We start from the raw sequence: 57,671 nt of genomic DNA, 5'->3' as shown, positions 1-57,671 counted from the left end.
CGCCGAAATAGTGGCACACTGACAGCCAGCAAGCCGATACCCCGACAATAAGCAGAACAAGGTGAAGCGCCATGAACAAGGACAGCGAAGCCGGCATCCACGAGATACTCAGTGACCTGCAACGCATCGAACTGCTGGAGAAAAGCGCCAAGCTCAACCGCCGGCTGATCTACGCCCTGGGCGGCGGCCTGCTGCTGGCCCTGCTCGGGCTCCTGCTGCTCGGCCTGTTCGGCGGCGGCGAAGAAGCCGCCGAACAGGGCGCCAGCCAGGCCAGCGTCGCGGCCCTGGAGAAAAAGCTGGTCAGCCTGGATCAGCAGGTCGCCACCCTCAAGCAACAGGCACAGAACCAGCAGAAGCTGTTCGATCTGCTCAAGGGCGGCCTGCCCGCCCCGGTTGTCAGCCCGGCGCCCGCTGCCGGCGCTACGCCCAGCGCCGCCGACCGCGCCACCGTGCAGCAGGTGGCCAAGACCCTGATCGGCCAGGAACGCAACTACCAGGAAAGCCTGGCCGCGCTGAAGCTCGGCATGCGCGACCTGGCCGGCATGATCGCCGGATCGCGCAGCTGGCTGGAGGATTACCAGGAGGCCCTGGACAAGCCGCTGAACGAGAGCCGCGCACGGGTCAAGGAACTGCAGCAGTGGTCCGCCGCTGGCCAGGAGTAACCGATGACCCTCGCCAGCGCCTTGCTCACCTGCATTCACGCCCTGCTCAGCCTGGTTTTCGCTGCGGGGCTGACAGTGGCCACGCGCTGAGTTCGCTCTCGCCGGATGTGCCGGCGGGAGAACCCTCAATCGAGGCCCTGATCCGGGCCACGCGGACCACGATGGTGATCCACAGCCACGTCATCATCCACGTCCACACCGTCGTCGTCATCGTGCTTGCTGCTGGCGGAGAAGGCCTTGTCCAGCCCCAGCGCCGCGGCGATGGCCGCTGGCGTGGTGGCAACCACCGACATCGCCTTGGCCAGCCCGGTGGTTTCAGTGGAGCGGGCCGCAGCCGAGGTCGCCGCGCCATGCCCCTTGCCCCGCCCCAGGCCATTGCCTGCGCCCACGCCACGGCCGAGACCGACACTCGCCGAGCCATGACCGGCACCGATGCCGCCACCGTGACCACCACGGCCGCCGCCGTGACCTCCGCCATTGCCGCCACCATTGCCACCGCCTCGCGCATAAGCCGAGTCGATCATTGGATTGATCTGCGCCGGCATGCCCGCCGACAGCAGCATGGCGCAGGCCGACAGGGCCAGGACCCGCTTGAGCTTCGTCATGCTCGCCTCTCCTCGAGTTCGTTCATAACCCCCAAGCTGTCAGTGTATTAGCCGCATTGCGAGGCTGCGCCGCCAGCCGATGAACGCGTATCGGCTAGTGCTGCAGGTGCCCGTAGAGCTTGGCGTACAGCCCGCCCTCGGCAATCAGCTGCTGGTGGTCGCCGTCTTCGGCGATCCGCCCGCCATCGAACACCAGCACGCGGTCGGCCTGCTTCACCGCGCTCAGGCGGTGGGCGATGATCAGCGTGGTGCGGCCATTGAGGAAGCCGGCCAGGGCCTGGTGCAGGGCATATTCGGTGGCCGCATCCAGGGCAGAAGTGGCTTCGTCGAGGATCACCACCTTGGGATCGGCCAGTACCATGCGCGCCACGGCCAGACGCTGGCGCTGGCCGCCGGACAGGCGCACGCCGGAGCGCCCGACGATGCTGTCCAGGCCATCCGGCAGCGCACGCATGCTGCTCGCCAGCTGGGCGATTTCCAGCGCCTGCCAGCAGGCCTGGTCGGTGCGCTCGCGACCCATGCACAGGTTGGCGCGCACCGTGTCGTTGAACAGCGCCGGATGCTGCAGTACCACCGCCACATGCTCGCGCACCCGCTCCAGGCCGATCTCCTCCAGGCTGGCACCGCCGTAGCGGATGCTTCCGGCCTGGGCCGAATACAGGCCGAGCAGCAGCTGCACCAGGGTGCTCTTGCCGCCCCCGGAGGCGCCGACTATGGCCACCTTCTCGCCCGGTGCGATGGCTAGGTCGAGGTCCTCCAGCACCGCCTCGTCACGGTAGGCGAACCTCAGCCCGCGCACCTCGATGCCCACCGTCTCACGCCCCGCGAACGGATCGCTGTGGCCCGGGTACTGCGGTTCGTCGGCCCGCGCCAGCAACTCGTTGATCCGCTGCAGCGCGCCGCCGGCGGCATAGTAGGCGTACTGCAGACTGAGCAGCTGCTCCACCGGGCCGATCATGAACCACAGGTAGCTGAACACGGCGAGCATCTGGCCGATCGACAGGTCGGAGAACAGCACGGTGAGCATGGCCGCGGCGCGGAACAGGTCGATGCCGAACTGGAACAGCAGGCCGCTGCTGCGGCTGGCCGCATCGCTCTTCCACTGCGAGGCCACGGCGTAGTCGCGCACCTCGCGGGCACGCAGGCCGAGGCGGCCGAGGAAGAAGCCCTGACGATTGCCGGCGCGCACTTCCTGGATGGCTTCGAGGGTTTCGGTCAGGGCCTGGGTGAAGCGCGCGGTGCTGTCGTTCTCCAGCTTCTTCAGGTGCTTGACCTGCTTGCCCAGCTGCACCGTGGCGTAGATCACCAGCGGGTTGAACAGCAGGATCAGCAGCGCCAGCTGCCAGTGCATCCACAGCAGGATGGCCGAGGTGCCGGCCAGGGTCAGCAGGGCCACCAGCACCCGCGACAGGGTTTCGCCGATGAACTTGTCGAGGGTGTCCAGGTCGGTGACCAGGTGTGCGCTGACCGTGCCGCCGCCGAGGTTCTCGTACTCGCCGAGGGCGATGCGCTTGAGCCGCTCGATCAGGCGGATGCGCAGGCGGTAGATCACGTCCTTGGACAGCCGCGCGAACAGGCGCGCCTGCAGCACGTTGCTGGCCAGGGCGCCGAGGCGCAGCAACAGGGTCAGCACCAGCATCAGGCCGATGTAACCGGCCGCGCCCTCCCAGGCCGCGGGCAGGAAGCGATCCATGACCCGCAGCGCGGCCGTGCCATCGCCGAGCAGCACTTCATCCACCAGCAGCGGCAGCAGCAGCGGGATCGGCACACTGCACAGGGTGGCGAAGACGGCGACCAGGTTGGCCAGCAGCAGGGCCTTGCGATGACGCAAGGCCAGCTGGCGGATCTGTGCCCAGCTCAGCCGGTCAGCCACACCGCCCCCGCGCCAGCCAGCGCTCGAGCAACGGCGCCAGCACCTCGAGGGGCTGGTAGCCGTTGGTCAGCAGGGCCAGCTGGCCATCGCGCTCGGCCAGCAAGGTGGGGAAACCGGCGATGCCGAGGTCCTGCACCCAGGCAAAATCGGCGGCGGTGGCCGCATGCATCTGCTCGCTGTCGAACAGCTCGGCGAACTCGATGCGCGGGATGCCGGCCTGCTCGGCCAGCGCCACCAGCACCTGGGCCCGGGTGACATCGCGGCCTTCGGCGTAGAAGGCCTGCTGTATCAGGCGGGCCAGCGGCGCCACGCTCTGCTCATCGACGCTACGCGCGGTGACCAGTGCCCGGCAGGCCGGCTCGGTGTTGTAGACCAGGCCCTCGGGCAGCGCGGCAGCGAAGTCGAACAGCTGCCCGGTGCGCGCATTCACCGCCTGCCAATGGGCGAGGATGCGCACCCTGCCCGCCGCATCCAGCGCCGCGCGCTCCTGGCGCAGGCCACCCACGGCGAAATGCAGCGGCACGCCCGCCTCGCCGGCTTGGCGCGCCAACGCCTCGACCACCGGGGCGAAGCCCCAGCACCAGGAGCACATGGGGTCCATCACATAGAGCAGGCGGGGTGGGCGCACAGGCTGATCCTTACTGGTCGACGGCCTTGTAGTTGTAACCAATGGGGTGCGGCAGGTTGCGCGCCTTGGCGATCTCGATCTGCTTCTGCCGTTCGCGGGCGCTGGTGCGGGTCTTCGCAGGCAGGCTGTCCCAGCAGTGCGGGCAGCTGATGCCAGGGGCATAGTGCTCGGACTGGCGATCTTCCACGGAAATCGGATTGCGGCAGGCATGGCACTGGTCGTAGTCGCCTTCGCTCAAATCGTGGCGCACGGTGACCCGGTTGTCGAATACGAAGCAGTCGCCGCGCCACTTGGTCTCGTCCTGCGGCACTTGCTCGAGGTATTTGAGGATGCCGCCCTTGAGGTGATAGACCTCCTCGAAGCCTTCGCCGAGCATGTAGCTGGAGGCCTTCTCGCAGCGGATGCCGCCGGTGCAGAACATCGCCACCTTCTTGTGCTTGCTCGGGTCGAAGTGGGCCTTGATGTACTCGGGGAACTCGCGGAACGACTTGGTCTTCGGGTCGATGGCGCCCTCGAAGGTGCCGATGGCCACTTCGTAGTCGTTGCGGGTGTCGATCAGCAGCACCTCGGGGTCACTGATCAGGGCGTTCCAGTCCTGCGGCTCGACATAGGTGCCGACCTGGCTGTTGGGGTCCACGCCCGGCACGCCGAGGGTGACGATTTCCTTCTTCAGCTTGACCTTGGTGCGGTAGAACGGCTGCTCGTCGCAGTACGACTCCTTATGGTCGATATCGGCCAGGCGGGTGTCCTGGCGGAACCAGGCGAGCAGGCCGTCGATGCCTTCGCGGCTGCCGGACACGGTACCGTTGATGCCTTCCTCGGCCAGCAGCAGGGTGCCTTTGATGGCGTTGTCGAGCAGGGTTTGCAGCAGGGGTTCGCGCAGCGCTTCGTAGTCCGGCAGGGACACGAACTTGTACAGCGCCGCCACGACGATCTTGGCAGTCATCAGAAACAATCTCTCCAGTGGTCACCCGCGCAAAGGGCGGACCGGGGTGGTTAAACGACAGCGCCGGCAGAGGCCGGCGCGGGGGCAATCTTAACGCAATGGCGGCCGGCGGCGCATCCGGGCTGGATCGGCGGTGCCCACTGCTTTAGTGGTCGTGCTTGCTGCCGCCCCTGCAGGTCGGCGAATCCGGCGCCCCGCCCTGCTCCGCCCACTCCTGCAGGGTGTAGGTGTGCAGCGCCAGGGCATGGAACTGCGGCATCAGGTCGCCGAGGCTGGCATACACCTTCTGGTGGCGCTTGACTGCGTTCAGGCCGGCAAACAGGTCGCTGACCACCACCGCCTTGTAGTGGGTTTCCTGGCCACGACTGTGCATGTGGCTTTCATCCAGGACGTCGAGGTGCTGCGGCTGCAGAGCCTCGAGGGCCTGCTGGATCTTGTCGCGCATGCTCATGTTCGGCTCCTCAGGGCTTGGCTTGGGGTTTCTGCAGTTCGGCGGACATCTCGCCGAGCAGCTTGTTCACTTCCGGCACCGCCGGCTGCAGACGCGCCTGGGAGATCTGTACCGACTGCGCCGCCAGCGTCGGCATCTTCTCCAGCACCTTGCGCCCCAGCGGGCTCTGGTAGAAGGCCATCAGCTCCTTCAGCTCGGTTTCGCTGAAGTTGCTGGTGTACAGGCGCACCATGTCCGGCTCCAGCTTGTCCCAGCCGATGGCGCGATCGAGCGCCGCGTTGGCCTTGGCCTGGTAGCCTTCGAGCACGGCACGCTGGCTTTGCGGGGCCTGGGCCTCGGCAAAGCGCTGGGCGAACATCTGCTGCACCTGGGCATACACCGGCATGGTGAGCTTGTCGGCACGGGTCAGTTCGAGAAAGCGTTCGGCCTGGGCCGCGTGGCTGGCCGCATCGGCAAACACCGGGCCGCTGGCGACCAGCAGCAGGGCGGAACAAAGAAAGCGCAGACGGCTCATGGCAATTCCTGACCAGATAAGGGAAAAAGGTGGCGGCGCACATTCTGCGCCCAGCACCGGCGCCGCTCAAGCCGGGGCCTGACGGAAGGACCGCTGGGCGGTTGTCAAATGGCCAGTACTTGCCCATCCTGACTACGTGCGGGCATGCTGCGCGCCATTCGAGCAGCAACCTTCCTGTCGGTCACCGGAACAGCCCGGTAACGCTTCACACACGGACGTGTCTGATGAACAGCTTCACCTTTCCCACCCTGCAGCCATTGTGCGATGCCCGCGGTCAGCTGAACCCGCAGGCCGTTGGCTGGTCGCCGCGCCCGGCCGTGCACTGCGCCATTCCCGGGCACTTCGGCCGGCGCAAGCGCTGGAACCACTGGTGCATCACCACCCCGCAGTGGATGCTGGCCCTGACCTTCGCCGACCTCGACTACCTGAGCTACGGCGCCGCCTACTTCCTCGACCTCGACAGCGGCGAACTGGCCAGCCGCAAGCACCTGCGCCCGCTGGGCCGCGGCTGCGACCTGCCCGACACCCCCCTGGAAAGCCACGAGTTCCGCCACAGCCGCCTGCACCTGCGGGCCGACGACCGCGGCTCCTCGGTGCGCCTGACCGTGGTCGCCGCGGACATCGGCGGCCAGCCGCTGCAGGTGGCCCTGGAGATCCAGCGCCCCAGCCACCTGGAGTCGGTCAACCTGGTCTGCCCCATGGGCGAACGGACCTTTCACGCCTCCTGCCGCCAGCTCGGCCTGCCGGTGAGCGGCCACCTGCAACTGGGCGAGCGGCACTACGGCTGCCTGCCGGGGCAGAGCTTCGCCTCGCTGGACTTCGCCCGCGGCGTCTGGCCCCTGAGCAGCCACTGGACCCGCGCCGCCTTCGCCGCCCCCGGCGGCATCGCCGGCAACTTCGGCAGCGGCTGGTGCGACGCCAGCGGCCTGTCGGAGAACGCCCTGTGGTTCGGTGGCGAACTGCTGCACCTCGAGGAACCGGTACGCATCGAACAGAACCCCCAGGGCCCGCTGGCCCCCTGGCGCCTGAGCAGCGCCAGCGGCCAGGTCGAGCTGACGTTCAGCCCGCGCCAGCAGCACCAGGCCTACCCGCAGATCGGCCCCCTCTATGCCGATACCCGCCAGTGGTTCGGCCGCTTCGACGGCCTGCTGCGCGACCCGCAAGGCAAGAAGGTGCCGGTGAATGGCGCCTATGGCTGGGTCGGCGCCACCCATGCGCGCTGGTAATCACGCCGGTACAGACAGGCGGGAACCCCTGTCGCGCGGCGCGGCCTAAACTGCGGCAGGCCTACCAGGAGAAAGCCCATGAGCCGCATCGAAACCGACAGCATTGGCGCCATCGAAGTCCCCGAAGACGCCTACTGGGGCGCGCAGACCCAACGTTCGCTGCACAACTTCGCCATCGGCGAGCAGCGCATGCCGCTGGCCGTGGTGCATGCCCTGGCACTGATCAAGAAGGCCGCCGCGCGGGTCAACCAGCGCAGCGGCGAGCTCGATGCCGACATCGCCCGGCTGATCGAGCAGGCCGCCGACGAAGTGCTGGCCGGCCAGCATGACGCCCAGTTCCCCCTGGTGGTCTGGCAGACCGGCAGCGGCACGCAGAGCAACATGAACGTCAACGAGGTGCTCGCCGGGCGCGCCAACGAGCTGGCCGGCCAGGGCCGCGGCGGCAAGAGCCCGGTACACCCCAACGACCATGTCAATCGCGCGCAGAGTTCCAACGATAGTTTCCCCACCGCCATGCACATCGCCGCCGTGCAGGCCGTGCAGCACGACCTGCTGCCGGCCATTGCCGAGCTGTCCGGCGGCCTGGCCGAACAGGCGGCGCGGCACATGGACCTGGTCAAGACCGGGCGCACCCACCTGATGGATGCCACGCCGATCACCTTCGGCCAGGAACTGTCGGCCTTCGTCGCCCAGCTCGATTATGCCGAGCGGGCCATCCGCGCCAGCCTGCCGGCCGTCTGCGAGCTGGCCCAGGGCGGCACCGCGGTCGGTACCGGGCTCAACGCGCCGCAGGGCTTCGCCGAGGCCATGGCCGCCGAGCTGGCCGGCCTCAGCGGCCTGCCCCTGGTCAGCGCGCCGAACAAGTTCGCAGCCCTGGCCGGGCACGAGCCGCTGGTCGGCCTGGCCGGCGCCCTCAAAACCCTGGCCGTGGCGCTGATGAAGATCGCCAACGACCTGCGCCTGCTCGGCTCCGGCCCCCGCGCCGGCTTCGCCGAAGTGCGCCTGCCGGCCAACGAGCCGGGCAGCTCGATCATGCCCGGCAAGGTCAACCCGACCCAGTGCGAGGCGCTGTCCATGCTCGCCTGCCAGGTGCTCGGCAACGACGCCAGCATCGCCTTCGCCGCCAGCCAGGGGCACCTGCAGCTCAACGTGTTCAAGCCGGTGATCATCCACAACCTGCTGCAGTCGATCCGCCTGCTGGCCGACGGCTGCCGCAACTTCAACCAGCACTGCATCGCCGGCCTGCAGCCGGACGCCCGGCAGATGGCCGCGCACCTGGAACGCGGGCTGATGCTGGTCACCGCGCTGAACCCGCACATCGGCTACGACAAGGCCGCCGAGATCGCCAAGAAGGCCTACGCCGAAGGCCTCAGCCTGCGCGAAGCGGCCCTGCAGCTGGGCCATGTGAACAACGAACAATTCGACGCCTGGGTGCGCCCGCAAGACATGCTGGAGTCTGGTCAACATGGTTGAAGAAGGGAAAAGCGGCGCCACCCCACTGGAAGGCGACGGCAAACGGATCCTGCTGATCCTCGGCACGCCCAAGTCCGACAGCCTCTGCCATGCCCTGGCCGAGGCCTACAGCAGCGGTGCGCGCGGCGAAGGCCATGTGGTGCGCCAGCTGCGCCTCGGCGAACTGCAGTTCGACCCGATCCTGCGCGACGGCTACAGCCAGGGCCAGGCCCTGGAGCCCGACCTGCTGGAAGCCCAGCGGCAGATCCACTGGGCCGAGCACCTGGTGTTCGTCTACCCGGTCTGGTGGGGCGGCGTGCCGGCCCTGCTCAAGGGCTTCTTCGACCGGGTGTTCCTGCCCGGTTTCGCCTTCAAGTACCGCAACCGCTCGCAGCTGTGGGACAAGCTGCTCAGCGGGCGCACCGCCGACCTGCTGGTGACCCTGGACACGCCGCCCTGGTACTTCCGCTGGATCTACGGCGCGCCGGCGCATAGGCAGATGACCCGCACCATCCTCGGCTTCAGCGGCATCAAGACCCGCCGCCTGGCCGAGTTCGCCCCGGTGCGCCCCTCCTCCGAGGAACAGCGCCAGGACTGGCTGCGCCGCGCCGAACGCCTGGGCGTGCGCGTCTGAGCCGCGGGCGCCTTACACAGACTTAGAGCTGCGCCAGCTGGCGGGCCTTGCGCGCCCGCCAGCCGGCCAGCAGCGACGGCCCCAGCGCGGTCAGGGCCGAGCCCAGCACCACCAGCAGCGCGCCGCCGTAGGCCAGCGCGTTGATCTGCTCCGGCTGCACGTGCGCGGGCCACAGGCTGGCCGACACGGCGACGGCGGCGAAGGTCACCAGCGGGGTGATCGACAGGGTCGCGCTGACCCGCGAGGCCTCCCAGTGCGCCAGCGCCTCGGCGAAGGCGCCGTAGGCCACCAGGGTGTTCAGGCAGCAGGCCAGCAGCAGCCAGCCCTGCACCGGGCTGAGCTGCAACGCCTGCAGCGGCCGCGCCCAGGGCGTGAGCAGCAGGGCGCAGGCCAGGTAGATCACCATCATCACCTGCAGCGAGTTCCACACGGTCAGCAACTGCTTCTGCGCCAGGCCGTAGAAGGTCCAGAGGAAGGCCGCCAGCAACACGATCAGTACGCCGCTGGTGTAGGCCGTCAGCGAGGTCAGCAGCTCGTGCAGGCGCTGGTTGAAGAACAGGCCGAAGCCCAGCAGCAGGATGCCCAGGCCGATGCCTTGGGCCCGGCTGAACGACTCGCGGAAGACGAACAGGCTGGCGATCAGAAACAGGATCGGCGCCATCTGGATCACCAGCTGGGTGGTACCCGGGCTGAGCAGGTTGAGGCCGACCAGGTACAGCACATAGTTGGCCACCATCCCGGCAATCGCCAGCAGCAGCAACCAGTAGCCCTTGCGCCCCAGCGCGGCAAAGCGCGGCAGGCGCCGGCTCAGCGTCAGCCAGACGAGCAGCAGCAGGCCGGCGCCGAGCAGGCGAAACCAGGTGACGGTGATCGGATCGAGGACCCGCAGCACCTCCTTCAGCTTGATCGGCAGGATGCCCCACAGCAGCGCGGTGGTCAGGGCGAGAAGCAGGCCGTAGAGCCAACGGCCGGAGGAAACGTGCATGACAGCCTCGACAGGAAGGCGCGCGCCCAGCGGCAGCGCGGCAAGCTGTCCATTCTAGGCGCAGAATACCGCCGCACACAGGCACAGTTGACCGAATGGTCAGCCCGCAACTGTGCCACCCCGGCACGCCGCCCGGCGGCGGCAAGCCCGCACAAGCGCAGGCCGGCGCGGCGCATCCGAGCGAAATTCGACCATCTGTCGCGCAGTCGTGCCCGTTGGTCCGCAAACGCTAGACTGAAAACAGCTCATCCTCCGGCAGGAGACTCCACCATGTTCGGTCAGCGCCATGTCGACCCGGCTCCCGGTACGCACTACCGCAGCGAGCGGCTCAGCGCCGTCAACGGCCAGTACTTCTTCTCCACCCGCGAAGGCACCCTGGAAGGCCCGTACTTCACCCGGGTCGATGCCGAACGCGAGATCGTCAGCTATATCCGCCGCATCCAGCAGGGCAGCGACGTCATCGAAAGCCGGGTGAACTGAACGCCCCACCTCCCGGGCTGCGCCGGCCGCCCGACCTCAATCCCTGGCAAACGCCTGTTCCAACGCCTCGTTGATCGTGCGCAGCACCTTGACCCGGGCAAAGCGCTTGTCGTTGGCCTCGACCAGGGTCCAGGGCGCGATGGCGGTGCTGGTGCGATCGACCATGTCGCCCACCGCGTCGCAGTAGTCCTGCCACTTGTCGCGGTTGCGCCAGTCGTCCTCGGTGATCTTGAAGCGCTTGAAGGCAATCTGCTCGCGCTCCTTGAAGCGCTGGTACTGGGTGTCCTGGTCGATGGCCAGCCAGAACTTGACCAGCACCACGCCGGCATCGCTGAGCTGCTCCTCGAAGTCGTTGATCTCGCTGTAGGCGCGCAGCCAGTCGCCCGGCTCGCAAAAGCCCTCGACCCGCTCCACCAGCACCCGGCCATACCAGGAGCGATCGAACACGGTGAAATTGCCGCGCGCCGGGATATGCCGCCAGAAGCGCCAGAGGTAGGGCTGCGCACGCTCCTCCTCGGTGGGCGCGGCTACCGGCACGATGCGGTACTGGCGCGGGTCGAGCGCCGCCGCCACGCGGCGAATGGCGCCGCCCTTGCCGGCCGCATCGTTGCCCTCGAATACCGCCACCAGGGCGTGCCGGCGCATGCGCTTGTCGCGCATCAGGCCGGCCAGGCGGGCCTGCTCGGCCGCCAGCTGCTCCTGGTAGTCGTCCTTGTCCAGGCTCTGGCTCATGTCCAGGCTGTTGAGCAGGCCGAGGTTGTCCAGGCTGGCCGCCAGCGGGGCCACATGGGGCTGCGGCGGGCGCCGCTTCTTCACCTTGAGCGCCGCCTGCAGGCCGTCGAGGAGGATGCGCCCGACCATCAGGCTGCGGTAATGCTCGTCGGCCCCCTCGACCACGTACCAGGGCGCGAAATCACGGCTGCTGCGGCGCAGCACGCGCTCGCCGAACCGCACGAAGCGGTCGTAGGTTTCCGACTGCTGCCAGTCCAGCGGGCTGATGCGCCAGCTGTGCAGCGGGTCATCCTGGAGCAACTTGAGGCGGGCCTTCATCTGCTTCTTGGACAGGTGGAACCAGAACTTGAAGATCAGCGCGCCTTCGTCGCACAGCATCTGTTCCAGGCTCAGGGCGCCATCGATGGCCTGGTCCAGCACGGCGTTCTTGATGCGCCCGTGCACCCGCCCCTGGAGCATCTGGCTGTACCAGTTGCCGAAGAAGATGCCGATCCGTCCCTTGGGCGGCAGCTGCCGCCAGAAGCGCCAGGCCGGCGGCCGCGCCAGTTCCTCGTCGGTCTGCCGGTCGAAGGTGCTGACCTGGATCAGGCGCGGGTCCATCCACTCGTTGAGCAGCTTGACCGTCTCGCCCTTGCCCGCGCCCTCCACGCCGTTGATCAGGATGATCACTGGGAAGCGCCCCTGCTGCTTCAGCTCGTACTGCGCCTCCAGCAGCGCCTCGCGCAGGATCGGCACTTCCCTGTTGTAGGTTTCCTCGTCGATGGCATGGCCCAGCTCGGCGGATTCGAACATCTGCAGCTCCTTGGTCTGACCCGCTCAGCCTAGCGGATTCGGCAGCACCAAGCCTACGCCGACAGCCGCGAAGCTGCCTACAGTTCCGGCTACAATGCGCGCCTTGCCCCAGGCTGCCAGCACCTTTCGCCATGACCGATACCCCCCACGCCCAGCTCGACTGGACGGAACAGGGCCAGCCCCTGTCGCGCCAGTTCGACGATGTCTACTTTGCCCGCGAAGACGGCCTCGGCGAGACCCGCCACGTGTTCCTCGCCAACACCCAGCTGGCCGAGCGCTGCGCCGCCCTGCCCGCCGGTGGGCGCCTGGTCATCGGCGAGACCGGCTTCGGCACCGGCACCAACTTCCTCTGCGCCTGGCAGCTGTTCGAGCAGAGCGCGCCGGCCGATGCCCGGCTGCACTTCGTCAGCGTGGAGAAATACCCGCTGCACCGCGCCGACCTGCAACGCGCCCTGGCCCTGTGGCCGGAGCTGGCGCCCTGGGCGACGCAGCTGCTGGAGCAGTACGTGGCCATCCATGCCGGCTTTCAGCGCCTGGTCCTGGCAGGCGGCCGGGTGGTCCTCACCCTGCTGATCGGCGACGCCCTGGAACTGCTGCCGCAACTGGATGCGCGCATCGACGTGTGGTTTCTCGACGGTTTCGCCCCGGCCAAGAACCCGGAAATGTGGAGCCAGGCGCTGTTCGACCAGCTCGCCCGCCTGTCCGTCCCCGGCACCCGCCTGGGCACCTTCGCCAGCACCGGTTTCGTGCGCCGCGGCCTGGCCGCCGCCGGCTTCGCCATGCGCCGGGTGCCCGGCCACGGCACGAAGTGGGAGAACCTGCGCGGCGACTATGCCGGGCCCGCGCCGGCGCCGGCCAAGCCCTGGTTCGCCCGCCCGACGCCGGCCCCCGCGCAGCGCCAGGCGCTGGTGATTGGTGCCGGCCTGGCCGGTTGCGCCACGGCGGCCAGCCTGGCCGCCCGCGGCTGGCAGGTGAGCCTGCTGGAGCGCCACGGCGCGGTCGCCCAGGAAGCCTCCGGCAATCCGCAGGGCGTGCTCTACCTGAAGCTCTCGGCCCACGGCACCGCCCTGTCGCAGCTGGTGCTCAGCGGTTTCGGCCACACCCGGCGCCTGCTCGAACGCCTGCCGCGGCCGCAGGACTGGGACGCCTGCGGCGTGCTGCAACTGGCCTTCGACGCCAAGGAAGACGAGCGCCAGGCGCACCTGGCGGCGGCCTTCCCAGCCGACCTGCTGCAAGCGCTGAGCCGGGAACAGGCCGAGGCCCGCGCCGGTGTTGCCCTGCCCGCCGGCGGCCTGTTCTACCCGGACGCCGGCTGGGTACACCCGCCAGCCCTGTGCCAGCTGCTGGCCAGCCAGCCGAACATCCAGCTGCTGCTGCACAGCGAGGCGCTGCAGCTGGAGCGGATCGACGGGCGCTGGCAAGCCCGCGACGGCGAGCGCCTGCTGGCCGAGGCGCCGGTCGCGGTGCTGGCCGGCGCCGCCGAGGTGAAACGCTTCGCCGCCGCCAGCGCGCTGCCGCTCAAGCGCATCCGCGGGCAGATCAGCCGCCTGCCGCAGACCGAAAGCAGCCGCGAACTGGCCTGCGTGGTCTGTGCCGACGGCTACGTGGCGCCGCCGCGGGCCGGCGAGCACACCCTCGGCGCCAGCTTCGACTTCCACAGCCAGGACTGCGAGCCCACCGCCGCCGAACATGCCGGCAACCTCGAACTGCTGCGGGAGATCTCCGCCGACCTGTGCCAGCGCCTGCAGGCCAACCGGCTCGACCCGGCGCAGCTGCAGGGGCGCGCCGCCTTCCGCTGCACCAGCCCGGACTACCTGCCGATTGTCGGCCCGCTGGCCGACAGCCAGGCCTTCGCCAACGCCTACGCGGTACTCGGCAAGGATGCCCGCCAGGTGCCGGATACTCCCTGCCCCTGGCTGGACGGCCTCTACGTCAACAGCGGCCACGGCTCGCGCGGGCTGATCACTGCACCGCTGTGTGGCGAGCTGCTGGCCGCCTGGCTGAACGACGAGCCGCTGCCGCTGCCGCGCAGCGTGGCCGAGGCCTGCCACCCCAACCGCTTCCCACTGCGCCAGCTGATCCGCGGCCGATAGCCGCAGGCCGACAACCGGCCCTTGCCTTCGCACGCCCTCGCCAACATACTCCATGGAGTATACAAAACCAGGGAGTATTCTCCATGCGCCTGCTATTTCTCTGTGCCGCCCTGCCCGCCCTGAGCTGGGCCGCCGCCCCGCTCGACAGCGACCGCCTGGCTGCCGAAGCCGCCAGCCTGATTCCGCCGTTCCAGCAGCAACTGTTGCAGACCGTGCAGCAGGCCGTGGCCAGCGGTGGCCCGACTGCCGCGGTCGAGGCCTGCCAGGTGGTCGCCCCGCAAATCGCCGAGCAGCACAGCCAGAGCCCGTGGCGCATCGGCCGTACGGCCCTGCGCCTGCGCAACCCGGCCAACCAGGCGGATGCCTGGGAACGCCAGGTGCTGGAAGACTTCGCCCGGCGCAGCCAGGCCGGCGAGCCGCTGGCGCAGATGCGCCAGGCGGCCGTGGTCGATGGCGAATACCGCTACATGCAGGCCATCGCCACCGGCGAGCCCTGCCTGGCCTGCCACGGCAGCCAGATCAAGGCACCCGTGGCGGCGCTGCTCGATCAGCGCTATCCGCAGGACCAGGCCCGCGGCTTCCAGCTGGGCGAACTGCGCGGCGCCTTCACCCTGCGCAGGCCAATTAGCGAGGTACAGCCATGAGCCCGGAAAACCGCGCCCCCCACCAGGACGCCATGCTCAAGCGCCTGGCCCGCGTCGAAGGGCAGATCCGCGGCATCCAGGCGATGATCCGCCGCGGCGAGGAGTGCGAGGCCATCGCCCAGCAGTTCGCCGCCGCGCGCAAGGCCCTGGATAAGGCCTACCAGGAAATGCTCGCCTGCCTGCTCGAGGAAACCGTGCTCGACCCGGCGCGCGACGATGCCGAAACCCTGGCGCGCGTGCGCGCCATCTTCACCAAATACACTTGATACCCCCCGGGAGTACCCTATGAACCAGTCTTTCTGCCTGATCGACGCCCCGCGCTTCGCCGCCGCCCAGCACCAGGGCCGGGTGCGTTTTCTCATCGACGTGCGCAGCCCGGCGGAATTCCGCGCCCAGCATGTGGCCGGGGCGCGCAATGTGCCGCTCGACCAGCTCAACCCCGAGCAACTGGTGGCCCAGCTCAAGAGCGAAGGCCTGCACAGCGGCGATGAGCTCTACCTGCTGTGCCAGCGCGGCCAGCGCGCCCAGCGCGCCGCCGAACAGCTGCAGCACCTGCTGCCCGGCATCCAGGTGGTCGAGGGCGGCACCGAGGCCTGCGTGGCCTGCAGCATGCCGCTGAACCAGGCCGCCAGCGGCGTGATCAGCCTGCAGCGCCAGGTGCAGATCACTGCCGGCAGCCTGGTGCTGCTCGGCTGCATCCTCGGCACCTGGCTGCACCCCGGCTGGTACGGCCTGGCCGCCTTCGTCGGCGCCGGGCTGACCTTCGCCGGCATCAGCAACACCTGCGGCATGGCCCTGCTGCTGGCGCGCATGCCCTGGAACCGTTGATGGAGGGGTTGCTGTTCGAGACCCTCGGCATCGGCGTGGTGCTCGGCCTGCTGCTCGGCCTGACCGGTGCCGGCGGCTCGCTGGTGGCCCTGCCGCTGCTGCTCAGCCTGCACCTGCCGCTGCGCGACGCCATCGGCGTGAGCCTCGGCGCCGTGGCCCTGACCGCCCTGGTCGGCGCTATCCCACGGGCCTTCCAGGGCCTGGTGGCCTGGCGCCCGGTGCTGCTGCTGAGCCTGTGCGGCCTGCCGGGCAATGCCCTGGGCCAGTGGCTGGGGCGCTTCGTTGCCGAGGCGCCGCTGATCATCGCCTTCTGCCTGCTGGTGCTGTGGTCGGCCTGGCGCATGTGGCACGGCGCCCGCCTGCCGCGCCACGAGCAGGCCATCACCCGCCACCTGCCGCTGGTCGGCATCGGCCTGGCGGTCGGCCTGCTCTCCGGGCTGCTCGGCGTCGGCGGCGGCTTCCTGGTGGTGCCGGCCCTGCTCTGGTTCACCCCGCTGTCCATGCTGGCCGCCACGGCCACCTCGATGGCGGTGATCGCCCTGGTCTCCGGCGGCGGCTTCGTCCTCTACCTGAGTGGCGCCAACCCGTCGCCCCTGCTGCTCGCCAGCCTGGCCGTCGGCGGTGCGCTCGGCGTGCTGGGTGGCAACCTGCTGGCGCAACGCCTCGGCGGGCCACTGCTGCAACGTCTGTTTGCCCTGATGCTGGTCGTGGTCAGCCTGTCGCTGGCCGCGCAAAAACTCCTCGGAGGAGCCTGAAATGCTGTTTCGCCAATTCTTCGATAGTGTCAGCTCGACCTACACCTACCTGCTCGCCGACCAGGGCGAAGCGGTGCTGATCGATCCGGTCAAGGACAAGCTGGACGATTACCTGCACCTGCTCGGCGAGCTGCAGCTGCGCCTGGTGCTGGCCGTGGACACCCACACCCATGCCGACCACATCACCGCCCTCGGCGGCCTGCGCGCCGCCACCGGCTGCCGCAGCGGCTTCGGCGCCGAGAGCGGCAGCACCTGCGCCAGCTTCACCTTCGCCGACGGGCAGCGCCTGAGCTTCGGCCGGCGCGAGCTGATTGCCTGGCACACTCCCGGGCACACCGACGACTCCTACTGCTTCCTGCTGCCGGCCGGCGCTGGCGAGGCGGCCCAGCTGTTCACCGGCGACACCCTGCTGATCCGCGGCAGCGGGCGTACCGACTTCCAGAATGGCGACGCCCGCGCGCAATGGGCCAGCCTGCAGCGCCTGCTGGCCCTGCCCGGCGACACCGCCGTCTGGCCCGGCCACGACTACCGTGGCTGGACGCGCTCCAGCATCGCCGAGGAGGCCGCGCACAACCCGCGCCTGCAGGTGGCCGATGCCGAGGCCTATGCCCGCCTGATGGCCGGGCTGAAGCTGGCCAACCCGCGCCTGATGGACGTTGCCGTACCGGCCAACCGCGCCTGCGGCCAGGGCTGACTGCCCGCCGCCGCGACAAAGCCGGCGCAGCATCGCGCCGGTGCTTGAAGCACCGCCCGCATCCGGGCAAAGTGCGGCGACAACGTATAAAAACCACGGGGTTCGCGGATGCCTCGCTTCTGTCTGGCCGTGCTCCTGTTGTGCCTCGCCAGCCCCCTCTGGGCCCTCGCCCCGGCGCCCCTGGACCGGGACGAGCTGCGCCTGTCGCTGGCGCCCTACATGGGCTACCACGAAGACCGCGACGGCAGTCTCAGCCCCGCCCAGGTGCAGCAACTGCCGGACAGCGCCTTCCAGGGCATCGACGGCGACCACGCCAACCTCGGCAAGAATGCCTCGGTGTGGTGGTTCAGGCTGCGCCTGGTCAACAGCCGCCCGCAACCGCTCTCCGGCTACCTGGAAGTCAACTACGCCCTGCTCGACCGCATCGACGTCTACCTGCAGGACGCCGACGGCAACCTGCAGCACCAGCAGAGCGGCGACAGCTTCGCCTTCGCCCAGCGCCCGGTGCAGGTTCGCCACTTCTGGTTCCCCCTGCAGCTGGCGCACGGCAGCAACACCCTGCTGCTGCGCGTGGAAAGCACCAGCACCCTGTTCGTGCCGCTGTTCTTCAGCACCTACGGGGCCAGCGCGGCGGCCCAGGAAAACCTCATGGGCATCAACGGCGCCTTCTACGGCGTGCTGTTTGCCATGTTCATCTACAACCTGTTCCTGTTCATCTCGCTGCGCGAGCGCGCCTATTTCTGGTACCTGATCTACAACGTCAACGTCGGCCTGTTCGCCGCCTGCTTCGACGGCATGCTGTTCAAGCTGCTGCCCGACCACGTGGCCCTGCAGTCGGTGAGCATCTACATCCTGATGTACCTGCACTGCCTGAGCGCCACCCAGTTCAGCCGGCACTTCCTGCACACCCGTCTGCACTTCCCGCGCCTGGACCGCGGCCTGCGCCTGCTCATGCTGGCGGTCCTCGGCGGCCTGCTGTCGGCGCCGCTGATCGGCCTGCAGGCCTGGAACATCCTCGCCAGCCTCGTCGTGCTGGTGGTCTCGCTGCTGCTGCTGCTGACCGGGATGTATGCCTGGCGCCGGGGCATCCGCCATGGCTCCTACTACGTGCTGGCCTGGAGCGTGCTGCTGGTCGCCTTCATGCTGGTCACCAGCGGCTCGCTGGGGGTGGAGCTGTTCGGCATCTACGGCTCGGCGGTGGTCAAGGTCGGGGTGACCATCGAGCTGCTGACCCTGTCCATCGGCCTGGCCGACCGCATCAACCTGCTCAAGGAGGAAGGCTACCGCTCGCGCCAGGCCGCCGAGCAGGCGGCGCTCGAGAACCTGGCCAAGAGCCGCTTCCTGGCCAAGATGAGCCACGAGATTCGCACCCCGCTGAACGGCGTGCTGGGCATGCTGCAGCTGCTGCGCGAAACCAGCCTGGACCGCAACCAGCGCTTCTACGTGGACACCATCAGCAGCTCCGGCAGCTCGCTGATGACGGTGATCAACGACATCCTCGACTACGCCCGCATCGAGTCCGGCAAGCTCAGTCTGGAGGAGATCGAGTTCGACCTCGAACAGCTGGTGTCCGACACCCTCAGCCTGTTCACCAGCCAGGCCCTGGAGAAGCGCCTGCGCCTCTACGTCAGCCTGGAGCGCGGCGTGCCCCGGCGCATCAAGGGCGACCCGATGCGCCTCAAGCAGGTACTGATGAACCTGCTGAGCAACGCCCTGAAGTTCACCCAGGAGGGCCACGTGGCCCTGCACATCTGCCTCCGCAGCGACAGCCGGGGCCAGGCGCACCTGCTCTTCGCCATCCGCGACAGCGGCATCGGCATCCGCGCCGACAGCCTCGGCCAGCTGTTCAAGTCCTTCGCACAGGGCGACTCCAGCACCACCCGGCGCTACGGCGGCAGCGGCCTGGGCCTGGTGATCAGCAAGGAACTGGTGGAGATGATGCACGGGCGCATCGAGGTGCAGAGCACCCCGGGCCAGGGCAGCCGCTTCGCCTTCGATATCCCGCTGCAGGCGGTGAGTGAGCAGCCCGACGAGCTGGCCGCCCTGCTCAACGGCCGCAGCGCCCTGCTCTGCTCGCTGGACGGCCTCGGCCTGGAAGCCCTCGGCCACCTGCTCGGGCGTTGGGGCATGCGCACCGAGCGCTGCCAGGACCCGCAACGCCTGGCGGACTACCTGGACGACTTCAGGAGCCCGCCGCTGCTGGTGCTGATGACGCCCTGGCCGGGCAGCATCGGTCACTGGCTGGACAGCATCGGCCCGAGCCTGGAGCCCGGCCAGCGCATCCTGCTCCTGCACCCGCCGCAGCAACAGCCGCAATTGCCGCAGCAGCACGGCCTGCGCCTGCTCAACCTGCCGCTACCGGTGGCCCTCACCAGCCTGCGCAGCACCCTGCTGGAGCTGTACAGCGAACGGCGCAGCGCACCCCGCCCGGCCCTCACCGAGCCGCACGGTGCCGGCGGCGCCACGCCGTGCATCCTGGTCGCCGAGGACAATGCGGTGAACCAGCTGGTGGTACAGGGCTTCCTGAAGAAGCGCGGCTACTGCGTGCGCCTGGTCGGCAACGGCCTGGCCGCGGTGGCCGAGTACCAGCGCGACCCGGCCGCGATCCAGCTGATCCTGATGGACTGCGAGATGCCCGAGCTGGACGGCTTCGACGCCACCCGGCAGATCCGCCAGCTGGAGCACAGCCGCCGCCTGCCGGCCGTGCCGATCATTGCCCTGACCGCGCATATCCTCGACGAGCACCGCGAACACGGCGCCCGCTCCGGCATGAACGACTTCCTCGGCAAGCCGCTGGACTGCCAGCTGCTCTACAGCACCCTGGATCGCTACCTGCTCGACCAGCCCCAGCAGCAGGGCTCAAGGGTTGGCCAGTAAGCGCTAGCGGCAAGCGAATCCGGCAGAATGGCGCGGCAACGCGGTTCGCGACAAACCGCAACAGCCCCTAGAATGGCCGCCCGCCAACGAGAACCCGCCATGCTGATCCCCCACGACCTGCTCGAAGCCGAGACCCTGACCCGCCTGCTGGAGGATTTCGTCAGCCGCGAAGGCACCGACAACGGCGACGAAACGCCCCTGGCGACCCGCGTCGAACGGGCGCGCAAGGCCCTGCTCAAGGGCCAGGCGCTGATCGTCTTCGACCCGGAAAGCCAGCAGTGCCAGCTGCTGCTCAAGGAGCAGGTGCCACGCGAGTGGCTGCAGGAGCAAGACTGAGCACCTGCCACCCTACGGCGAACCGTGACCGGCGCTTAGCGCCAGCCCAGGCGCGGCCCGAGCAGGATGATCGCCGCGCCGAGCAGGCACAGGCCCGCCCCCAGCCAGTCGCTGGTCAAGGGCCGGGTGCGCTCGACCGCCGCCAGCCAGAACAGCGAGGCGACGATATAGACCCCGCCATAAGCGGCGTAGGCGCGCCCGGCATAGGTGGCCTCGACGCGGGTCAGCAGCACGGCGAACAGGCACAGGCTGAGCAGCGCCGGCGCCAGCCACCAGGCGCTCTTGCCCAGCCGCAGCCACATCCAGAAGGCGTAGCAGCCGGCGATCTCGAATAGCGCGGCGAGCAGGAACCACAGGTAATTGAGCATTCGGCGACCTCTTCGATAATGACTGGGATTACGCCAGCCGGCGCCACTCAGCCGCGCAGACAGCCCTCGCGCTCCCACACGCAGCGCATGCGCAGGTCATCCTCCTGCGGGCTGTGGAAGCCGCTCTCGGACTCCCAGCGGAAGGTGTGCAGGCCGTTCAGCTCGGTTTCCAGATGGACCACCGCGCTGGCCCAGTACAGGCGCTTGAGCAGCGCCTCGAACTCCTGCACCCACAGGCTCCACTCGTACTCGATGGCCCGGTAGCTGGCGCCGAAGTGGATCACCTGGGTCTGGTACAGGCCCTCGCCCTCGTTGCCGCAGAAGGAGAACATCTCGCGGCCAAGAAACGGCCAGGCATCGCCCTGGGGCAATTGCTCCAGCACCCGGCGGTTGATGCCGCGCCGCAGCAGGCGCTGCTCGCGCTCGCCGGACGGCCAGTCACGGATGCAGCCATAGACGATGGATTCGGGCTCCACGCGGGTACTCCAAGAAATGCAGGCTGCCTTCTATCACAGGGCCTTGCCGCTGCAAAGGAACCAGTGCCCAAGAACCTGTTTACCATCCCTCGCAGGGTGCGCCGTGCGCACCACAAAACCACGTACAGGCCTCTGGTGCCCACGCAGAGCTGCCCGGTTCTGCAGTCAGTGGGCCCAACGCCTTCGTTGGTAGTGCCTGGAAAAGATCGCAAACAGCTTCTAACTCTGCCGATCCCCTCCGGCCCTGGGAGTACGCAGGCACCAGGCGATCAGGCTCATCAGCACACCCAGTGCGGTCAGGACCATGAACGGCAGCCGGTAGTCGCCGCCCATGTCGCGCCCCAGCCCCACCAGGATCGGCGCCAGGCAGGCCATGCAGTAGCCGGCGCAGAGCATCATCGCGGTCCAGCGGCTGACCGCCAGCGGCGTGTGCACCTCGTACAGCGGCAGCACCAGCGACAGGGCGAACGAACCGCTCAGCGCCAGGCCCATGAGCATGGCCCAGAGCTCCGGCAACTGCTGCGGCAGGAAAGTGACCATGCCCAGGCTGAGGGTCATCACTAGGCCGCAGCCCACCAGCAGCGGCTGGCGAATGCCGAAGCGCTGGGCCAGCCAGGGCAGCAGCCAGGCGCTGGGCAGGCCGACCAGCATGAAGGTACTGAACAGGCCATTGCTGTACGGCAGGCTGAAACCGGCCTCGTGATAGCGCGCCACCAGCCAGGTGGCCATGCTGTAGAACATCCCCGCCTGGATGGCGAAGAAGCCGGTGACCAGCCACGCCCGCGGCTCGCGCCAGGGCAGCCCGGTGCCATCGCCCGCGGCGGCGGTTTCCCTGCAATTGGGCAGGCGCGCCCAGAGCAGCACGGCGACCAGCGCCGGCAGCGACCAGGCCGCCAGCCCGGCGGTCCAGTCATCGCCCAGGGCGCGGGTCAGCGGGATGCTCAGGACCGCGCCGCCGGCGCCACCGATGGCCATGCCGAAGGAATACCAGCCCACCACGCGGCCGATGTGCCCGACGAAATGGCGCTTGATGAAGCCGGACAGCAGCGGCCCGGTCAGCGCAATGCCGGTGCCCATCAGCACGGCGCTGCCGATCAGCAGCGCGCCGTGCTGCCCGGCCAGGCGCAGCAGCAGGGCCAGGCAGATCAGGGCCAGGCAGGCGGTGATGGTGCGTTCCAGGCCGATGCGCGTGGCAAAACGCGGCGCCAGGGGCGCCAGCAAGCCCATGCACAGCACCGGCAAGGCCGTGGTCAGGCTGATCAGCCCGCGGCTCAGGGACAGTTCGGCGGCGATCCGCTCGATCAGCGGCGCCAGGGAGGTGATGCCGGGGCGCAGGTTGATCGCCGCCAGCAGCAAGGCCAGCATCAGCACGGCCCGAGAAACAGGTTTCACAGCAGATCCAAACGCACGGCAGCCAGAAGGCCGGACCGCCCACCCTACTCCGCCCGCCGCCGCGCGGACAAGCCTGCCCGGCAAAAAACTTGACCAGGCAGACAATCAAAAAGACTCTGTACCTGTTAGCTACTCTGGCAGCCACAAAGCCTGTAGGAGCGAGCTTGCTCGCGATGCTTCTGCCGTTGCCGGTTTTCGCCAGCAAGCTGGCTCCTACAGCGGGCAGCCCCTGCGCACAACGCATGACGGGGACATAGCCATCCAAAAGCCCGCCCCGCGTTTCCCCGCCTGGTCGGAAAACCGCTAGAGTGAAAGCACAGTGCCAGCTCAGGGTCCGCCGTGCCATATCGCCCGTCTCACCTCCCGCGCCGCAACGCCCGGCAATGGCTACTGCTCCTGCTGCTGATCTGCCTGGGCAGCGGCGGCGCCACGGCAGGCGACAGGCTGCGCCTGCAACTGCGCTGGCTGCACCAGTTCCAGTTTGCCGGCTACTACATGGCCCTGGAAAAAGGCTATTACCGCGATGCCGGGCTGGATGTGGAAATCCTCGAGGGCGGCCCGCAGGCCCTCAAGCCGGTGGATGCCATCCTCTCCGGACGCAGCGATTTCGCCATCAGCAACAGCGGCGTGGTGATCGAGCGCATGGCCGGCAAACCGGTGGTGGCACTGGCGGCGATCATGCAGACCTCGCCCATCGTGTGGATAGTGCGCGCCGACTCAGGCATCCGCACGCCCGCGGACCTGGCCGGCAAGCGCCTGATGCTGATGCCCGCGCCGGAGAGCGCCGAGCTGCTGATCACCCTGCGCCGCGAAGGCATCGACATGGGCCAGCTGAATATCCAGCCGACCAGCTTCGACCCGCAGGACCTGATCGACGGGCGCACCGACGCCTACGACGGCTACATCTCCAACGAGACCTACTGGCTGGCCCAGCGCGGCGTCGACTACCGCCTGATCAACCCGCGCGAATACGGGGTGAACTTCTACAACGATGTACTGGTGACCAGCGAGCGGCTGCTCAGGGAACGGCCGCAGCGGGTCGCAGCGTTCGTCCAGGCCAGCCTCAAGGGCTGGCAATATGCCCTGGACCACCAGGAAGAAAGCCTCCAGCTGATCCACCGCCGCTATGCCCCCGGCAAGAGCCTGGAGCACCTGCGCTTCGAGGCCGACGCCCTGCGCAAGCTGATCATGTCCGACCTGGTGCAGCTCGGGCACATGAACCCCGGGCGCTGGGACGCCATCGCCAACAGCTACGTGCAACTGGGCATGGCCCCCGGCCCGGTCGACCTGGACGGGTTTCTCTACAGCGAACACCTCGAGCAGGACAACCGCATGTTCTACCTGGGCGGCGCCATCGCCCTGCTGGTCATCCTGCTGATGGGCACCGTGGCCTTGCGCTTCGCAGCCCTGTCGCGCGCCCTGCAGCGCGAGATCAACCGCCGCCAGGACACCGAGCAGCAACTGCTCACCAGCAACGCGACACTGGAGCGCCTGGCCAATACCGACCGCCTGACCGGGCTGTGGAACCGCCTAAAGTTCGAGGAAGTGGCGCAGCAGGAAGTCGGCCGGGCCGAACGCTACGGCTACCCGCTGTCGCTGGTGTTCTTCGACATCGACCACTTCAAGGAGATCAACGACCGGCACGGCCACGAAATCGGCGATCAGGTGCTGTGCCGCCTGGCCGATAGGGTCCGCGAGCACCTGCGCGACTCGGACAGCCTGTGCCGCTGGGGCGGCGAGGAATTTCTCATCCTCATGCCGCATACCGACAGGCAGCAGGCCCGCCAGCTGGCCGAGAAACTGCGCGAACTGATCAGCACAAGCCCGCTGCTCGATCGGCAGCCGATCAGCGCCAGCTTCGGCATCGCCCAGCTGCAACCCGGCGAACTGCTCCGCGACCTGGTACGCCATGCCGACACCGCGCTGTACCGGGCCAAGCAACTTGGACGCAATCGGGTAGAAACCTGAGCGAAAAAGCCAAGAAGTTCCGCAAACCACGCCGTCGCCGGCTCGAACAATGCCCATTCGCTGTATATAGTGCAGAGCCATGCAAGAAGAAGGCATTTAGCCACCAAGCCTCCCCGAAACGCCGCCCCACACGCCGGATGTCGATGATGAAAACAAAAAAAGACGCAGTGTCCACCGTTTCCGAAGCGCGCCCCGTCCTAGCCGAAAGCCCTGAAGCCGTAACGCCGCCGCGGACACTCCTCAGCCCCGCCGGCAATGGCGAGCCGTACATGTACTTCACCGAGCGCGACATCGAGCGCATCCTGGAAAACCTCGACGGCCTGCGCGAGCGGGTCTTCCCCAAGGTGCTCAGCGACGACGGCAGCGATGCGCGCACCAGCCAGCACTTCCCTTCCGTATGCCTGATCGGCCTCGGCCGTTGCGGCTCCAACATCGCCCTGGACGTCGCGTCCCTGGTGTACAACGCGCGCAAGTTCTACCTCAACGAATTCAGCAACCAGGAAAGGCCGGCCAACGAACAGCGCCCGACCAGCTGGATCCGCAGCAACCTGCGCCTGTCGCCCAGCCGCGCGGCCAAGCCGGTATTCCTCATCGAGCCACTGGTGATGCTCGGCGACCTGGACAAGGACATCGAGGGGCGCATCCGCTTCTCGCGCAAGACCGAGAAGAGCGGCTTCCTCAGCGACTACAGCAAGATGAAGATCATGGACCTGTCCGAGGTGCATGCCGGCGGCGCCGGCAACGCGCCGATCCTCGGCCAGTACCTGGCCAAGATCATCCTCAACAAGGACACCCAGCGCTTCACCAATGCCGACTGGAAGTTCATCCACAGCTACCTAATCGACTCCTGCGGGATCAAGGCCAACCAGTCGCGCCTGTACTTCTACATCTTCAGCGCCGGCGGCGGCACCGGCTCGGGCATGGCCTCGGAGTTTGGCCTGGCCCAGCAGTTCGCCTACATGAGCAAGACCTTCGAGACCAAGACCGAGGAAGGCAGCGACGAGAACCGCGACCACTCCTTCGTCTTCGAGCCGATCTTCACCAGCGGCATCTGCATCCTGCCGAACATCTCCGACCAGCGCATCGAGATGTCCGAAGCCCTGCATATCAACGCCGGCCGCCTGCTGTGCAAGTACCTCGCCGAGGAGTGGGACTTCTCCTACAACTTCGACAACGAGGAGACCGGCGAAGAGAGCGTGATGCGCCGCATCCGCCCGTGGAACGCGATGATGCTGATCTCCAACGACATCATGCGCTACGCCGAGGAAAGCGACGGCGGCAATATCCAGAACATCGACGTGAACGCCATGGAGCGCCACGCCAACCAGTACATCTCGCAGCAGATCTTCAACATCCTCACCGCCCAGGCGGTGACCACCGACTACGACCAGAACTACTTCCGCCGCGCCGGCATCGACATCGGCGAGACCATCCGCCTGGATGCCAACGACCTGTTCATGAGCCTGGCCGGCCCGGTGGCCGTAGCCTACGCCGAGTCGGTGGTGGCCGAACAGGCGCCGCCAGCGCCCACGGACAAGTTCAAGGTGTTCGAGAAGGAGCAACCCAAGCTCAATATCGACGACCTGTTCTTCCGCTCCATCGACCTGCCGCACTTCAACAAGGCGACCCAGGCCATCGAAGGCATCAGCCTGCTGCCGATCGAGTCCAAGCGCTACCGCGCGGCGCTGGAGCAGTACAAGAAAGGCGGCTTCGACGCCAGCGCGCTGAGCGACCTGCACTTTTTCAAGAACTGTTCCTCGGTGGTGTCCATCGTCTCCCTGCCCAAGGACTACAAACTGTCCTACATGGACCTCAACCGCCTGAAGAGCCACCTCAACAGCCTGTTCCCCAACACCACCCTGAAGCGCTACGCCCTGGTCATCGGCGCCTCGGCCAACCTGTCGCTGACCACCTTGATCGTCAAGAGCCCGTGCCTGTCGGACGACTTCCTGACCCTGATCGTGGCCTTCATCAAGCGCTGCTTCGCCCGCGACCAGTACCGCTACGACGACAGCCTGGACAACGCCATGCTCGACTTCATCGTCTCCGAGGAGTTCGACGAGGAACTGATCGAGGCCATGCTCAACGAGTACGAGAATCCGGCGAAGATCCTCGACACCAACTGGTACGCGATCAAACCGATGTACGAGAAGAAGTACCGCGAGCTGATCCACGATGCGGACAAGTTCGTCTCGATCAATGACATCCGCCTGTCCCGCGACAGCGTGAAGAAGGCCATCAAGTACCTACGCGAGATCTACCGCCACCGCGTCGGCAAGACCCGGGTCATCTCGCTCAACGACTACAGCGGCAAGGCCTGACCGGCCAACTGCCGCACCAACGAAAAGGGCCTGCAATTGCAGGCCCTTTTCGTTGGTTATGTACGCGTTACGTATTGCAAGAGTGATACACCGCAGGTTGGGTTGAGGAGCGGCGCGGCGAAGCCCAATGATCCAGGCCCCGGCCTGTTGGGCTTCGCCATGCTCAACGCCAAGCTACTCACGCATGCGCCCCTGCAACACATCACAAGGACATCGCCTCTCATTGCTGCACACTACCGAAGAGACTCATCCGACACTCGCCAGCTCACGCAGAACCTCGCGCAAATCAGCACGCCAATCCGGCTGCTCGATGCCAAAAGTATTCAACAGCCTGGAGCCGTCCAGCACCGACCAGGCCGGACGCCGGGCCGGCGTCGGGTAATCGGCCGTGGTAATGCCCTGCATCGACGGCACACGCGGCAGCAACCCCTGTTCCAGAGCCTGCTGGAAGATCGCTTCGGCAAACTCATGCCAGCTGCAGGCCGGCGCCCCGCTGTAGTGATAGACACCCCAGGGCAAAGTGCCATTGCTGCGATAACGCTCGGCCAGGCGCCAGAGCATCTTCGCGATGGCAAGCGCAGCGGTCGGTCCGCCGTGCTGATCCGCCACTACCGCCAGGCTGTCGCGCTCGCGCCCCAAGCGCAGCATGGTCTTCGCGAAGTTATTGCCATGCGCACCAAACACCCAGCTGGTACGCAAAATCAGATAGCGCGAGCACTGCTCAGCCAATGCCTGCTCACCAGCGAGCTTGCTGGCGCCATACACGCCGGTGGGGCCAGTGGGATCGCTCTCGCGGTAGGGTTTGGCGGCATCACCGGCAAACACATAATCCGTTGAGATATGCAGGAGCGGGATGGCCAAGCGCTCGGCCGCGCAAGCCAGATGGGCGACACCATCGCGGTTGACTGCAAAAGCACGCGCAGCATCGCTCTCGGCCTTGTCCACGGCGGTGTAGGCGGCGGCATTGATGATCAACTGCGGCTGCACCCGGGCAACCACCTCGGCCACCTGGCCGGCATTGGCGATGTCCAGCTCGGCCGAGCCCAGCCCGACAAGCTCGAAACCTGCGGGGGCGCAGCGCATCAGCTCGTGACCGACCTGGCCGTGCGCCCCGGTAATGAGTACCCGCATATCAGCCCTCGCGCCCCAACAACTGGCGAAGCGTCGGATTAACCTGATCCTTCGTCGACAACTGCGGAGCATCCAGAGGCCAGGGGATGGCCACTTCCGGATCGTTCCAGAGCAAACCACCCTCATCCGCGGGGAAGTACAGGTCGGTGCACTTGTACTGGAAGTCCGCCACCTCGCTCAGCACACAGAAGCCATGGGCATAACCCGGCGGCACCCAGAGCTGGCGATGGTTCTCGTCGTTCAGCTCGACACCGACATACTGCCCGCAGGTCGGCGAGTCGGGGTTGATGTCCACGGCCACGTCATACACCGCACCGCGGCTGACGCTGACCAGCTTGCCCTGCGGCCGGGTGCGCTGGAAATGCAGGCCGCGCAGCACGCCGCGCTGCGAACGGGAATGGTTGTCCTGCACGAACGGCAGGCCGATGCCCGCATCCCGGTAGCGTTCGACCTGAAAGGTCTCGAGGAAAAAGCCGCGATGATCACCGAACACCTTAGGCTCGATGATCAGCACGCCGGCCAGCTGCGTTTCTATCACCTTCACCGGGCAGCCTCCTGCTCCAGCAGGCGCTGCAGATACTGACCATAGCCGGTCTTGCTCAGCGCCTTCGCCTGGACCGCCAGTTGCTCCGCAGTCAGCCAGCCCTGGTGATAGGCGATTTCCTCCAGGCATGCCACCTTGAGCCCCTGACGAGCCTCGATGGTATGCACGAAGTGGCTCGCTTCCATCAGCGAGTCATGGGTACCGGTATCCAGCCAGGCAAACCCGCGCCCGAGCAAGCTGACATGCAGCTCGCCGCGCTCGAGGTAGGCGTTGTTCACATCGGTAATTTCCAGCTCGCCCCGCGCGGAAGGCTTGACCTGCTTGGCGATCTCGACCACCGAGTTGTCATAGAAGTACAGGCCGGTTACCGCATAGTTGGACTTAGGCTTGACCGGCTTTTCCTCAATGGAAATCGCCTTGCCCGCCGCATCGAACTCCACGACGCCGAAACGCTCCGGATCGCTCACGTGATAACCGAAAACCGTGGCACCGCGCCCACGCCCGGCCGCCTCGCGTAGCATGGCGCTGAAGCCGTAGCCATAGAAGATGTTGTCGCCGAGGATCAGGCAGACATCGCTGTCACCAATGAACGACTCGCCAATCAGGAAGGCCTGAGCCAGGCCATCGGGAGACGGCTGCTCGGCGTAGCTCAGCTCAATGCCAAAATCGCTGCCGTCACCCAGCAGCTTGCGGAAGTTGGGCAAATCCTCCGGCGTGGAGATGATCAACACCTCGCGAATACCGGCCAGCATCAACACCGACAAGGGGTAATAGATCATCGGCTTGTCGTAGATGGGCAGCAGCTGCTTGGACACGCCCCGGGTGATGGGGTGCAGGCGAGTGCCGGAGCCGCCCGCAAGAATGATGCCTTTCATGCATGCTCTCCCAGACGCCCCAGTCGGTAATCGCCACTCAGCACGCGCTGCCACCAGCCGCGGTTATCCAGGTACCACTGCACGGTCTTGCGAATACCGCTGTCAAACGACTCCTGCGGCACCCAACCCAGCTCGCGCGCGATCTTCGACGCATCGATGGCATAACGCCGGTCATGCCCCGGACGATCCTTCACAAATGTAATCAACTCCCTGTAGGAGCCAGCTTGCTGGCGATCCCCAGCCAAAGGCACCAACTCATCGAGCAGATCGCAGATAGTTTCCACCACCTCCAGATTGCGCTTCTCGTTGTGCCCACCGATGTTGTAAGTCTCCCCCACTTGCCCCTTGCACAGCACCTCGACCAGGGCGCGCGCGTGATCCTCGACATACAGCCAGTCGCGGATCTGCGAACCGTCGCCATACACCGGCAGCGGCTTGCCGGCCAGCGCGTTGAGGATCACATGCGGGATCAGCTTCTCCGGGAAATGGTAAGGCCCATAGTTGTTCGAGCAGTTGGTCACCAGCACCGGCAGGCCATAAGTCCGCTGCCAGGCACGCACCAGATGATCCGAACTGGCCTTGGACGCCGAATAGGGAGAGCTGGGTGCATAGGGCGTGGTTTCGGTAAACAGGTCCTCGGTGCCTTCCAGATCGCCATACACCTCGTCGGTAGAGATGTGATGGAAGCGGAATGTCGCTCTGCTTTCTTCCGCAAGACCATTCCAGTAGCGGCGCACGGACTCGAGCAGGGTGTAGGTACCGACGATATTGGTCTGGATGAAGTCGGCAGGCCCGTCGATGGAGCGATCCACATGCGACTCGGCGGCCAGGTGCATCACCGCCGTTGGCTTGAACTCAGCCAGCACCGCATCCAGCGCAGGCGCATCGCAGATATCGACCTGGTAGAAGCGATAGCGCGGCGAGTCGGACACCGAAGCCAGCGACTCCAGGTTGCCGGCATAGGTCAGCTTGTCGAGGTTGGCGACCACATGATCCGTATTCTCGATCAGGTGCCGGATCACGGCGGAACCAATGAAGCCGGCACCGCCTGTTAGCAAAATGCGTAAACCCATATCTTTCTTACCCAGCAAAAGAAACTCTGAAATAACCATTAACCGCCGCTCCCGCAAAGACGGGAATTCAGACGCTCTCTGAGCCAGCGCACACATGACTCAGCGGTAACGGCAATTTTTAAGGCGATGTCTCGGTTATGTGTTGTGCACAGAGGCTGCTCGCTGTAGGAGCCAGCTTGCTGGCGAAAACCGGCAACGGCAAAAACATCGCGAGCAAGCTCGCTCCTACAGGCTTTGCGCTATCGCCGTTAGCTACGATCGCAACAGCTAACAGGTACAGAGCCCTTTTTAAGTACGGTGCTGCACATGCAACCAATCAACTATCTCGCCTTCCGGGCTGTAGCCATTGACCATTTTACGCAATAGCTGACGCACCTTGTCGTAATCATCGTGCCCCACAGCCGAAAGCAGCTCGTTCAAGGCGACCTTCAACGCCTCCCACGACAAATATTCCTCATTGGCCCGCATGATCATCGGATGGTCGGTCGGGCTGACGTTCTCGCCAATCAGTAATTCTTCATACAGCTTTTCGCCGGGCCGCAGGCCAGTGAACTCGATGGATATATCGCCGTTGGGCGACTCGTCATTACGCAGGCTAAGACCGGACAGGTGGATCATCTTTTCCGCCAACTCGACGATCCGCACAGGCTGCCCCATGTCCAGCACGAACACGTCCCCCCCCTGCCCCATCGAGCCCGCCTGGATCACCAGTTGCGCGGCCTCAGGAATGGTCATGAAGTAACGGGTGATGTTGGGGTGCGTGACCGTCACCGGCCCGCCGCGCTTGATCTGCTCACGGAACAGCGGAATGACCGAACCGGACGAGCCCAGCACATTTCCGAAACGAACCATGGTAAAGCGCGTCTGGCTGACTTGCGGTACGCCAGCCCCATCGTTCATCAACACTGGCGCCGACTCGCGAGCAAGCGCCTGCAGCACCATCTCCGCCAGACGCTTGGTGCTGCCCATCACGTTGGTCGGCCTGACCGCCTTATCCGTGGAGATCAGCACGAAGTTATGTACGCCCGCCTTTATCGCAGCCTGAGCGGTTTGCAGGGTGCCCAGCACATTGTTGAGCACGCCCTCGGCGATATTGTGCTCGACGATGGGCACATGCTTGTATGCCGCAGCGTGGTAAACCGTCTGCACCTTCCAGGTTCGCATTACATCGAGCAGCCGTTCGCTATTACGGATACTGCCCAAAATGCCGACCAGCCGAATCGGCAGCGAATCCCGGGAAATACGCTGTTCAAGCTCAGTCTGAATGTCATACAGATTGAACTCACTGTGCTCGAACAACACCAGGGTAGTGGCGCCAGAAGCCAGGATCTGCCGGCACAGCTCCGAACCAATCGACCCGCCTGCGCCAGTCACCATAACCACCTGGTCGCGAATACAACGCTCGAACAGTTCTTTACGCGGCGGCACTGCATCACGCCCGAGCAGGTCTACGATATCGACTTCCTGCAAATCGCTGACACTGACCCGGCCACTGGCCAGATCCATAAAGCCTGGCACTGTGCGCACATGCAGCGGATAGGCCTCAAGTGCCGACAAGATTTCGCGGCGGCGAGAACGCGACGCCGACGGAATCGCCAACAGCACTTCTTGCGCGCCGGTCTCCTCGATCATCAGCGGGATATCCCGCGCGGCATACACCTTCAAGCCCGCGATCACACGATTGGCGATACCCTCGTCGTCATCGACAAAGGCCACCGGGCGCATGCCTTTACCCATGCGCAAAGCCGCCACGAGCTGGTTACCGGCAGAACCACCGCCATAGATGGCTACTTTGGGCAGGTTGTCCTCATTGCGCAGAAAGGGCACGTGTTGACCGGCCAGCAGCCAATCGCCGAGAAAATATTGGCGCATGAACAGGCGCAGGCCGCCGAGCATAAGCAAGCTGAGCCACCAGTAATTGAATACCAGCGAGCGCGGCACAATCACGTCGGCGCGGTACAAGTAGATGTACAAGCCCAGCACCAACGACGACAACGACACCGCCTTGAAAATCGCAATCAGCGCTTCATTGCCAAAATAACGCATGACGGCGCGATACATGCCCAGGCGAATAAAGATCGGAATAGCGATAACCGGGGCGATCAGAAACAACCAGGCATAATCCCCAAAGGGATTGATCGATCGATCAATACCCAAGCGCACGATGAAGGCCAGCCACAGTGCCAGCCAGACCAGCACCACATCCGAACAGATTTGCAGGGTGCGCTTGTAGCGACGTCGCAGACCTACCAGGCGGTCGCGCAGCAGAATGTGTTCTTTACCCTTCGTACGCGCCACGCTAACTCCCGCCCTTGATCACTTCCGAACCGCATTATTAATGGCTCTGCACCGGTTAGCTGTTGCAATCGTAGCTATCGGCCATAAGGCAAAGCCTGTAGGAGCGAGCTTGCTCGCGATGTTTTTGCCGTTGCCGGTTTTCGCCAGCAAGCTGGCTACAGCGAGCAGCCACTGCACCGCACATAAGAGGAACATAGCCTTATTAATTACTCTTGTTTCCCTGCGTCGTACCTGACTGCCAAGAAGACTAACGGAGCACTCGCAAGAGCAAAACCAAGCAAACCATCTAACCTGCCTATCGCAACCAAAAGCGCCATAGGCAAAAGCCAACCCAGGTTTATCGCCAGCACCGCCAACGTGACCGGTAAATGCCGACCATGCCGGCGCGAAGCATATTGGTAGGCGTGGCTACGGTGTGCCTCGTACACCTTGTCCCCACGCAGCAACCGGCGCAGCAATGTCCAGGTAGCATCGACAATGAACACCGCCAACAGAATCAGCCAGGCCCACAACAACTGCGGCGCAGCCCAGGCTGCCTGCAAAGACAAAATACCCAACACCAGACCGAGAAAGCCGCTGCCCGCATCCCCCATAAAAATCTTCGCCGGGGGGAAGTTCCAATACAGAAAGCCGGCGCAGGCAGCCGCCAACAGAAGCGGCAGCAGAGCCAGATTGGACTGGCCGAGCAAGGCATAAAGCAGCACGCCACCAAGACAGACAGTCACCGCCTCGACGCCGGCAATGCCGTCGATGCCGTCCATAAAATTGTACAAATTCAGCAGCCAGACCAGATAGAACGCTACCGCTATATGGCCGAACCAGCCCAGGTCGAGGATAAAACCTGCCATTTTTAGCGGTGGCAAGCCACCCAGCCAGCACAAGGCCCAGATTGCCCCGGCAAAGTGCGCGAGCAACCGCCAGCGTGCAGCGATATGACCGTGGTCATCGAGAAAGCCCACCACAGCCACCCAGCCACCACCACCGAGCAAGGCCCAGGTCAGCCCCCAACTGATTTCGTCGACCCACGCCAACAGTGGCAAAGCCAGAAGAAAGGTCAGAACGATAGCTACACCACCACCACGGGGGGTCGGCACCGTATGGGAGCTACGTGCATTTGGAATATCCATCAGGCTGCGGGTAAGCGCATAACGGCGCAATAGCGCTGTCAGCAGCAATGAAGCTGCCCCTGCAACGGGAATAAGCCACCACAAAATCATCAGTCTTGTTGCTCTAGAAAGTCGTTGGCTGTCTGCTGCAGGGCCGTGTCCAGCGAGATAACTGGCACCCAATTGAGCAGCGCTTTGGTTTTGCTGATATCCACCTGCAAGGAACCACATAGGCGCTGCGCGACATCGCGCTTACCCAGCGCTGTCGCGGCAACGGTTAATAGCCAGGCGGGCACCGGCAGCAATCGCGCAGGCTTACCCAGTGCGCGCGCCATACGGCGCAGCAGCTCCGAGGTGGACACATCCTCATCATCGCTCACCAGAAACGTCTGATTGGCTGCAGCCGGGTGGTCGATACAGGTGACGATCAAATCCACCAGGTTCTCCAGCGCCACCAAACTGCGCTTGTTATCGATCGCACCCAACGGCAACGGCATGCCTTTGGCCAGCCAGCTCATCATGCTGCGGAAATTGGCTTTTACCCCGGGCCCGTAAACCAACACTGGGCGGATGATCACCACCTGCATACCGGTCTCCGCCGCAAGCGCCAACAGCGCCTGCTCGGCCTCGTGCTTGGAAATTCCGTAAGCGTCCCGCGGCATGGGGACGGAATCAGCGGTATACGGATGGCCGGGCTGGGTTTGCTCTCCGTTGACTTTGATGGAACTGAGAAAGATAAAGCGCTTCACCCCGGCGGCAGCCGCCTGGCGCGCGAGGCTCAGGGTGCCGTGCACGTTGACCGAGCGGTACTCCAGAATCGGGTTTGCCGCCGAATCGCTCATCACATGCACCCGCGCCGCCGCGTGAATCACGCAGTCCACACCGGCCAACCCATGGGAAAAATCGCTGGTAGCGAAGTCGCCAACCTGAACAAACTCGATAGCCGCTTTGACAGCCTTGGTCTGGCGGGAAAACGCTGAAACCTTCATGCCGGGCTTGGCACTCAACAGCTTCACTACCGCTTGCCCCACAAAGCCGGACGCCCCTGTAACGACAACCTTAAACATGGATAGACGCCTTGGGCTTGCGCAACAACTCCAGAAGTTTGAACGGAATTTTCAGCAGCACCAGAAAAATATTGGTGTAAACACCGTTCTCGCGGCAGGCATGCACAATTTCAGTGTTCAAGCGAATGCTGCTTTTTATTCCCGCCGTACTTGCACCGCCCGCGCGCATCCGGACCAGTACCTTATCCATGCGTAAGTAATTGAGTTTATTGACCAATAGCCAGCGGACGAAAATTTCGTAATCCGAGGAGATCTTATAGTTGAGGCTGTAACCTCCAAAGCGTTTATAGACCTGACTGCGAACAAAGGTCGCCGGATGCGGCGGCATCCAGCCGAAACGAAGCTTCCATGGCCTGAATTTTTCAGAGGAGTAATAACGCGTGACACGCGTTAAATCATCAGCGGCAACGAATACAACATCACCGAATACAACATCGGCAGCGGGGGCGCTGTCAAAAGTCGCAACAACATCGCTGATCGCATGGCGGGATTCATAGAAGTCATCCGAATTCAGCAGACCCACCACATCGCCTTTAGCGCGTGCAACGCCTTTATTCATTGCATCATAAATACCGCGATCACGTTCACTGATCAGCACACTAATGGAATCACGGTACTCCTCGATGATCGCCAAGGTGTTATCCGTCGAACCACCGTCCACCACAATATATTCTATGTCCGCATAGTCTTGAGCAATAACAGACTCAATCGCGTCCCTAATAGTTTCACCACTGTTGTAGCAAACGGTAATGATGGAAACCTTCAAATCAACCACTCCAAAACCCAGTACTCAAAACTAACCAGACCCGGGTGAGCATAAAAATACTGAACGGCCCTAGCGAAACTTCAACGCGAAGTACCGCTTAATCAGTGACATCAGTAAAGACACACGCCACGCTAACTGGGTAACTTTTGAGGCTGACGATTTACCCGCTGTATCCGATGCGTTCCCGCCGTGGCGACGATAGTGCATCAGTGGCAAATCAACAAATTCGACGCGCCCCACCATCGTTCCGACCATCCCCAGCCACCAATCGTGCATCGGCAGGCCGTGAGGAAAAGGCAATGCGGCAACGGCGACGTCACGCCGAAACGCCATGCAGCAGCCCAAGAAAGAATTTTTGGTGAGGTTCTTGATAAAGCCTGGGCCAGAGCCGCGCAGGGTATAAAACGACTCGCTGACGACATGGCCTTCGGCGTCGACAACCTTACAGTCGGACACCACCAGATCAGCGCGCTGAAGCGCTTGTAGGGTGACCTCCACTTTATTGTCTAGCCAGATATCGTCTTGGTCCGACAAAAAAATGTACTCACCTCTGGCCTGCTGCAATACGAACTCGAAGTTCTTGATCAAGCCCTTCTGCGGCCCCGCCAACACGGTTAGACGAGGATCGCTAATGGCGGCCAGCACCTGCAAGGTATTGTCCGTCGAGCCATCGTCAGAGATCAGCAACTCACAGACTTTTTCCGAGCGCAGAATACTATCAACCTGCGCTGCGATGTAAGCGCCACCATTGAAGGTGGTCAAACAAACGGAAATCACATCTCCACCTTGACAGCGGGTAGCTTGAAAGACAAATAGAGCAATCCACTCATTGGTGAATTCTCCCACTAACGCCTTTAATTCCATCCCTAATAGCAAGCGCGCAATAGCGCAAATACTGATATCTATCTCGAAGGAACAGCAAAATAACTAGCTGATGAAAGTGATTGAGCGCTATCTCGCGAAGAGAATACAGCAAAGGGACATGTCGCAAGCGAAGTAGAAGCAATGAATTACGAATGCGGTAATAGCGCCGAAGTGGGCTATGTACAGGAACGACAAAAAAACGAAATCTCAATGACTGATCGCCAATCGAGTGGAGCATACTGGCACGTGGATTGACTCTTATGGAAATACCCTCACGCATACACCTTAGGCACCACTCAGTATCCACATAATCAATAAAAAGTCGCTCATCCATACAACCGACTATAGAAAAAACACTGGCATCAACCATCGTTCCAGAGGAGATCACTGTCGATACGTCTATAGCCTCAGAGAAACTATTTACCGAGCGCTTACGTACAGTCCCGCACGCACGTACGTCCACCAAAGGATATTCAAACCCCTGACTTTCATTGAAAAAAACCGGAGCGGATATTTTGACTTCTGGGTCCTTAAACGCATCGACCAACTCCGCGATCAAACGCTCGGAGATAACACTGTCCTGATCAAAAAATACGATCCTTTCAGCCCCTTGGGCAAGGCAAGTTTCTATGCCGATATTCTGCGCCGTTGCGATGCCCTTGTTATCACCAAGCAGAACCAGATGACATAGCCCTGATACCGCTGAAAAATCAATGCCAGCGCTGTTATCCACGACACAACACACAACGTCTGCAGCCCTCAAAGACTGCAACAGCGCAATGAGTTTTGGAAAAATCGGATTATAGGTAACAAGAACTGCAAAAACATTAGAACTCATAGCAGCCCCCAATGAGCGACGAGAAACACTTGACCGCAGCCTTTATCGACTGCCGTCTCATGCACGCAGCCTTGCACGCAGCTTACATTTAAGTGCTAGCAACGCACCGTACAGGAACGACATGCCGCCCCACACATACCCATAGTTTTTACAGACAACTGCCGACATCTCGGTGATGTTAATGGCTGCACTGACACCGCCAGGCAAGGCATAGCCCTCCAACGCGTCAGAACGTGCGAACTGGCAGCCCTGCTTGTACAAGCGGAGGTTGAAGTCATAATCCGCGTATACCTTGAAATCCAAATCAAACGGCGGCGTAGGGTGCAGTTTTTTGGGTATTAGCAGAGCCTGGTGATGCAGTGTATTTCCTAATTTAAGCCTTGAACTCAAGCCCGATCTAAAAAGATAATCACCGAGAAGCACATCACCATAAAAAATCACGTCACTTTGCAACACCTGAGTATCCGGCAAAGAAGTCATATAATCGCCAACACCCATATAAATAACATGGGAATTCAACTTGGCTAACGACCAGCCTTTATTCATGGCATCGTAAATACCGCGATCCTTTTCACTTACCCAGTAGTCAATCAGACTATCACTCTCCTTCAAAAACTCGATGGTACCGTCTCTGGAGCCGCCATCTATAATAATCAGCTCAAGATCATTACGGCGCAGCGCGGAAATCCGACGAACCGAATTCTTAATATCCTCGGCGCCGTTAAATACAACAATAATTACAGTAATCGCCACAGACTTGGCGGGACCGCCATTAACACGGACTCCGCCTTCAGCAATACGTCCTTCGTGAGAAGGAAGTCTGTGCACAGACAGGGTGCTGGAGATTGGCCGATCTAAATCCATGTTGGGAAGTTCTATCTCATTCATAGCCAATCAACCACGCTCACACATAAAAAAAATAACGACGAGTTGAAAATCAACCTCTCGCCTCACCCACATGCTGTACATACCACGTATAGGCGTCGCGCAAACCAGTCTCTAGATTTATTGATGCATGCCAGCCAAGCGCATTCAAACGAGAAACGTCCATCAACTTGCGGGGCGAACCGTCCGGCTTAGACGAATCGAAAACTAAATCCCCGGTGTAGCCGGTAACCTTCGCGATGGTTTCTGCAAGCTCACGAATGGTGCAATCGACACCGGTTCCCACATTAATATGCGAGAGCATGGCTCTGGTATTTTCGAGATAGGTTTTACCGTCCAACTCCATGACATAGACACTGGCCGCAGCCATATCATCCACGTGCAAGAACTCACGCATTGGCTTACCGCTACCCCAGATAGTCACCTGCTCATCGGCGTTTTTTACCGCCTCATGGAAGCGCCGTAAAAGAGCCGGAATCACGTGACTGTTCTCCGGATGGTAATTATCATGCGGCCCATAGAGATTTGTTGGCATGACACTACGATAGTCACGACCAAACTGGCGATTATAGCTCTCGCACAACTTTATACCGGCTATCTTGGCAACGGCATAAGGCTCGTTAGTTTCCTCGAGCACACCGGTCAGCAATGCATCTTCACGCATTGGCTGCTCAGCCATTTTTGGATAAATGCAGGACGAGCCTAGAAACAACAATCTCTGCACTCCATTAACATGGGCCGCGTGAATCACATTCGCTTCGATGACCAAGTTTTCATAAATGAAATCGGCCGGGAAAAAATTGTTAGCATGAATCCCCCCTACTTTGGCCGCTGCCAGATAAACCTGATCAATACGATTGGCTTGGAAAAATGCCTGCACAGCAGCCTGATTGAGTAAATTCAACTCTTCGCGGCCAGCAGTAAGGATATTGCTATAGCCCAGCGATTCGAGGCGTCGCACGATTGCAGAGCCCACCATGCCACGATGGCCCACGACGAAGATGGATTGGGTCAAATCACGCACCATGCTCAGTTCTCCAGTGAAACTGGAACGTCGTGGCCATGCAGCTTCAGCAACGCGTGGCGCCGGGCAACTTTAAGGTCTTCCGCCACCATCTCGGCGCACATCTCCTGCACGGTGATCTCGGGAACCCAACCGAGCTTTTCCTTCGCCTTGGTCGGATCGCCCAGCAGCGTTTCAACTTCTGCAGGCCGGAAATAACGCGGGTCCACGCGCATGATGATGTCGCCTACCTTGAGCGCAGGAGCCTTGTCGCCATGGATGCTATCTACAATCGCGACTTCATCAATGCCCTGCCCTTCAAAGCGAAGCTTCACGCCCAGCTCCTCGGCCGACCAGCTGATGAACTCACGCACGGAGTACTGCACGCCTGTAGCGATAACAAAATCATCCGGCGCGTCCTGTTGCAGCATCATCCATTGCATACGCACGTAATCTTTCGCATGCCCCCAGTCACGCAGGGCGTCGACGTTCCCCATGTACAGGCACTGCTCGAGCCCCTGAGCAATGTTGGCCAAGCCTCGGGTAATTTTGCGCGTCACAAAGGTTTCGCCGCGACGCGGGGATTCGTGGTTGAACAGAATGCCGTTACAGGCATACATGCCATAGGCCTCCCGGTAGTTAACCGTAATCCAGTAGGCATACAGCTTGGCCACCGCATAGGGTGAGCGTGGATAGAACGGCGTGGTTTCTTTCTGAGGAGTTTCCTGCACCAGACCATATAACTCCGAGGTAGATGCTTGATAAAAACGGGTTTTCTTCTCCAGCCCTAGGAGACGAATCGCCTCCAGAATTCGCAAGGTACCCATGGCATCCACATCGGCCGTATATTCCGGCGACTCAAAACTTACTGCCACATGCGACTGCGCACCGAGGTTATATACCTCATCCGGCTGCACTTCCTGAATAATTCTGGTCAGGTTGGAAGAGTCAGACAGATCACCGTAATGCAGCACAAAATTACGGTTGTCGACATGCGGATCCTGATAGATGTGGTCCACCCGCTGGGTGTTAAAGGAAGACGCACGGCGTTTGATACCATGAACCTGATAACCTTTTTCCAGCAGCAGTTCAGCCAGGTAAGAACCATCCTGCCCAGTAATACCTGTAATAAGTGCTTTTTTAGCCATCTACATTTTCTCCATACAGGACTTTATAATATCAATATAATCGAGCGCAAAATTTTCCACTGCACCTGGATACGCTAAAGCGGCTTTCGATTTTCGCGCCACCTCAATTTTAGGGTCATATTCTACAACAATACGCCGCATGCAATCAGCGAGCTGATCTGCGCGATCGGCAGGAAAATACAATGCATCCGCTGGATTCTGCTCTCGATGAACGGATATATCAGAAAGAATTAGCCGCTTACCTATATACTTGGCTTCTTCTACAGTGGTACTCCAGCCCTCAAACAAGGAAGGGTTAATTACGGCGACAGCGTAATTAAACAGCGCATACATATCCTCCCTTGGCACCACACCCAAAATTTTAAACCGGTCATTTAATCCAGCGGAAGAAACCTTAGCCAGAAGCTGCTGTATATACTCAGGATTACGGTGATCTCTAGTTTCACCACTGCAAACGACAACGAAATCGTCCGACAATGCGCTCAACGCCTCAACCACCACTTGATGATTCTTATGCTTCCAGAATTGATTGGGCAAATAAAAAAAGGTATTGCGTAGTTTATATTTTTCGCGAATGGATGACTCTGACATAGCGCCAATCGCATTCACATCCAGAATTGGCGCAAAGCGTAAAACGTGGCTTCGCACGTCAGTCAACTCGGGATAGAACTGTCTAAAATCTCGCTCAGCAGAAGCGCTACTAAATAGAATTTCCCGGGACCAAGCGGTGGATCTAATCGCATTATCCCTACTCAACAACTCCTGACTATTGAAAAACTCCGGGTAATATTTGTGCTGAAAATCCGGCATCCAAAACACTTCAGGGACACGAGAGTAGCGGCCAGGCTGAACATGGGTAAATATAGTGATATCGTTCTCAATTGACTCGCTCCATAAGGAAAAATCGATACTTGTTATTTTCCTAAGAAATCGAATGAGGAGCGAGGGGCAGAATACGCGGGAGGACTCTTTGACTGTTACCGTCTTACCATTCAGATGAGAAAGAGCCGCCGCATCATTGGTGAGAAAAAAAACATGAACTTCTTTAGAAGAAATATTATTCAAGGCAACAGCAAGGCTCTTGAAGTAATTAAGACCTCCGAGCCAGCCATCTGCCACACGAACAGTAATACCAACATTAATCATAAAATTGCCACATACTGTTTTTTCAGTACCATAATGCAATCAACCCTTATGACTGGCTGCAAGAACAGATTTAAACCAATCCGCGTAATTACGCACCCCCTGCTCTAAATTTACCTTGGGAGTCCAACCTGTGGCTAATGCTAGAGCTGTATCCGCTTGAAAGCCCGGAGGATCGCCTGCACGTTGCAGACCTGAGAAATAAGGCTCGCCTTGGACGGTATTGGCTTGAAAAAGCTTAACTAAAATATCTTTTACAGAAACACCTACCCCGGCACCACCATTGAATACAAAGTTATCACTCGAGACATTTGACAGCCTGACTATAAGCTCAGCAACATCGGTGACATGAAGCCAATCGCGCACCTCTGCTCCCGTGCCTGAAAAAGAATAATCTCCTGCAACGATTTTATTACAAGCATCCCACAACAACTGTTTCTTTAGACCGTCGCCGTATATCGAAAATAGCCTGACCACTGTCACTGTCAAATTAAAATTATTACTATATGACCTGCACAGTTCTTCGCATAACAACTTATGAACGCCGTAAGGCGAGAGGGGCTTGAGTGGTTCAGACTCAGAAATAGGTAAGGCCTCAACCGCACCATAAACTGCTGCGCTAGACAAATAGATAAACTTTGCCTGCGGAGCATGCAATCTTGCGTATTCTAACGTAGCAGCTGTAGTGCTTACCGAACTGACAAAATCATCATGCGGATGAGACATGGAAAAGAAAACTGATCCGCTACCGGCACAGTGCACAATAACGTCGAACGTCTCTCCAAATAAGCGCGTGCTCAAAGACTCAAAACTGACACTGTCAGAACACCAACGATCAACACCGTATGCTTCCTGCTCGTCGCCACACCAGTTGCCATGCCCGATGCCGGTGACATGGTAGCCGTAATTTGAAAAGCACTTAGCAACGTGCCGACCAATAAACCCGTAAGCTCCCGTCACTAAAACCCTTCTATTCATTCCGACACTCCGTGCTCAACATCAATCAACGGAAGCGTAAACAATAGATCGCTCTCTTCTTCCGGCGAGAGGAATGTCAACTGCCCCTCAGCGTCGCGCGCTTCGCGGAACTTATGAAGTATAAATCCCTCGGCGACAGACAGCTCTCGAAGAGGTGCTTTTAGCAAATCTCGACGCACAAAAAATGCGTTGTTTCCCGCAGAATTGCATCCTACAAATGCGTAGCCTTTGCTATCACCCAACTGACACAGCGCTTTCAAAGACGCGCCATAATATATATGAGAATAGTGCGCCTCAGAGCGTACAAAATCTTGATCATATGGTACTGTCACGGCCCTATCCGCGCCGAAGCGTGCATTGTACTCGGTCACGACAATAGCCGGTTTAACGGAGTCGATAGACTGCCAAACCCAATAATCGTTGCCATCAATATCAATAGACAGAAGCCCTATCTCGCCCTGCACACCATTTCGCAGAAAAATAGAATTTATATTGTCACGATCAATGAACTGACACTCCGCCTTAAGATTGTAACGCCAATATATCGGATCGTTTTTTATATAATTAATATTATCCGAGCTACCATCAATGACAAGCCCCGACCAATTATTATTAATCAACAAAAACCTTGTATTAGACTCACAGTAATTTTGCACACCGAACTCAATGAAAATCTTGGACACTGGGTTAATAGTGCGAATAATCGCCTGCAGGATTCCATCCTCCCCCCATTGAGAGAAAACTTTAAACTCCGCACCATGCAAAAAACCGTCAAAACCATGCTCAACCTGCCGAGACTCTATGCGCCCTAGCGCCACCTGCATCTCGTCCAGCTTCAATCGCAGAGCAAAAACCTCTCCAATTACACTTTTTAATTTACGCAAAAACATTTACCACCCCCATAAATCGAATAACCCAATAGCGCAAAGACTAACCGCTAAACAGCCCAGAAAACGGGTTTGAAAATGAGAACACGAACAAAACTTTAAGGTTATAAAGCGCATATTCTTGCAGCGACATTTTCGACTTATAAATTGAGCGCAAACGTGTCAGAAGCATATTTCGAGAAGAAAGCTTAAACATAACCCTCAGCTTCACCTGCGCGAGAAATGACATATTACTCCTCTTATACAGCATCGCTGAAACGTCCTTATCATACATTGAGGTCGATCTATACAGCTTCACAAACGCTGTACTCAAACCAGAGCTAGCCTGATAAACGCGATAACCCATCCAAGCGCTGGATATGCCTACCAACCCGCTCATAGCAAGAGAGTAAAACAAATAGTTGTCCGCATTGGAGCCATCTGGATAGTTATTAAAACCACCTGCATCGAGAATGTCTTGACGCCTTGCAAACAAAGAAAAATAAGTCAACACTGGCGACTTTACGTGACCAGCCATAATACTATTTACGTATGAATTACCGGCGACCACTTGCGACTCAGAAAGCTGGGACTCTTTTATCGAGAAGTCACTTTCACCGATAATTTCTTGAGTTCCTATAGCCACCTTTACTTGCGGATCGTGAAAAAGCGACATCATTTCGCTTACATAACTAGCACCAATAAGATCATCATCCGATAAGATCATTAGGTACTCACCACTAGCTGCCGACAAGCACAGATTCATATGCTCGCTAAACTCTAAACGCGCAGCGTGTGAAATTATATTTATCCGAGGATCCAACTTCTGCGGCAAAAGAGACGCAGTAGGCACACTTGGAGAATTATCAGAAATCAATATTTCCAAATTACTATAATCTTGACCAAGCACCGCCGCCAATGTGTGCCTAATATAATCAGGACGCCCAATCGTTGGAATAATGATGGTAACTAACGCACTCATAAAACACGCAACCTTTTATAATTTTGATCTTACAAGGTATCCGAAACCATCACCCAACACTTTCACGTAGGGCACTTTGAAAATCTTCCCCGTCTCCATTGGCCACTTCCAATTGTTATACAACACCTGCATCCCCCCTTGGGCTAAAACCAGCCCTAACATGCCAAGCAAGGGGGCCAGCAACAGCGAACTCAATACAATAGCCATGCCTGTAATTATTGCAGCAGCAGCAAAGGGTGTTTTATTACCTGTAGCAATGAAGTTCGCACACGAACCATGATTTATCTCTAACAGGAAAACCAAAACCATCAGCCAGAGAATGGGGCTCGCAGGCAGCGTGGTTGGGCTATTGATAATTGCCAGAAAATAGTTACCGAGGACAGCAATAAATACAGCGCCTAGCAAATAAATAAACAATGACAACACCAAGAGCATAGAAACGCCTTTATAAACCTCACCATGTTTAGCTTGTGCTCGCAACGTATTTATCTTAGGCATGGAAATATTGAAGGGTACTGATGCAACAGTGTTGAGTATAAAAAATAGCTGTATTGCCAGGCCATAGCTAGCAGCCTCAGCCAAACCCAACAAGGAAGCAGCAATCAAAACGTTCGCTCGCCAGATTAAAAACACCCCAACCAATACCACACCAAAACGACTGGCGTTATGCCACAGCATAAATATGATTTTTTTCGGACCTGTCTTTGTAGGTAGCAGGTTTTTCATTTCCGGATGTGCGGAAGAGAAAACGAAATATAGCGCTAGAAAGCGACTGGTTACCATTGAAACGATAGAGGCTACGCCCATACCAACAAGACCAAACCCCAAACCCACCAACACTACACCCAAGATAACGAACAAAACCCTAGAGAAAACGATAACTTTATTCGCTTCAGAAACTTGCCCACGTCCCTGTAAAACAGCGTTTAGATAACCATAATAAAAACTGATGACCAGCCCCAGCGCATACAATCCCCACCCGATAAGAACGTAGTTCTCGTTGACGCCATCAGGCAACAGGGTATGTATATAAAACGTTCCAGCTGTCAGCAAAAAAATAGCTGCCAGACAACTGACAAAAAAATAGATTCGTCTAGAGGCAATCAGCAAATCTGAAAACAGCGTTTGATCCAGCTTGCCGCCCTCACAGGCTGGCAACTCTTCTGCCTGCAGTTCTTTTGCACCAGCGTAGACATAAGAAAAATTTCGAATGAGTATTGGCTGGAAGCCCAACTCTAATAACTGCGCCAACCCCGCGATAGAAACAAATACAAACCACAACCCCACTTCATCTGTTGACATGAAGCTGACAACCGCGGGAAGCATAATAAGCCCAGCTCCGATATTCAGAAACTGCGCAGCGTACCCCCAGGAGATATCTCGACGAGAAAACAAAATTTCACCTAACATGTGAACTTGAGAGCAGACAGATAAAAATCTTGAAAAAACTGCAGCGAATTACCTATCAACAGAAATACTCAGTATCAAACGTCCCCTTAAAAGCGGCCGCTATCTGACGTCCTCTGAGGACGCAGTCATCGGACCAAAAGTACTTCCACTGCCCAAATCTTCCTGCAAGCACGAGCCTATCCGGTGCAAAATTTATTTCCCTCTTCCAATCGGTCATCGCATCTAGATCATCGTCCTCACGCACCAAGCCATATCCGCTTAGCCAGTCAAATATGCAATCCAGACTCTTCCGACGGGAGTGATCAAACACCACGTTGGCATGAGGAATATAATGCGTATGGCAGGATTCAACTGAGGCAACAAAACCCATTGCAATCAATTCCTGGCACACAATTTCCGCAATCTCATTATGGGAAAGCGTAAAGGGTTTGTACCGGGAGGCATAGACCTCAACCTGAAGTGCCGTTTTACCCGCTGGAACGCTGCTAGGCGAGATCAACTCAATGCAACTGATCCGTGTAGAAAGCATATTTTCATCGTATACGTACATCCAATGGTAAGATTTCATCGTTGGGTGGGCAGCCACCACGTTGACGAGGAGCATGGATGTACAGGTCAACTGATCCGCCGCGCTACGTACATTCTCGGGCGGGGAGCAGAGACGAACGAAGTCGGGTAAAGGGATTGTATTAATCAGCTTTTCGTAAATATGCAATTCGCCATTAGCGAACTTAATTTCTTGGCGCTCGAGATCAATAGATGTTGCTTGATACCCAGTGCTTATATTTGCACCTGCGATAAAGCCTTTAGCGTAAGAAAAATACCCACCGTTGTTTGGGTAGCGCACCTCTTGAATATAGTGCGCAGCAACACTTGGCGGTCCATTATAGCCTTTGACAACCGCATCTATTTCTGGCCGAAATACACGCCCCCCCACCCAGTCTGTCGTGAGCTGCTTGGGTGCTACTGTCCAATATTTTTGGGTGTAGACAGCGGAAAACTCTGCAGTGAAGACGTCACCGAATGCAGCAAGCAACCAGTCCTCATAGCTCGCTACATGGTGGTTTTCATCAGCAGCGTGTTCAACTCGCGCCAAGAACCCATCTAGACACTGAGATCGTAGCGGCTCTGGCACAGCAAATAGGTTTGCCTGAGCAGGGTGTGGTATCCATGCCCCATGGAAGTAGTTGCCAACTTCTGCTTTGTAGCTCGAATATTCTCCGTTGATACTTTTTTCAAAAAGGCATTTTACGTAATTATTTTTTGTAAAGGATACATGCGGGCCTTGGTCCCATACACAACCGTTTTTCTCACGGCTATGAATATGCCCACCTGGATAGGAGTTAGCTTCGTATATACGACATTGATCGTGCCCCAAATGAAAGGAGCAGCTTAAGCCCGCCAATCCAGCGCCTAGTATGGTGATCATTTGGCTGTTTCGTCCTTACTTACAAATCTTTGCTCTTTAAATCTTCGGTACGCAGCGCATGACTTCATTTTCTCGATAGGGTAATGCGCCGACCAAAAGACGCCCTTTCGCCTCCCACTTATCCCACCAATACTTGGCAAATTCGAGCATGGAAACCGGTACCCCACTGCCTACGTTCAACACCAGAGGCTCACCTGGGCGAATATCTGAGCGCTCAGCAGAACGCTCAATGGCTTCCGCAACATTCTCAACCGGGAAATAGTCCCTTACTTGCTCACCCGCTGTCATTGGGAAATCGCTGCCACTCACTGCAGCGGCGCGAAGCGCAGGCCAAAAATTACCTTCGTATTGCCCTTCACCAAAGGCCGAAAAAATTCGCAAATAACAGAGTTCAATATTTGACTCTATTGCAAATGCCGTAGCTGCTACATAAGCAGCAGCTTTCGACGCGGCATACAACGAAGCAGGCTTTAACGGTGCATCAACAGGGATAAAATCATAGTTATCAAACGACCGCCCATACTCAGCAAACGACCCGGCAACTACAACGCGCTTAATATTGGCTTGATTTGCCTTGTCGAGAAGGCCCACCATCACACTAACGTTCCAATAAAATAATTCTTGCACAGTCGCTTTCTGTGGGCTTACACCCGCCGAGGCTAAGTGAATTAAAACATCATGCCCTGCTAAATCTGCAACACTGACCTCGTCCATCGCCTTAGTAAGCCATACTATCCTACTCTCAGTAGATAGCTCAGATGCAGAAGCTGTTCGGCGAAGTGCGGTAACCCGATGGCCAGTGCTGGCCACACGCGACAAGTAATGCCCACCTATGAATCCTGTACCGCCAGTCAAAAATATATTCATAGCAAGTTGTTAGGTGCAGCTCGGATAAATGAATGGGCTGACAAATTCGGAAAGCCCAGGGAACAAGGTGTCGCGAGTTGAAACCAGTGGATTCTTTACCGGCCAATCAACGTCAACGGAACTCCACAGAACTCCCGAATCGTGCTGTGGTGAATAAGTGCTGGTTACCTTGTATACAAGTACAGCTGTATCACTGACAGCGCAAAAACCGTGGGCAAGTCCTTCAGCTATATAAACATAGTTCCCTTTATCCGCGCCGAGAGTGAAGGCTTCCGCCATGCCATAGGTTGGTGACCCTTGTCTTAAATCAAGAACAACGTCAAATACCTCACCCTGCACGCAATAGACAACCTTTTTGTGCTCTTTCGGCGGCACTTGGAAATGCAAACCACGCAGTACGCCACGGTTGGAAACCGAATAATATTCTTCGACAAAGTTCGTCGCAAAATTATTCCTTTCGAATTCATCGCTATGAAAAATCTTTACGAATCGGCCACGCTCATCGTTAAAGACTCGCGGTTGTATTTCATAGCACCCTTGAATAACTGATGGTCGTATTTCGAACATTAAAAACTAAGCCCAAAGAACTCTTCTAGTTTATCACCCACAAAGTCGAAGTGCTTCTGACCCAAGCCTGGGTAAATACCCAACCAGAACGTCTGATTCATGCTGCGATCAGTATTGGTCAGTTCGCCCACCACGCGATACTCCAAGTTCTGGAAGTACGGTTGCCGAATTAGATTGCCCGCGAACAATAAGCGGCTGCCGATTTTGTTCTGATCGAGGAATTTCAGCAGATCTACGCGCTGTATACCGCTGCTTTCCTTCAGGGTTACCGGAAAACCAAACCAGGACGGTGAACTGTTGGGAGTTGCTTCGGCAATTTCGATGAAGTCCGACAGGCTCGCGAGGCGGGTTTTCAGGAGGTCGAAGTTGCGTTTGCGGGTGTCGATGAACTCTTGGGCACGCTCCAACTGTGCCAGACCGCAGGCGGCTTGCATGTCGGTGATTTTCAGGTTGTAGCCCAGGTGGGCGTAGACGTATTTGTGGTCGTAGCCCTTGGGCAGACTGCCCAACTGCTGGCCGAAACGATCGCCGCATGTGTTATCGCAGCCCGGTGCGCAGTAGCAGTCACGGCCCCAGTCGCGGAACGATTCGGCGATCGTTTTTAGCAGTGGGTCGTTGGTGAATACCGCGCCGCCTTCTCCCATGGTGATGTGGTGCGCGGGGTAAAAACTCAGAGTGCAAATGTCGCCAAAGGTGCCGACCTGTTTGCCGTCATAGGTGGCGCCCAGCGCGTCGCAGCAGTCCTCAACCAGCCACAGGTTGTACTTTTCGCACAGCGCCTTGACCTTGTTGAGGTTGAAGGGGTTACCCAAAGTATGGGCCAGCATGATAGCTTTGGTTTTCGGGGTGATGGCGGCTTCGATCAGCTCGGGATCGATGTTGTGGGTCGCCATGTCGACATCGACGAACACCGGAATTGCGCCGAATTGCACGATGGGGTTGACGGTTGTAGGAAAGCCTGCAGCAACGCCAATGACTTCGTCACCTTTGCGAATGGCACGTGTGCCAAGTTTGGGAGACGTGAGGGTGCTGAACGCGACCAGGTTGGCCGACGAACCGGAGTTTACCGACAAGGCGAATTTCACCCCGAGAAACTCGGCGAGTTTCTTCTCGAATTCGGCGTTGAAACGCCCGGTGGTCAACCAGCCGTCCAGGGACGCTTCAACCATGAACTGCAGCTCACGCGCTCCAATCACCTTGCCGGACGGAGGAATTACGCTTTCGCCAGCGACGAAGGGTTTTGGAGCCAAGGTCGCTTGCGCATACTGCTCGACGAGCTTACTGATTTCTTGGCGGAGCATATCGGGGTTCATGGGTGTTCCTGCTGTAAAAATTTAATAAGCGCCAGGAGCGGACATGTCAGCCATATAGGCGTCTATCTCGGCCAGGCAAGCGGCTCGCATGTCATTGCCGGCGAGCCAGGAGCGGTGCCAATCGACAATACGCCCCAGTGTTGTTTCAAGTGACCATGTCGGCGACCAGCGTAGACGGCTGCGGGCCTTGGAAATGTCCAGCTTCAAGTAACGGGCTTCGTGAGGCTGCGGACTTTCATCCAGTTGCCAACGTGCCTGTTCGCCCCAGCTTGCGATCATGCGCGCAAGAATCCACTCCACCGGGCGGGCATCTTCGTCTTGTGGACCGAAGTTCCAGCCTTGGGCGAACACCCGCCCCTCCTCCCACAATCGCTGTGCCAATACCAGATAACCGCTCAGCGGCTCAAGAACATGCTGCCATGGGCGAGTGGCCAGCGGATTACGCACGACGACTGGTTGGCCTTTTTCAAAGGCATTCAGGATATCAGGAATAAGTCTGTCTTCCGCCCAATCGCCGCCGCCAATCACATTGCCGGCACGCGCAGAAGCCAGAGCTGGGGATTGGGGAATATTGAAGAACGAGTTTCGATAGGCGGCTGTCACCAGCTCGGAACACCCCTTGCTATTGCTGTAGGGATCATGGCCACCCATGGGCTCGTTTTCACGGTAGCCCCATTCCCATTCACGGTTTTCGTAGCATTTATCGGTGGTAACGTTGACGATGGCGCGAAGATTAGCGCACTGGCGGGCCGCCTCCAGTACATGCACTGTGCCCATGACATTTGTCGCGTAGGTTTCGACCGGCTCGCGATAGGACAAACGCACCAGCGGCTGCGCCGCCATATGGATGAGGATGTCGGGGTTGAAGGCCTTCATGCTGGCTGTGATGGCGGCCAGGTCGCGGATGTCGCCAATCTCGGACTCCATACCAGCGGCTACTTTCGCTTCGTTGAAGAGCGCCGGTGTGGTCGGTGGCTCAAGGGCGAAACCTTTGACCCTGGCACCCATGCTTTGCAGCCAAAGTGCCAGCCAACTGCCTTTAAAACCAGTGTGCCCGGTAAGAAAGACTTTTTTGCCCTGCCAGAAGGAGGGGGAGACTTTTGCGCTCATAGGCTGTCAGTACCAGGTTTTCCAGGGAGCCTTACCGCTCTCCCAGAGCTCTTCCAGATAGTTCTTGTCGCGCAGGGTATCCATAGGTTGCCAGAAGCCGTGATGCTCGTAGGCCATCAGCTGGCCGTCATTGGCTAGGTTCATCAGCGGCTCTTGCTCCCAGATGGTGCTGTCATCGGTGAGATAGTCGAGTACTTTCGGCGTTAGCACGAAAAAGCCACCATTGATCATGGCGCCGTCACCCTTGGGCTTTTCCTTGAAGTTCATAACTTGGCCATTACGAATATCAAGTGCGCCAAAACGGCCCGGGGGGTAGGTAGCCGTCAGAGTTGCCGCTTTGTCATGGGCTTTATGAAAACGAATAGTTTCGGCAATGTCGATATCACCAACACCATCACCGTAGGTAAAGCAGAAGGCTTCTTCATTCTTGACGTAGTCGCTGACACGACGAAGGCGTCCGCCAGTCATGGAGTTTTCGCCCGTATCAACCAAGGTGACGCTCCAAGGCTCCGCTCGTTTGTTATGCACCTCCATGCTGTTGTCACGCATATTGAAAGTGACATCGGACATGTGCAGGAAGTAGTTGGCAAAATACTCCTTGATCACGTAGCCCTTGTAGCCGCAACAAACCACGAAATCGTTGATGCCGTGGGACGCGTACATCTTCATGATGTGCCAGAGAATTGGCTTGCCACCAATTTCCACCATAGGTTTAGGACGCGTACTGGTTTCTTCACTGAGCCGCGTACCCAGACCGCCAGCAAGGATTACCGCCTTCATATTTTTCTCCGAGATTCTATGATCAGTTCGAGCTTACAAAAGCATCGGAATGGAAATTTTCAGGCCCAAGGCCTGCCGCAATAAGCTTGTTTCGCGCGGACTCGATCATTGATTCGGAGCCGCAGGCGTAGACGACAGCATCTTGTAGATTGATACCGGCGGCGATAACTGCATCCTGAACGTAGCCTTGTGCACCAGAACTATTTAGAGAACGGGAAAGGACTGAAACATAATTCATGTCAAACTCGGGAAAGTCTGGAGTCCAGTACAGGTCTTTCTCAACCCTGCCCCCCCAATAGACGTGTATTTTGCGGTAGGTATTAACGCCTGCGCTTTTGGCAAGCTGCTGCAGAATCGCCTTAATAGGTGCAATGCCGGTTCCGGTAGCCAACAAGACTAATTGCGAGACTTGTGTTTGGCGCAGACAGAAGGTACCAAGCGGCCCCTCTAATCTGAGCAGGTCGTTTTCCTTGGCTTCTTCGAACCAATAACGACTCATTTCGCCATCAGGAACTTTCCGAATCTGCAAGATGATTCGTCCATCATCTCTCGGCGCGTTGGCAATCGAATAGCTGCGCCGGATACCGCCCTTGATAATATCGATGTATTGACCTGGCAGATAATGCAGTGGGCTGGTTGGTGGCAGCCTGAGCGCAACCTCAACGACATCATCAGATAGCATATGCAAGGCATGTATACGGCAGGGCAACGTCTTGACCTCAACGTTACCCAACTCACCAAGATCTTCTATATCCAACTCAATATCTGTCACAGCTGTTCGACAACAGGTGAGGATGATACCTCTGGAGCGCTCATCTTGGGTAAGTGAGTCTTCCACTTGAAGAGGTTCGGTAACTCCTGCGAGAACCCGTGCCTTGCATACGCCACAACGGCCTGTTCGGCAACTGTGTTCAAGAGCAATACCTTGCATACGAGCCGCCACCAGCAAAGTTTGCTCGGATTGACAATCGAATACCTTGGCATTGGATAGCTTTACAATTGACATAACTTATCTAAATTTTTGAACCCAGTGGAGTCGTCTTTAATCGATTGTTTGCGACAACTCAGAAAATTTACTTCTACCAAGGACTAGATCAATAACCACAACTTCGCAGTACCGGGCAAACAGGATGGCATTAGCCAAACCCACCTAACCCAAGCCCACGGCGGAAATTTTCAATTTTTTCTCCCGTACTGGTCGTCAAAACGCACGATGTCATCCTCGCCCAGGTAGCTGCCAGACTGCACCTCAATGATTTCCAGCGGGATGCTGCCAGGGTTGGCGAGACGGTGAACTTCACCCAGAGGGATATAGGTACTCTGATTCTCGCCGAGTAGCAGTGTTTCGCTACCCCGCGTGATCTCTGCAGTCCCCTGCACCACGACCCAGTGCTCGGCACGGTGATGGTGCTTCTGCAAGCTCAGGCTAGCTTTTGGCTTGACCTGTATGCGCTTGACCTTGAAGCGCCCGCCCTCATCGATGCTGTCGTACCAGCCCCACGGACGATGCACCTTGCGATGGAGACTCAGCTCTTCGCGAGCCTGCAGGTTAAGCAGATTCACAATCTGCTTAACCTCCTGACAACGACCTCTATCCGCTACCAGCACGGCATCCGGTGTTTCAATCACCACCAGGTTTTCCACACCGACCAAGGCCACAAGGCGGCTGTTGGCATGTACAAGCGAGTTGCGGGACTCGGTTATCAGTACATCCCCCTGAAGAGCATTTCCGTCCTCCTCCTTGGGCGATACGTTCCAGACCGCATCCCAGGCTCCCAGATCACTCCAACCGGCATCCAAGGGCAGCATCTTGATAGGGAATTCACTGCCTGGGCATTTTTCCATGACGGCGTAATCGACCGACTCACTGGGTATCGCCACGAAAGCATCTAGGTCAGGACGTACGAAAGCACCATCTATCCGTTTGCCAGACCAAGCTTGAGCAGTAGCCTGAAAAATATCAGACCGGAAAGCCTCCAAAGCCGCTAGCCAGACCGAAGCCTTGAGTACGAACAAGCCTGCATTCCAGTAGTAACCGCCCTCATCCAGATAAGCCTGGGCAGTTTCCCTATCAGGCTTCTCTACAAAGCGCTCGACGGCTGCTACCACCTCATCGCATGCACCCACCTTGATATAGCCATAGCCGGTTTCAGGCCTGTCGGGGGTAATGCCAAGGATGACGATGTTTCCTTGGGCTGCCGACTCAACGGCCTGGTACATCGCAAGGCGAAAGGCAGCGTCATCCTTGATGGCTTGATCCGCGGGTGTGACGACAAGGATCGGGTCGCCCCCTGCGTCGCGCGCAGCCAAGGCAGCCAGTGTCAGCGCAGGGGCTGTATTTCGCCCCACCGGCTCGAGCAGGAAAGTTGCATTCTCAACCCCCAGTTCTCGTAGCTGTTCTTGTGCCAGGAAGCGATGTTCTTCATTGCAGACAATGTAGGGCGTGCCAGGCGCATTACCCGCCTGAGCCCCTCCAAGAAGACGCTTTATGGACTGCTGGAACAGGCTGTCTTTACCTACCAGGCAAAGAAACTGCTTGGGAAAACCTGCTCGCGATAGCGGCCACAGGCGCGTACCGGCTCCACCACACAGGACTACTGGTTGAATGGGGTTAACTGACGTCATGAAGCCTTGGGCCTTGTAATAGGTAGTAGTTTCGTACAGCGTTTTTCCCATCGAGGGACACTACAGTCGATTCAGTTCTGCGCCATATGTACGCGCAGCATAGCCATCTGTGGATAAGCCGGTACGACCTCCACCCTCGGCTAATACGGCTCGATTGGAGAGATCAATGCCCTCTACGGCATCACTCGATCCATTTCGACCAGGAATTACTCCTTGTAGGTTTGCTTGCGCTTGCCTGCGCACTCGGCATTGGCAAAGGCCCCGTCTATTTCATGGGGATACTCAGCGGGCTGGCGATTTCCTACATTGCAGGCGTACCGTTCTTGTATTGGCCGGCCCTGTCATAAAAAATCTTACCAACGCGCTCGATGTGCTCAAGCAGGGCCTGATTATCCAGCTGCCGGTGTAGCGACAGGTCGAATTTGTACGGCAGGCACAGGTCATCGAGATCGCCATACAAGCTCAACAACTCCTGATCCGTAATCTCTCCCTTTAACGTCAGGTCGATATCCGACCCGGACCTGAAGGTGCCTTTGGCGCGAGAGCCATACAGAATGGCTTGAGCCAACCCCGGGTAACACGCAAAAACCTGGCAAATGGCATGAATAGCCGCAGGCGGTAAGCCGCTGTCGGATAGGCTTTGCATGCTTTTCATGGTTGCTCTGCGGCTCTGGCGAGCAGTACCTTCTGCAAGGCCTTCAGCAAGGCATGGTGTTGCTGGCTGATGTTGGTGAGGATCGCCTCTGCTGTTTCTTCGTTATAGGTGTGCGACGTTCTGTTGCGATCAGCCAACATGTTCATCCAGCCCTGCCCTTCCTCGATAAGCCCTTTACTGAATGCCTCCCGGATGGTATCCCGCGAGCCAATGATGCCTTCGATGCCCTGCCAGAGCAGGAAGTCTTTCAAGGTGTTCCAGGCCAACTCGTAGGAGTCCTCAAACGCCTGAATGACCCCCTGCTTTTCCAGGCGAGAGAGCTGCCGAAGCCGCATTAACTCCATCGCCTCATCCAGCTGCGCCAAGGCCTTGCTGAAGTTATCCAGGCGTTGCAACCAGCGGATATCTTTAGTGTTCAAAGCTGTGCTCCAAGCCTGAGTAGGAATTTTTACACGCCATGCCCGCGGGTTGCAGTCAACCGGGCAAATTGCCGTGAACGGCAGGTGCCCCAGGCTAACCACTCCCTGCTCACTCTCCTACTCCCTGCGATTATCCATCGATCACATCTGGTCTCTTGGCCGTGACAGGGCCTAAAGGCCCCTAGCAGACCGCCTGTAGACCGCCTAACAGGTTGATTTGTGTAGGAGCCAGCTTGCTGGCGATGCTCCACGCTCCGAATCGCCAGCAAGCTGGCTCCTACAATAGCCACGTTGTTTAATCCGGCCTTCCTCCTTAATCCAGGCCGAATCTATAGGCCGCTTTACTTCTGTGAACCGCTCTGCGGCCGTGGCTTGTCGCGGGCGACAGGTATTTTCACCTCGACGTGACGATTTGCCTGTCGGTACTGCGCCCGGTAGTGCTCAGCCAGGGCAATTTTGGCGTCAGCATCACCATGCACGATACGAATTTCTGACGGCCATTCTCTCATCTGCGTTACAAAATCCACCAACCCCTGCTGGTCGGCGTGGGCTGAATAACCGCCAATGGTACGTATTTTGGCGCCAACATTGTAGCGCTCCCCATCCAGGAGCACATAGCCACCATTGGCTCCGTGGGTCTGGATAGCACGACCTGGCGTACCCTGGGCCTGGTAGCCGACGAACAGCACGTCATGCCGAGGGTCATGCAGCATGGCTTTCAGGTAGTCGACGATGCGCCCACCAGCACACATGCCACCTGCAGCAATCACAATGGCTGGCTGCGCAGTCTCTGCCAGGCGCCGGACCATGGCCAGGTGAGCCTGGTGCGCGTCGACAGTCAGTAGATTGGCAAAGGACAGCGGCTTGCGCCCCTCGCGCACGCGGGTCAGCGCTTCGATATCCCAAAAGGGCTCAAGTTCACGGTAAACCTGGGTAAACCGGCTGGCCAGCGGCGAATCCAGAATAACCGGCAAGTTGTGCCAATCGATGGTTTCGCTCTCCGGTGAGCCATCTGGCCGCATCTTGGCCGCCGCAACACCTCTCCCGGGCAAGCCGGGGTGATCATGGAGAATCTCTTCCAGCTCGTAGAGCAGCTCCTGGGTACGACCGATACTGAAAGCCGGAATGAGCACACTCCCCTTGTTGGTCAGGGCCTGCTCGATGACTTGTTCCAGACGTTGGCGGCGAGTTTGGCGGTCCTCGTGCAGGCGGTCGCCGTAGGTACTTTCGATCACCAGGATATCGGCGCGCTCAGGCGCCTTGGGCGCGGGCAACAACGGCGAATGGGGAGCGCCCAGATCGCCGGAAAAGACGATACGCTTGCTGGCGCCAGCCTGTTTATAAGTCAGATCGACCTCGACATAGGCCGAGCCGAGGATATGCCCGGCACGCTGTAGGCGCAGAGCAGCTTTGAGCTGTGCGCTGTCGGCCAAGGTAAACCAGCGGTCATAGGGGAGCGCGATGATGCGCTGTTCGAGCAGCCTGAGGTAACGTTCGACCTGCTGCTGATCGCGACTGAAACCCAGCTTGAAGGCATCTTCCAGAACGATGGGCAGCAGCTTGGCAGAAGGTTCGCTGCACAAGATCGGTCCCTTGAAGCCGGATGCCAGCAGGTAGGGAATGCGCCCGACGTGATCGATATGCACATGGGTGGCGACCAGAGCCTTGATGCCCTCAAGGGAAAAATCAATCGCCAGCTTGTCGGCCCCCGCCCCTCCCTCGGGAGAGACCTCTGCCCCCTGAAACAGACCGCAATCAATCAGCAGGCCGTGCTCGGCATCCATCTGCAATTGGTGGCACGAACCGGTGACGCCTGTTACAGCACCATGGTGCAATATGCGCGGATAGCTCATCGTTAATCCTTTAACTCTGGCAGATGGCGGCACCGCATCATCCAGCGGCGCCGATTGAGAAGAAGGTCGTATTCCTGATCGACCCGCTAGTTTTTTAACGGCTGGCATTTTGCCATGCAGCGCACACTCCGACGAGATCAGAAGATCTCAAACGGAGGCCTCACGGACGATCTAGTCGCCCTGGATGGCCCGAGTAAACCCTGCATTCAGGCTGACCCGGCCCCTGCACAACTCATCCGCAGAGATCAAATCGCCAGGTAGGCAGCCAGCCCAGGGAGCCTTGCATCGCCCCCGAGGCCTTGTACTCCGCCCCCAACCACCCCCGATACCCGCAAGCCCGCAAC

General features: G+C 59.9%; 55 protein-coding genes. 15 read left to right on the top strand and 40 right to left on the bottom strand.

Annotation, left to right across the window (positions count from 1 at the left end; genetic code table 11):
* Window positions 1-71: 71 nt before the first annotated feature.
* A complete protein-coding gene (locus GV001_RS08530; RefSeq protein ID WP_160079204.1) occupies window positions 72-662 on the top strand; it encodes a hypothetical protein in 591 nt (196 codons plus the stop codon).
* 125 nt (window positions 663-787) lie between these two features.
* Here GV001_RS08530 and GV001_RS08525 read toward each other — a convergent pair whose 3' ends face one another.
* The 6 genes from GV001_RS08525 to GV001_RS08500 all read right to left on the bottom strand — a co-directional run bounded on the left by GV001_RS08525 (window position 788) and on the right by GV001_RS08500 (window position 5,679).
* Complete coding sequence (locus GV001_RS08525; RefSeq protein WP_160079203.1) at window positions 788-1,267, bottom strand: hypothetical protein; 480 nt, start codon at window positions 1,265-1,267, stop codon at window positions 788-790.
* Between the two features lie 94 nt (window positions 1,268-1,361).
* Window positions 1,362-3,140, bottom strand: coding sequence for an ABC transporter ATP-binding protein (locus GV001_RS08520; protein WP_160079202.1), 1,779 nt, complete (start codon window positions 3,138-3,140; stop codon window positions 1,362-1,364).
* Window positions 3,133-3,732, bottom strand: a complete 600-nt coding sequence (locus GV001_RS08515; protein WP_372238580.1) for a DsbA family protein — start codon at window positions 3,730-3,732, stop codon at window positions 3,133-3,135. The genes GV001_RS08520 and GV001_RS08515 overlap by 8 nt, the downstream gene beginning before the upstream one ends.
* Before the next feature lie 46 nt (window positions 3,733-3,778).
* On the bottom strand, window positions 3,779-4,714 hold the full coding sequence (locus tag GV001_RS08510; RefSeq protein WP_160079201.1) for a rhodanese-related sulfurtransferase: 936 nt from the start codon (window positions 4,712-4,714) through the stop codon (window positions 3,779-3,781).
* Between the two features lie 145 nt (window positions 4,715-4,859).
* Window positions 4,860-5,165, bottom strand: a complete 306-nt coding sequence (locus GV001_RS08505) for a BolA family transcriptional regulator (protein ID WP_160079200.1) — start codon at window positions 5,163-5,165, stop codon at window positions 4,860-4,862.
* 10 nt (window positions 5,166-5,175) lie between these two features.
* Window positions 5,176-5,679, bottom strand: a complete 504-nt coding sequence (locus GV001_RS08500; RefSeq protein ID WP_160079199.1) for a DUF2059 domain-containing protein — start codon at window positions 5,677-5,679, stop codon at window positions 5,176-5,178.
* 224 nt (window positions 5,680-5,903) lie between these two features.
* On the opposite strand from GV001_RS08500, the gene GV001_RS08495 reads away from it, so the two are divergent.
* The 3 genes from GV001_RS08495 to GV001_RS08485 all read left to right on the top strand — a co-directional run bounded on the left by GV001_RS08495 (window position 5,904) and on the right by GV001_RS08485 (window position 8,991).
* Window positions 5,904-6,905 (top strand): DUF2804 domain-containing protein, encoded by a 1,002-nt coding sequence (locus GV001_RS08495; protein ID WP_160079198.1) that lies wholly within the window; start codon window positions 5,904-5,906, stop codon window positions 6,903-6,905.
* Window positions 6,906-6,983: 78 nt separating this feature from the next.
* Window positions 6,984-8,378, top strand: coding sequence for a class II fumarate hydratase (locus GV001_RS08490; protein ID WP_160079197.1), 1,395 nt, complete (start codon window positions 6,984-6,986; stop codon window positions 8,376-8,378).
* On the top strand, window positions 8,371-8,991 hold the full coding sequence (locus GV001_RS08485; protein ID WP_160079196.1) for an NAD(P)H-dependent oxidoreductase: 621 nt from the start codon (window positions 8,371-8,373) through the stop codon (window positions 8,989-8,991). The genes GV001_RS08490 and GV001_RS08485 overlap by 8 nt, the downstream gene beginning before the upstream one ends.
* A gap of 22 nt (window positions 8,992-9,013) precedes the next feature.
* On the opposite strand, the gene GV001_RS08480 is transcribed toward GV001_RS08485, so the two are convergent.
* Entirely contained in the window at window positions 9,014-9,976 is a 963-nt protein-coding gene (locus tag GV001_RS08480; protein ID WP_160079195.1) for a DMT family transporter, read from the bottom strand.
* Window positions 9,977-10,246: 270 nt separating this feature from the next.
* Between GV001_RS08480 and GV001_RS08475 the strand changes: the two genes are divergently transcribed.
* A complete protein-coding gene (locus tag GV001_RS08475; RefSeq protein WP_160079194.1) occupies window positions 10,247-10,456 on the top strand; it encodes a DUF6316 family protein in 210 nt (69 codons plus the stop codon).
* Between the two features lie 36 nt (window positions 10,457-10,492).
* On the opposite strand, the gene pap is transcribed toward GV001_RS08475, so the two are convergent.
* On the bottom strand, window positions 10,493-11,980 hold the full coding sequence (gene pap, locus GV001_RS08470; RefSeq protein ID WP_160079193.1) for a polyphosphate:AMP phosphotransferase: 1,488 nt from the start codon (window positions 11,978-11,980) through the stop codon (window positions 10,493-10,495).
* Window positions 11,981-12,111: 131 nt separating this feature from the next.
* Here pap and mnmC point away from each other — a divergent pair, with 131 nt between their 5' ends.
* The 8 genes from mnmC (at window position 12,112) to GV001_RS08430 (ending at window position 20,207) form a co-directional block, all read left to right on the top strand.
* On the top strand, window positions 12,112-14,073 hold the full coding sequence (mnmC, locus tag GV001_RS08465; protein WP_160079192.1) for a bifunctional tRNA (5-methylaminomethyl-2-thiouridine)(34)-methyltransferase MnmD/FAD-dependent 5-carboxymethylaminomethyl-2-thiouridine(34) oxidoreductase MnmC: 1,962 nt from the start codon (window positions 12,112-12,114) through the stop codon (window positions 14,071-14,073).
* A gap of 83 nt (window positions 14,074-14,156) precedes the next feature.
* Window positions 14,157-14,717 (top strand): DUF3365 domain-containing protein, encoded by a 561-nt coding sequence (locus tag GV001_RS08460; protein ID WP_160079191.1) that lies wholly within the window; start codon window positions 14,157-14,159, stop codon window positions 14,715-14,717.
* The gene (locus GV001_RS08455; protein ID WP_256664888.1) at window positions 14,714-14,983 is read left to right on the top strand and encodes a metal-sensing transcriptional repressor; all 270 of its coding nucleotides are present in this window, start codon (window positions 14,714-14,716) and stop codon (window positions 14,981-14,983) included. Before GV001_RS08460 ends, GV001_RS08455 begins: the two co-directional genes overlap by 4 nt.
* 19 nt (window positions 14,984-15,002) lie before the next feature.
* Complete coding sequence (locus GV001_RS08450) at window positions 15,003-15,545, top strand: rhodanese-like domain-containing protein (RefSeq protein WP_160079190.1); 543 nt, start codon at window positions 15,003-15,005, stop codon at window positions 15,543-15,545.
* Window positions 15,545-16,300, top strand: a complete 756-nt coding sequence (locus GV001_RS08445; protein WP_160079189.1) for a sulfite exporter TauE/SafE family protein — start codon at window positions 15,545-15,547, stop codon at window positions 16,298-16,300. The genes GV001_RS08450 and GV001_RS08445 overlap by 1 nt, the downstream gene beginning before the upstream one ends.
* A gap of 1 nt (window position 16,301) precedes the next feature.
* Window positions 16,302-16,994 (top strand): MBL fold metallo-hydrolase, encoded by a 693-nt coding sequence (locus tag GV001_RS08440; protein ID WP_160079188.1) that lies wholly within the window; start codon window positions 16,302-16,304, stop codon window positions 16,992-16,994.
* A 108-nt stretch (window positions 16,995-17,102) separates the two neighbouring features.
* Window positions 17,103-19,871 (top strand): hybrid sensor histidine kinase/response regulator, encoded by a 2,769-nt coding sequence (locus tag GV001_RS08435; RefSeq protein ID WP_160079187.1) that lies wholly within the window; start codon window positions 17,103-17,105, stop codon window positions 19,869-19,871.
* A 99-nt stretch (window positions 19,872-19,970) separates the two neighbouring features.
* Window positions 19,971-20,207, top strand: coding sequence for a YheU family protein (locus GV001_RS08430; RefSeq protein ID WP_160079186.1), 237 nt, complete (start codon window positions 19,971-19,973; stop codon window positions 20,205-20,207).
* A gap of 35 nt (window positions 20,208-20,242) precedes the next feature.
* Here GV001_RS08430 and GV001_RS08425 read toward each other — a convergent pair whose 3' ends face one another.
* The 3 genes from GV001_RS08425 to GV001_RS08415 all read right to left on the bottom strand — a co-directional run bounded on the left by GV001_RS08425 (window position 20,243) and on the right by GV001_RS08415 (window position 22,443).
* On the bottom strand, window positions 20,243-20,575 hold the full coding sequence (locus tag GV001_RS08425) for a YnfA family protein (protein ID WP_160079185.1): 333 nt from the start codon (window positions 20,573-20,575) through the stop codon (window positions 20,243-20,245).
* A gap of 47 nt (window positions 20,576-20,622) precedes the next feature.
* Window positions 20,623-21,051: a hypothetical protein gene (locus tag GV001_RS08420; RefSeq protein ID WP_160079184.1), complete on the bottom strand. Its 429-nt coding sequence runs from the start codon at window positions 21,049-21,051 to the stop codon at window positions 20,623-20,625.
* 219 nt (window positions 21,052-21,270) lie between these two features.
* The gene (locus tag GV001_RS08415; protein ID WP_256664887.1) at window positions 21,271-22,443 is read right to left on the bottom strand and encodes a CynX/NimT family MFS transporter; all 1,173 of its coding nucleotides are present in this window, start codon (window positions 22,441-22,443) and stop codon (window positions 21,271-21,273) included.
* Window positions 22,444-22,782: 339 nt separating this feature from the next.
* Between GV001_RS08415 and GV001_RS08410 the strand changes: the two genes are divergently transcribed.
* Together GV001_RS08410 and GV001_RS08405 are read left to right on the top strand one after the other, a co-directional pair.
* Entirely contained in the window at window positions 22,783-24,411 is a 1,629-nt protein-coding gene (locus tag GV001_RS08410; RefSeq protein ID WP_160079183.1) for a GGDEF domain-containing protein, read from the top strand.
* Between the two features lie 146 nt (window positions 24,412-24,557).
* Window positions 24,558-26,732, top strand: coding sequence for a hypothetical protein (locus GV001_RS08405; protein ID WP_160079182.1), 2,175 nt, complete (start codon window positions 24,558-24,560; stop codon window positions 26,730-26,732).
* A gap of 246 nt (window positions 26,733-26,978) precedes the next feature.
* On the opposite strand, the gene rfbD is transcribed toward GV001_RS08405, so the two are convergent.
* The 29 genes from rfbD to GV001_RS08260 all read right to left on the bottom strand — a co-directional run bounded on the left by rfbD (window position 26,979) and on the right by GV001_RS08260 (window position 57,327).
* Entirely contained in the window at window positions 26,979-27,863 is an 885-nt protein-coding gene (gene rfbD, locus GV001_RS08400) for a dTDP-4-dehydrorhamnose reductase (RefSeq protein ID WP_160079181.1), read from the bottom strand.
* Window position 27,864: 1 nt separating this feature from the next.
* A complete protein-coding gene (gene rfbC / locus GV001_RS08395) occupies window positions 27,865-28,407 on the bottom strand; it encodes a dTDP-4-dehydrorhamnose 3,5-epimerase (protein ID WP_160079180.1) in 543 nt (180 codons plus the stop codon).
* Entirely contained in the window at window positions 28,404-29,282 is an 879-nt protein-coding gene (gene rfbA, locus GV001_RS08390) for a glucose-1-phosphate thymidylyltransferase RfbA (RefSeq protein ID WP_160079179.1), read from the bottom strand. Before rfbA ends, rfbC (GV001_RS08395) begins: the two co-directional genes overlap by 4 nt.
* Window positions 29,279-30,355, bottom strand: coding sequence for a dTDP-glucose 4,6-dehydratase (gene rfbB / locus GV001_RS08385; RefSeq protein ID WP_160083250.1), 1,077 nt, complete (start codon window positions 30,353-30,355; stop codon window positions 29,279-29,281). The genes rfbA and rfbB overlap by 4 nt, the downstream gene beginning before the upstream one ends.
* Before the next feature lie 288 nt (window positions 30,356-30,643).
* Window positions 30,644-32,626 carry a nucleoside-diphosphate sugar epimerase/dehydratase gene (locus GV001_RS08380; RefSeq protein WP_160083248.1) on the bottom strand — a complete coding sequence of 661 codons (1,983 nt, stop codon included), beginning with the start codon at window positions 32,624-32,626 and terminating at the stop codon, window positions 30,644-30,646.
* Window positions 32,627-32,859: 233 nt separating this feature from the next.
* Window positions 32,860-33,870: a glycosyltransferase family 4 protein gene (locus GV001_RS08375; RefSeq protein WP_160079178.1), complete on the bottom strand. Its 1,011-nt coding sequence runs from the start codon at window positions 33,868-33,870 to the stop codon at window positions 32,860-32,862.
* Window positions 33,870-34,826 (bottom strand): SDR family oxidoreductase, encoded by a 957-nt coding sequence (locus GV001_RS08370; RefSeq protein WP_160079177.1) that lies wholly within the window; start codon window positions 34,824-34,826, stop codon window positions 33,870-33,872. The genes GV001_RS08375 and GV001_RS08370 overlap by 1 nt, the downstream gene beginning before the upstream one ends.
* The gene (locus GV001_RS08365; RefSeq protein WP_160079176.1) at window positions 34,819-35,592 is read right to left on the bottom strand and encodes a glycosyltransferase family 2 protein; all 774 of its coding nucleotides are present in this window, start codon (window positions 35,590-35,592) and stop codon (window positions 34,819-34,821) included. The genes GV001_RS08370 and GV001_RS08365 overlap by 8 nt, the downstream gene beginning before the upstream one ends.
* Window positions 35,593-35,661: 69 nt before the next feature.
* Window positions 35,662-36,438: a glycosyltransferase family 2 protein gene (locus tag GV001_RS08360; RefSeq protein WP_218582999.1), complete on the bottom strand. Its 777-nt coding sequence runs from the start codon at window positions 36,436-36,438 to the stop codon at window positions 35,662-35,664.
* On the bottom strand, window positions 36,419-37,294 hold the full coding sequence (locus tag GV001_RS08355) for a glycosyltransferase family 2 protein (RefSeq protein WP_160079175.1): 876 nt from the start codon (window positions 37,292-37,294) through the stop codon (window positions 36,419-36,421). Before GV001_RS08355 ends, GV001_RS08360 begins: the two co-directional genes overlap by 20 nt.
* Before the next feature lie 57 nt (window positions 37,295-37,351).
* The gene (locus tag GV001_RS08350) at window positions 37,352-38,182 is read right to left on the bottom strand and encodes a glycosyltransferase (RefSeq protein ID WP_160079174.1); all 831 of its coding nucleotides are present in this window, start codon (window positions 38,180-38,182) and stop codon (window positions 37,352-37,354) included.
* Between the two features lie 49 nt (window positions 38,183-38,231).
* Window positions 38,232-39,206 carry a GDP-L-fucose synthase gene (locus GV001_RS08345; protein ID WP_160079173.1) on the bottom strand — a complete coding sequence of 325 codons (975 nt, stop codon included), beginning with the start codon at window positions 39,204-39,206 and terminating at the stop codon, window positions 38,232-38,234.
* A 2-nt stretch (window positions 39,207-39,208) separates the two neighbouring features.
* Window positions 39,209-40,330 carry a GDP-mannose 4,6-dehydratase gene (gene gmd / locus GV001_RS08340; RefSeq protein WP_160079172.1) on the bottom strand — a complete coding sequence of 374 codons (1,122 nt, stop codon included), beginning with the start codon at window positions 40,328-40,330 and terminating at the stop codon, window positions 39,209-39,211.
* Window positions 40,331-41,515, bottom strand: coding sequence for a glycosyltransferase (locus tag GV001_RS08335; RefSeq protein WP_160079171.1), 1,185 nt, complete (start codon window positions 41,513-41,515; stop codon window positions 40,331-40,333).
* A complete protein-coding gene (locus tag GV001_RS08330) occupies window positions 41,516-42,451 on the bottom strand; it encodes an NAD(P)-dependent oxidoreductase (protein ID WP_160079170.1) in 936 nt (311 codons plus the stop codon).
* The gene (locus GV001_RS08325) at window positions 42,448-43,341 is read right to left on the bottom strand and encodes a hypothetical protein (RefSeq protein ID WP_160079169.1); all 894 of its coding nucleotides are present in this window, start codon (window positions 43,339-43,341) and stop codon (window positions 42,448-42,450) included. Before GV001_RS08325 ends, GV001_RS08330 begins: the two co-directional genes overlap by 4 nt.
* Window positions 43,342-43,381: 40 nt before the next feature.
* Window positions 43,382-44,299, bottom strand: a complete 918-nt coding sequence (locus tag GV001_RS08320) for a glycosyltransferase family 2 protein (protein ID WP_160079168.1) — start codon at window positions 44,297-44,299, stop codon at window positions 43,382-43,384.
* Between the two features lie 15 nt (window positions 44,300-44,314).
* A complete protein-coding gene (gene wzx, locus GV001_RS08315) occupies window positions 44,315-45,709 on the bottom strand; it encodes an O-unit flippase-like protein (RefSeq protein ID WP_160079167.1) in 1,395 nt (464 codons plus the stop codon).
* A gap of 55 nt (window positions 45,710-45,764) precedes the next feature.
* Complete coding sequence (locus GV001_RS08310) at window positions 45,765-47,138, bottom strand: NAD(P)/FAD-dependent oxidoreductase (protein ID WP_160079166.1); 1,374 nt, start codon at window positions 47,136-47,138, stop codon at window positions 45,765-45,767.
* Between the two features lie 36 nt (window positions 47,139-47,174).
* On the bottom strand, window positions 47,175-48,005 hold the full coding sequence (locus GV001_RS08305; RefSeq protein ID WP_160079165.1) for an NAD(P)-dependent oxidoreductase: 831 nt from the start codon (window positions 48,003-48,005) through the stop codon (window positions 47,175-47,177).
* 9 nt (window positions 48,006-48,014) lie between these two features.
* Complete coding sequence (gene rfbC, locus GV001_RS08300) at window positions 48,015-48,572, bottom strand: dTDP-4-dehydrorhamnose 3,5-epimerase (RefSeq protein WP_160079164.1); 558 nt, start codon at window positions 48,570-48,572, stop codon at window positions 48,015-48,017.
* Window positions 48,572-49,885: a lipopolysaccharide biosynthesis protein RfbH gene (gene rfbH / locus GV001_RS08295; protein ID WP_160079163.1), complete on the bottom strand. Its 1,314-nt coding sequence runs from the start codon at window positions 49,883-49,885 to the stop codon at window positions 48,572-48,574. Before rfbH ends, rfbC (GV001_RS08300) begins: the two co-directional genes overlap by 1 nt.
* A gap of 21 nt (window positions 49,886-49,906) precedes the next feature.
* On the bottom strand, window positions 49,907-50,995 hold the full coding sequence (gene rfbG, locus GV001_RS08290) for a CDP-glucose 4,6-dehydratase (protein ID WP_160079162.1): 1,089 nt from the start codon (window positions 50,993-50,995) through the stop codon (window positions 49,907-49,909).
* 6 nt (window positions 50,996-51,001) lie between these two features.
* Entirely contained in the window at window positions 51,002-51,775 is a 774-nt protein-coding gene (rfbF, locus tag GV001_RS08285; RefSeq protein ID WP_160079161.1) for a glucose-1-phosphate cytidylyltransferase, read from the bottom strand.
* Between the two features lie 22 nt (window positions 51,776-51,797).
* A complete protein-coding gene (locus tag GV001_RS08280) occupies window positions 51,798-52,781 on the bottom strand; it encodes an FAD-binding oxidoreductase (protein WP_160079160.1) in 984 nt (327 codons plus the stop codon).
* A gap of 170 nt (window positions 52,782-52,951) precedes the next feature.
* Window positions 52,952-54,400 carry a mannose-1-phosphate guanylyltransferase/mannose-6-phosphate isomerase gene (locus tag GV001_RS08275; RefSeq protein WP_160083244.1) on the bottom strand — a complete coding sequence of 483 codons (1,449 nt, stop codon included), beginning with the start codon at window positions 54,398-54,400 and terminating at the stop codon, window positions 52,952-52,954.
* A gap of 301 nt (window positions 54,401-54,701) precedes the next feature.
* A complete protein-coding gene (locus GV001_RS08270) occupies window positions 54,702-55,055 on the bottom strand; it encodes a nucleotidyltransferase domain-containing protein (RefSeq protein ID WP_256664886.1) in 354 nt (117 codons plus the stop codon).
* Entirely contained in the window at window positions 55,052-55,474 is a 423-nt protein-coding gene (locus GV001_RS08265) for a nucleotidyltransferase substrate binding protein (protein WP_160079159.1), read from the bottom strand. Before GV001_RS08265 ends, GV001_RS08270 begins: the two co-directional genes overlap by 4 nt.
* Before the next feature lie 341 nt (window positions 55,475-55,815).
* On the bottom strand, window positions 55,816-57,327 hold the full coding sequence (locus GV001_RS08260; RefSeq protein ID WP_160079158.1) for an MBL fold metallo-hydrolase RNA specificity domain-containing protein: 1,512 nt from the start codon (window positions 57,325-57,327) through the stop codon (window positions 55,816-55,818).
* Window positions 57,328-57,671: the final 344 nt, after the last annotated feature.

This window comes from Pseudomonas sp. 8AS, assembly GCF_902506505.1.
Lineage (GTDB): Bacteria > Pseudomonadota > Gammaproteobacteria > Pseudomonadales > Pseudomonadaceae > Aquipseudomonas.
Note: the sequence above shows the minus strand (reverse complement) of the source record. Positions and strands in the feature narration are given on the sequence as shown.

Coding starts and splice junctions, on each gene's coding strand:
- GV001_RS08530 (WP_160079204.1), top strand. CDS start 72: ATGAACAAGGACAGCGAAGCCGGCATCCACGAGATACTCAGTGACCTG.
- GV001_RS08525 (WP_160079203.1), bottom strand. CDS start 1,267: ATGACGAAGCTCAAGCGGGTCCTGGCCCTGTCGGCCTGCGCCATGCTG.
- GV001_RS08515 (WP_372238580.1), bottom strand. CDS start 3,732: ATGTGCTCCTGGTGCTGGGGCTTCGCCCCGGTGGTCGAGGCGTTGGCG.
- GV001_RS08510 (WP_160079201.1), bottom strand. CDS start 4,714: ATGACTGCCAAGATCGTCGTGGCGGCGCTGTACAAGTTCGTGTCCCTG.
- GV001_RS08505 (WP_160079200.1), bottom strand. CDS start 5,165: ATGAGCATGCGCGACAAGATCCAGCAGGCCCTCGAGGCTCTGCAGCCG.
- GV001_RS08500 (WP_160079199.1), bottom strand. CDS start 5,679: ATGAGCCGTCTGCGCTTTCTTTGTTCCGCCCTGCTGCTGGTCGCCAGC.
- GV001_RS08495 (WP_160079198.1), top strand. CDS start 5,904: ATGAACAGCTTCACCTTTCCCACCCTGCAGCCATTGTGCGATGCCCGC.
- GV001_RS08490 (WP_160079197.1), top strand. CDS start 6,984: ATGAGCCGCATCGAAACCGACAGCATTGGCGCCATCGAAGTCCCCGAA.
- GV001_RS08485 (WP_160079196.1), top strand. CDS start 8,371: ATGGTTGAAGAAGGGAAAAGCGGCGCCACCCCACTGGAAGGCGACGGC.
- GV001_RS08480 (WP_160079195.1), bottom strand. CDS start 9,976: ATGCACGTTTCCTCCGGCCGTTGGCTCTACGGCCTGCTTCTCGCCCTG.
- GV001_RS08475 (WP_160079194.1), top strand. CDS start 10,247: ATGTTCGGTCAGCGCCATGTCGACCCGGCTCCCGGTACGCACTACCGC.
- pap (WP_160079193.1), bottom strand. CDS start 11,980: ATGTTCGAATCCGCCGAGCTGGGCCATGCCATCGACGAGGAAACCTAC.
- mnmC (WP_160079192.1), top strand. CDS start 12,112: ATGACCGATACCCCCCACGCCCAGCTCGACTGGACGGAACAGGGCCAG.
- GV001_RS08460 (WP_160079191.1), top strand. CDS start 14,157: ATGCGCCTGCTATTTCTCTGTGCCGCCCTGCCCGCCCTGAGCTGGGCC.
- GV001_RS08455 (WP_256664888.1), top strand. CDS start 14,714: ATGAGCCCGGAAAACCGCGCCCCCCACCAGGACGCCATGCTCAAGCGC.
- GV001_RS08450 (WP_160079190.1), top strand. CDS start 15,003: ATGAACCAGTCTTTCTGCCTGATCGACGCCCCGCGCTTCGCCGCCGCC.
- GV001_RS08445 (WP_160079189.1), top strand. CDS start 15,545: ATGGAGGGGTTGCTGTTCGAGACCCTCGGCATCGGCGTGGTGCTCGGC.
- GV001_RS08440 (WP_160079188.1), top strand. CDS start 16,302: ATGCTGTTTCGCCAATTCTTCGATAGTGTCAGCTCGACCTACACCTAC.
- GV001_RS08435 (WP_160079187.1), top strand. CDS start 17,103: ATGCCTCGCTTCTGTCTGGCCGTGCTCCTGTTGTGCCTCGCCAGCCCC.
- GV001_RS08430 (WP_160079186.1), top strand. CDS start 19,971: ATGCTGATCCCCCACGACCTGCTCGAAGCCGAGACCCTGACCCGCCTG.
- GV001_RS08425 (WP_160079185.1), bottom strand. CDS start 20,575: ATGCTCAATTACCTGTGGTTCCTGCTCGCCGCGCTATTCGAGATCGCC.
- GV001_RS08405 (WP_160079182.1), top strand. CDS start 24,558: ATGAAAACAAAAAAAGACGCAGTGTCCACCGTTTCCGAAGCGCGCCCC.
- rfbD (WP_160079181.1), bottom strand. CDS start 27,863: ATGCGGGTACTCATTACCGGGGCGCACGGCCAGGTCGGTCACGAGCTG.
- rfbA (WP_160079179.1), bottom strand. CDS start 29,282: ATGAAAGGCATCATTCTTGCGGGCGGCTCCGGCACTCGCCTGCACCCC.
- rfbB (WP_160083250.1), bottom strand. CDS start 30,355: ATGGGTTTACGCATTTTGCTAACAGGCGGTGCCGGCTTCATTGGTTCC.
- GV001_RS08375 (WP_160079178.1), bottom strand. CDS start 33,870: ATGATTTTGTGGTGGCTTATTCCCGTTGCAGGGGCAGCTTCATTGCTG.
- GV001_RS08370 (WP_160079177.1), bottom strand. CDS start 34,826: ATGTTTAAGGTTGTCGTTACAGGGGCGTCCGGCTTTGTGGGGCAAGCG.
- GV001_RS08355 (WP_160079175.1), bottom strand. CDS start 37,294: ATGAGTTCTAATGTTTTTGCAGTTCTTGTTACCTATAATCCGATTTTT.
- GV001_RS08350 (WP_160079174.1), bottom strand. CDS start 38,182: ATGAATGAGATAGAACTTCCCAACATGGATTTAGATCGGCCAATCTCC.
- GV001_RS08345 (WP_160079173.1), bottom strand. CDS start 39,206: ATGGTGCGTGATTTGACCCAATCCATCTTCGTCGTGGGCCATCGTGGC.
- gmd (WP_160079172.1), bottom strand. CDS start 40,330: ATGGCTAAAAAAGCACTTATTACAGGTATTACTGGGCAGGATGGTTCT.
- GV001_RS08330 (WP_160079170.1), bottom strand. CDS start 42,451: ATGAATAGAAGGGTTTTAGTGACGGGAGCTTACGGGTTTATTGGTCGG.
- GV001_RS08325 (WP_160079169.1), bottom strand. CDS start 43,341: ATGTTTTTGCGTAAATTAAAAAGTGTAATTGGAGAGGTTTTTGCTCTG.
- GV001_RS08320 (WP_160079168.1), bottom strand. CDS start 44,299: ATGAGTGCGTTAGTTACCATCATTATTCCAACGATTGGGCGTCCTGAT.
- wzx (WP_160079167.1), bottom strand. CDS start 45,709: ATGTTAGGTGAAATTTTGTTTTCTCGTCGAGATATCTCCTGGGGGTAC.
- GV001_RS08310 (WP_160079166.1), bottom strand. CDS start 47,138: ATGATCACCATACTAGGCGCTGGATTGGCGGGCTTAAGCTGCTCCTTT.
- GV001_RS08305 (WP_160079165.1), bottom strand. CDS start 48,005: ATGAATATATTTTTGACTGGCGGTACAGGATTCATAGGTGGGCATTAC.
- rfbC (WP_160079164.1), bottom strand. CDS start 48,572: ATGTTCGAAATACGACCATCAGTTATTCAAGGGTGCTATGAAATACAA.
- rfbH (WP_160079163.1), bottom strand. CDS start 49,885: ATGAACCCCGATATGCTCCGCCAAGAAATCAGTAAGCTCGTCGAGCAG.
- rfbG (WP_160079162.1), bottom strand. CDS start 50,995: ATGAGCGCAAAAGTCTCCCCCTCCTTCTGGCAGGGCAAAAAAGTCTTT.
- rfbF (WP_160079161.1), bottom strand. CDS start 51,775: ATGAAGGCGGTAATCCTTGCTGGCGGTCTGGGTACGCGGCTCAGTGAA.
- GV001_RS08280 (WP_160079160.1), bottom strand. CDS start 52,781: ATGTCAATTGTAAAGCTATCCAATGCCAAGGTATTCGATTGTCAATCC.
- GV001_RS08275 (WP_160083244.1), bottom strand. CDS start 54,400: ATGACGTCAGTTAACCCCATTCAACCAGTAGTCCTGTGTGGTGGAGCC.
- GV001_RS08270 (WP_256664886.1), bottom strand. CDS start 55,055: ATGAAAAGCATGCAAAGCCTATCCGACAGCGGCTTACCGCCTGCGGCT.
- GV001_RS08260 (WP_160079158.1), bottom strand. CDS start 57,327: ATGAGCTATCCGCGCATATTGCACCATGGTGCTGTAACAGGCGTCACC.